The following is a 56,062-nucleotide window of genomic DNA, read 5'->3' on the forward strand; positions in this document are numbered from 1 at the left end:
TGTGAGACTCGATTACTTTTGCCTTCGGCAATTCCGGAAAATCGCCGCGCGCCGTCATCGAGCACCCACATCTGTCGGCTGTTAGTTTTTAAAGAACATTCGCTAAAAGCTGCTGCTTTTTCGCGTCCCCGTCGTTTGGAGAGGCCGAATTATGCGGGGGGCCATAGGGCCTGTCAAGAGCTTATTTTGTGTCACCTTAAAAAAGTTTCGGCACCACTTTCTTAGGCACACCGCACTCTCCTCGCATTCGCAAAGTACAGACGAAAAAACGCGCGGGACAACCGCGCGTTTTTCATATGTACTGCCGATAGCGCAAGCAAGCCGAAGCAAGCCGTCCGCATACACGACACAAATCAGGAGCCGAGGTAACCCGGCGGCGGATTCACGTTGCTCTTAGCGACACTCGCATTGTTCGACACAACATAGACAGGTGCTTCCGTGAGATTCAGCTTCAACGTGCCGTCCGTGTAGTTCATGGTCATCGGGTTGCCCATCATGTCGATCACCTTGACCGTACCGCTCGTACCCGGTGCATCCACGACGAGGTTATACGCAACGCTATACGTCGAACTGAAGCCCGCACTCGCATTCCACACGTTATTGCTGTGCGTCCACAAAGCTGTGATTACCGAACCATTGTTGACCTGTTGGAACGAGTACGCATAGACACCCGACGGCGTGTTCTTCACAGGACCGAGCGTGTCGGTGCCGTCGAGCATGCGCGTCATCGCGCTCATCACCATGGCAGCCGGCTTCGGACTGATGTTGGTCGCACCAAACGAGCCTTGAGCATTCGACAGATCGAAGAACGTGCCGTATCCCACTTCATCTGGATAGTCCGCGCCGTAAAACACGTACGAGACATCAGCGCCTTCGCCGAGGAGGATGATGTGCGTGCGCGCCACCACCGCGCCCTGCGCAAACAGAACGTTACCCGTCGGGTAGTTCGGGCCGTACGACGAGCCGAGGTCGTAGCTAATGCCGACTTCCGTCTGATACAGTTTCATGCCCGAGCGGTACTGGTTCAACATCGTCGTGCGCAGCGTGCGTATCGAGTTGTTGAGTGCGTTCGCAGCCGTCGCCGGATCGGGATCGGTCGCGAGACGCTCAGGCGGATGTGAAGGAGAAGTGCCCGCATCGTAGTAGCCGTGCGTCGCGACACCGTCGATGTATTTGCCAAATCCAAGCGATGCAATACGTTGCAGCCGCCCGTTCGTGAGACTCGGGAACGCATCCGTCGGCCCCATTACGATCGCGTTCGGGTCGGTCGAGTGAATGCCCTGATAGACCGACTGGTACAGCGACACGAAATTGGCATCCGTGTCAGTCCAGAACTGATTTGGCTCCCACGTTACCTGATAGAAGTTCGCAGACTGCTTCGGGAAATACTTCTGCCGGATCATGTTCGATTCGGTGCCGACACGGCTCATGTAGTTCTGCAAGTACGACATGTCCTTCGGCAGCGTCATGAAGTCCTGGAACGCACCCGTCGTAGATGCCCAGCCCGGCAGGCCATCGAGACGGATGAGGCGCATCACGTTACCCGTCGTATAGAACGAATCGAGGTTGCTGGCCGACGGATTGAAGGTATTCGGACCGTTCGGCTCCATCGTCGACATCTGGCGATCGTCGATTGTCTGCGTGATGCCGAGGCCTGCAAGCACCGCTGCGCGGTCGTTCGCACCCTGCATGCCGAAGCGGTGCTGCTCCTGCTTCGTATAAGTGACGGCGGGCACGACGCTCGACAGGTCGGGAATCACCCCAAACGTTGCAATGCCCGTGGGACGCGTACCCGCTTGCGGCAGAGCACCACCCGCCGCCTTCAGGCTCGCGGACACTGCGAAATAACCCGCGAGCGTCGACTTGCATGTGAGTGTCGTTTGCGACGCGCCGCCCGGCACATCAAAGCTTCCGCTTGCCGCGACCCGGCCCGCCGTATCGGCAATCGACCAGTTGAGGGTATCCGCATTGCCCGCGTTCGTCGTGAATGCGAGCGGAAAGCTCGCTCCCGACGCGAACATGCGCGTGCCGTCGCTGCTGGGCGTGTCCGCGGAAATCTGCGTGCCGCCCGCTGCTGCGCCCGCCTTTACGGGCGAGGCGCAACTGATGCCGCCCACCGTATTTCCGTTGGCCGTCGCATTGGCGGCGGACGCTCCCGGCTGCTGGGAAACGCTGTTCGTCGATGCACTCGTGGAGCCCGTGCTTGTGGATGCCGCGTCGCTGCCGCCGCCACCGCCGCCGCAGCCCGCGAGAAGAATTGCTATTGAAGAGGAAACAAGAAGGGAATTGACTTTCATGAAGTGCGAATGGGCGATCGAAATCCGTCCGAAAACACCTGGCAAAAATGCCCGAATGCGGACGCTGGATTTCAGGGTTGGCTTTCTTGCACGCCGAGTCGTTCTTACTTCGCCGACTACAGGTGCGATGCGGTGCCGGTAATTTTCGAGCGACGCATTTCCTGCATGCCCGCCGCTTCTTCCCGCGCGAGTGAGGCCGTGCTCAACCGGTTGCAACCAGATGTAACTGCAAGCTGGAATATGGCCATTGCGGGCCATCAGGCGTATGAACGCGGATACGGCGTAGCATTTAAGCCAGATATCCGTCCGCCGTGCCATTCAGGCGTCACACAAAATCATCGTGACGCTGACTCCGTTTTGCCAGGCCGAATGCTACCGAATGGGAGCGCTTACGTCTGCCGAAAGGGGGTAACACTTTGTAACGTATGAGGATTTATGAGGCCAACTTGCAGGCATGCACCGATGCAGTGATAAGGGACATATTAACGCGTGCTTTCGTTACGCCGCGATGCGGTTGAATTTACCCAACGCTTTCAGGCATCTATGAACGAGAGTCGCTATTGGCGCAAAAGCACTAGCGGATTTATCATCATTTATTTTTTATTTTTTAAAGATCGAACATTACCTCGGCACTTCATTTCGATGTGATTTTCCATTCGTCGACTTAGCCGTTTCAATCTTCATATCTATTCCGCAGCAGAAAGCCGCGTAATTCATCACGACCACTGCATGAATTCATTCCTTCACGCACAAACAACTTTTTTTGAAACCAATTGCGGACTTTCATTGACCTATTGATCAAGCTGACACATATTGCACACAGACCATTGCGATCACGCGAGAAGTATCGCGCCGTGACCTGGCCACGTCCTGCACACAATGGTTGCCAACGAGAAGAATGTGCGATGCCGTCTGCAATGCCGGCATGGGAGTCCACCATGGACACGATACGCAAGCGTCCAGCGATGCCGCACGAGCAATGCGACAAGACGCCGGAGACGAACCTTGTGGTGCAGCGCGACCTTCCTGCGCGCCCACTCGACCTGCTGTTTCCCCTCGACGCTTCAGCGCCTGACACTCCCACACCTCCGTCAACGGACGGGGCGCGCGCCCTACAGTCCACGCCTTCGCCACTCTTCCGGCGTGTTGCGCCGAGACCACGCCGCCTTGCTGCCCCTGCGTCAGTGGGAACACCGGACTGGAGTCTGAGCGCTGGCGCAGCCGTTGTGCTGCTCGGCTTCGCGATTGCGTTCGGGACATACGTTACGTTGACGCAACGCGACGCCATGCAAAGCCGTTTGCGACGCATCGTGAGCCAGAATGAACTGCGGGCGGCTTCACATCACGATCGCCCGACGATCGGAGAACGCACCCAGGAACTCGCGCGCACCTTGCGCGAGCAGATCGAGGCGCTGCGCAGTCTCGATGTCGCGGACGCTGCCGCGATTGCAGGCACTGCAGCCATCCCGCCTGCTGACGCGCGCAGCAGCACGCTCGCAAGCAGCGCGCCGAGCCTGCCATCCCGATCGGCGCCGCCCGCCTCCAACAAGACATCCCCGACCCAGCTCGCCGCGAAACCGCTTGCACCTCCGTTGCCTCAACCTGCGCCGCGCGCGCATCAGGCCGCAAGCACCGAGCCAACGCGCGCGCGCGTTGTGACAACGGCACCACACGATCACAAGCTGAGTGCGAAGCCCGCCAATCCCGAGTGCGGGGCACGCTCGCCGTGTGCCCCGTCGACGGCAGAAAGCTCGCGCAAGCCCGTCAAGACGACAACGGCCGTAGCGCCGCAGCAGGACGTCAAGGCACATACTGCCCCCGTGCGAAACGTCGCGGCAAAAGCGCCCGCGGCACCTGCGCCGCACGTCGCGCCTCCCACCGTGCAAGCCTATGTGCAGCCCGATAGTGGCCCCGCAGCGCCTCCCGCCAGCGACAACGGACAGCTCTATCGCCAGCACTAGATGTTGTCGGGCGCGGCCACTCATCGGCGCGGTCGACGAACAATTGCACTCATCTGGCGGAAATAGACGAAGCAATGTCGTCCCATCCCGCGCCGACGTCCTTACGACGGAAGGATTGGGCGCGTAGTGAAGAAGAAGCGCGCGCCTCTCGCGCGCACTGGGCAAATGCTCGCCGAAACGACGCTCACGCTCGATCTATGTGGTCGACGGCAACGGCACATTCGGCTCGACGCTCGACGCTCGACGCGAACGGATTCCCCGTCGACAGCAACTTCGGCGACTCGTTCATGAAGCTCTCGTCGAGCCCGCTCAAAATCACCGACTACTTAGCGCCGATCGACGTCATGCAGCACGCGAACAACGATAACGACTTCGGCTCCCGTGGTGCGATGCGGTTGCCAGACCCGACGACAGGGAACGGCATCGTCAGGCATCTCGCCGTCGCGGCAGGCAGGGTCAACAGGATCTATGTCGTCGATCGCGACTCGATGGACAAGTTCAGTCGGGTGCTCACGGGCACGCTGGCGGGCGGCATATGGGGCTCGCCCGTCTATTTCAACGGCGCCGTGCACTACGGCGGACTGAACGACAACATCAAGGCGCAGCTCGTCACGATCGCGATGCTCGCGGCGGCGGCCTCGTCGAAGAGCCCGACGACATTCGCCTATCCGGGCACCGTCCCGGCGATCTCGGCGAACGGAACGTCTAGCGCCATCCTGTGGGCCGCCGAAAACGGCACCACGGGCGCGCTGCATGCATGCGACCAACCAATCTCGCCCGCGAGTTCTATAACAGTAATCAGGCCGGCACGCGCGACCAGTAGGGGAGCCAACAAGTTCACCACACCGATGATCTCGCGCGGCAAGGCCGATGTCGGCGCGACGAACGGCGTCGCCATGTTCGGGCTGCGGGAATGATCACACTGTGACGTATAACGCGCTGCAGCACGGAAATTGGCGACGAATGGCGTGCTTCTGGCGTGCCTCGCCGCTGCAACGCGATATGCTGGAATAGCAACCTTTCGGCTTGCGATGGCCTGACGGCCGCACTTGCCATGGCTCACAACGTGGCTTCACGCGCGTTTCGCGCCGCGAATCCGCGCCGACAAGATCAATACTTCGCCAGGGAGTCCGCTCGCCCATGAGACGCTTCACCCATGCAGCAATCGCGCTGCTCTTCATCAGTGGCGCATCAGTCGCGCAGCAGCCGATGACCGTTCCCGGACGCAGTCAGAGCCCGGGACAGCAGACCATCGATTCGGCTCTGTGCTACGCAGACGCAAACAAGACGACGCACGTGAACATGGCGCGCGAGTCGCAACGTCCGCCGCCGCCCGATAAGGCCGCGCAGACACCGCCGCGTCCCATCGTTGCGCCTGTGCCCGTCAACCCGCCTCTGCCTGGCGCCATGGGGGCATCGGGCGCATCCGCTGCGGTGGCCGCTTCGGCCGCGTCCGCACCCGTCGTTGCGAGCGGCGCGACGGCCGCGAGCGGCGCCCATGTCGCGAGCGCGGCGAGCGGCGCGCCTCCCACGACGGTCGCGGCAGCGTCGGGCGCATCGGGCGCCGCGGCGGCATCCGGCGCAGCAGCACCCGGCGCCGAAGCCGCATCGGGCGCCAGCACGCCGACGCCGGCATCGCCGTCGCTGGCCGAGATGCCACCACCGCCGCCGCCCGAACCGCCGATGGTCCGCTATTGGGCCGCTTACGCGAAGTGCATGCAGCAGCGCGGCTACTACACGCGCTAGCGTGCTGACACAGACGGCGCGGCCACATCGATTCGACGAAACGCAGACGGCACGCATGCGCGCAGAACGCACGCGTGCCGTTCGCATTTCATCGCTATGCGGCGTTAGTTATCCGCATCGTTGAACGATGCGATGCGCACGCAGTATCGGGGAGTGCGGTCAAAAAACGGGCATTGGCCTAGACTTATACGCACCCGATAACACGCGAACCCAACGGACGAAATCATGAAAGGGATATTGATCGAGAAGCAGGACAGCGGCAGCCGCGCGTCCGTCACGACAATCGACGAAGCGAATCTGCCTTCCGGCGATGTGACCGTGCGAGTCGAATGGTCAACGCTCAACTACAAGGATGCGCTTGCGATCACGGGACGCTCGCCCGTCGTGCGCAGCTTTCCGATGGTACCAGGCATCGACTTCGCGGGTGTCGTCGAATCGAGCGGGCATGCGTACTGGAAAGCCGGCGACCAGGTGATCCTGAACGGCTACGGTGTCGGCGAAAAGCATTGGGGCGGTCTCGCGCAACGCGCGCGCGTCAACGGCGACTGGCTCGTGCGCACGCCCACTGCGCTGACCTTGCGCGATGCGATGGCCGTCGGCACGGCAGGCTACACCGCGATGCTGTGCGTACTCGCGCTCGAACGTCACGGCGTGACGGCCGATCAGGGCAAGGTGCTCGTCACGGGTGCGGCGGGTGGCGTCGGCAGCGTCGCGATCATGCTGCTCGCCAAGCGTGGCTATCAGGTGATCGCGTCGACGGGCCGGCCGAACGAAGCGGCCTATCTGCATGAACTGGGCGCGCGGGAGATCATCGATCGCGCGGAACTGTCCTCGCCAGGCAAACCGCTCGCGAAGGAACGCTGGGTCGCCGCGATCGATGCAGTCGGCAGTCACACGCTCGCGAATGCCTGCGCCGGCACCGCGTACGGCGGCATCGTCGCGGCGTGCGGGCTCGCGCAAGGCATGGACTTGCCCGCGTCCGTCGCGCCCTTCATTCTGCGCGGCGTGACACTCGCGGGCATCGACAGCGTGATGGCGTCACGCGCGCGCCGCGTCGACGCATGGCAACGCATCGCACAGGACCTGAACACCGAACGCCTTGCATCGATGGTCAAGGAGATCGGGCTCGACGAAGCGCTTGCGGCTGCGCCCCATGTGCTCGACGGCAAGGTGCGCGGGCGACTCGTAGTCGACGTCAACCGATAATGTGCGAATCACGCGCGCATGCGTGCTGTAATCCGGCGTTACCTTTCTCGCAGCGCTGTAGCACCTGTGTCGCTTCTGCGCCCCTAGACTGAAGCCGTACTCAGTCACGCGCAACGATGCGCAGGGAGCAAACAATGAAGAAAGTGATGCTTGGTGCAGCTATCAGTCTGACTATGCTGGCGGCTTCGGCGGCCGCTTCCGCGCATGTCGACGTGGCCGTAGGTCTGGGCGTTCCGGGCGTGGTCGTGCCGGCTCAACCCGTGTACGCCGCGCCCGCCCCCGTCGCAGTCGGCTATGTCGATGACGACTGGCGCGCGCGTCGTGCATGGCGCGAGCATGAGTGGCGCGAACATGAATGGCGTCGCCATCAGGCGTGGCGCGAGCACGAATGGCGCGAGCATCAACGCGAGCGCTGGGGCTACTGATCGCGCACGCTGAACACGTAATACGCTGCCGCCTCGCTCGCAGTCGACACACGATCGGCTGCAGCGAGGCGGTGTCTTTTGAAGCGTCTAGTGTTCTTTCCGATGCAAAAGCGTGTGCATGGCCGCGTCACACGCCAGGCTTCCACGGCCACGACGGATACAAACGCCCGTTGCTCTCGACGCTCTCGCGCTGCGGATCGCCTGGCTCTTCTGCGCGCTCGACATCTGCTGCATCGGCCGAGCGCACGTCCGAGTCTGCAGACTCGAATGTCTGCGCGGCCGGCTGCGATTGTGCAGGCAACGCATCGCCGAACCATTCGACTTCGCGCTTCATCGCGTCGACGTAAGCACGCCAGCCTGCTGCATTGTCCGCAAACAGATTGTCGCGGACGGCGAGCGCGAGTTGCGCGTAGTCGACCTGCTCTTCGAGCAATTGGGCAGGCCACGCGGCAAACGATGCACTTGCTTGCTTCGCGAAGTCCGCGGCCTTCGTCGCGGGCGATACGGCCGCGAGCCATGCATGTGCCGCAAGGTCCGCGTGAGCGTTCAACAGATCTCCCACCGTGTGGCGCGTCGCATCGGCGGCCAGCGCCGCATCGATTGCATGCAGCGCGTCGCCGAGATGCAGGAGCAGCGCGCGTCGTTCAAAAGCGTCTTTCATCGAAACATGTCCGTGCGTAATTCCATCGCACCATTCTAAAGGGCGCGGGACACAAAACCTGTATGGCGCGCGAGCGGCGCGTCATGAGCGAATGCCGAAAAAGCCGTGCCACAGCGAATCGAAAAGACTCGCCGCGCGCGCTTCGTGCGAAGGCTTGTCGTGCTTCGCCGCAGCCGCTTGAGCTTGAGATGGCGAGCGCGCTGCGCGTTCGGCAGGCTCGGGCGAAATGTCGGAGGCATCGGACGAGTTCGACGTGTGGTCCGCATCGGCGGTCGGGTCCGAATTCGCGCTTTGATCGCCATGCTCTGCGCGCCGCGACTCCTGCAGCGCCCACACGCTGTCGGCGATACGCTGCGCTACGTCGGCATTGCAATTGCGGCCGAGCAGCACGCCGAACAGCACGTCGCGGTTGTGGCCTTCGTCGGCAAAGCGCATCGCGACGCCAACCATCTGCGCATACTCCGCCTGCGCGGCGGCCTGCGCCTTGCGCGCCCGCTCCGCCTCCTTCTCCTGTTGACGCTTGTGCAGCGCCTCCCAGCGCCGCATTTCCTGCTCATAGACCGAGTCGTAGACCTTGCGCTGGTTTTCGTCGGAGAGAAGCGCGTACGCGTCCTTGATCTCCTGGAACGCCGCGCGCGCGACGTCTTCGTGGCCGACGTTGCGGTCGGGATGCCACTTCATCGCGGCCTTCCGGTACGCCCGTTTGATCTCTTCCAAGGTGGCGTCTTGAGACACGCCAAGCTTCGCGTAAAGGGTTGCCATATCGCGTTGGATTCACGGTTTGCAGTGGACGGTCGCGTTCATCGTAGCACGCGCCCGGTCAAGCCCGAGATCGGCGAGCGGCATCGGGTGCGTCGCGATTTCATGCACCGGCATACCGATTGCGCGCGCATCGATGATGGATGCTCGTGCGAATGTGCGCCAACGCACATTGTGCGCGGTGGGTGAGCACGCGCCGTCATATGTTCGACACACGCGTCACGCACCATCGGCCCTCGGTAATGAACCAGTAACAAACCTTGCGTCCGGGTTGCATCCCTCGCTTTCACCGTTCGCACGCCCGGCGCTGCCTTCGTCACGTTGCTCCTTTCAAGGAACATTTCCGTGCTGCGCTCACGATTCTTCGCCCGCACCATGCTCGGTGCCATCGCATCGCTCGCGGCGCTTGCCGCTGCCCCTGCCGCTCATGCCACCGTTGATCTGATCGCGATCGGCAAGCTGGACGGCAATCTGCTCGACAAGTCGAACGACACGGCAGGCAAGCTCGAAAACGGCGCGCCCGGCAATCTGCTCGGCGGCATGGGCTCGGGCATTGGCTATGCAGGCTGTCACACGTTCCTCGCCGTGCCGGATCGCGGGCCGAACGCGATTTCGTATAACGCGGCCATCGACGACACCGCGTCGTACATCAATCGCTTCCAGACGCTGCGCCTGCATCTGAAGGAAGCGCCGAAGGGTTCGTCGCTGCCGTTCACGCTGACGCCGAGGCTCCTCGACACGACGCTGCTGCACACGTCCGATCGTCTCGTCTATGGCACGGGCGCCGAGTACGGCGTGCCGAACGGCGCACCGAAACTCAACAGCCAGAACCATACGAACTACTTCACGGGACGCTCAGACAACTTCGATCCCGCGCACCTGTCGACGTATCCGCTCGACGCCCGCTTCGATCCCGAAAGCATCCGCGTCGCGAACGATGGCGACAGCGTGTTCATCTCCGACGAGTACGGCCCCTACGTGTACCGCTTCGACCGCAAGAGCGGCCGCCGCATCGCGACGTACAAATTGCCCGACACCTTCGCCGTATCGACGCTCTCGCCTGTCGGCAACGACGAGATCAGCATGAACACGTCGGGCCGCGTGGCGAACAAGGGCATGGAAGGCCTCGCGATTTCTCCGGACGGCACTACGCTCTTCGGCGCGATGCAAAGCCCGCTGATCCAGGACGGCGGCACGAGCGGCGCGTACACGCGCATCGTGAAGATCGATATCCGCACGGGCCGCACGACGCAGTACGCGTACCCGCTCACGAACATCGGCACGACGGCCAAGCCGAAGTATCCGACGATCAGCGACGTGCTCGCCATCAACGATCATGAGTTGCTGATGGACGAGCGCGACGGCAAGGGTCTCGGCGACGATTCGACGGCCGCGTTCAAGCAGGTCTTCCGCATCGACCTGACGGGCGCGCAAGACGTGAGCCAGGCGAGCAGCCAGAGCGGCCTCGCACCCTATGCGCTGAAGAAGACGCTGTTCCTCGATGTCGTCGCAGCGATGACTTCGCATGGCTACAAGGCGACCGACATTCCGGCGAAGCTCGAAGGCCTCGCGTTCGGCCCGGACGTGACGGTGGGCGGCGTGAAGAGGCACACGCTCTTTATCGCGAACGACAACGACTTCCTCGCGACCGTCACCGACACGAACCATCCGTCGGGCATCGCGAATCCGAACCAGTTCTTCGTGTTCGCCATCGATCGCGCTGATCTGCCTGACTATGTCGCGCAGCGTCTGCCGGGCGTGTCGAACGACGATCATGGCCGCGGTGACGTGTGCGGCCGCGACGACGATGACGACCAGGGCCACGATCAACGACCATGACGGCCAGGTCACTAACCACAGCTGATCACAGTCACTAATCACTGACATTCACGATCCGGGTTCCTGCGTCCCCTGACGGACGTTGAGATGGGCCGGCAGCGGCGATCCGCGTGCCGGCTCTCTTTTTGCCCTCGACACATCGAGTCTCAGCACGCGCCGCTTCACGCGTATAGAATCGACGCATGAAGAAGCCCGCGTCCACAGGCTCGCCGTCCGCCATTGTTGCAGCGGCCGAGCCCGAACTGCCGCTCTCTGCGCCGAGTGTTGCCTCGGTTGCGCTGGCCGCGTCGATCGCGTTGATCGCATGGTGCGCGTTCGCAGCGCAAACGGACATCACCGTGCACCGGATGCTCACGCGCGGCTTCGGCGTGATCGGCGGCATCGAGCGGCTCACCAGCTATCTCACCAATCTGACGATCTTCGCGTGCGCGCTCTGCTTCACGTGCGTCGGATCGTTCAACCAGCGCATCCGCGCGCCCTTTATGCCCTTGGTCCGCTTCTTCCGCAAGCCGACTGTCGTGACGGCAGTGACCGTGTATATCGTGTTCGTCGGCATCGCGTACAACCTGTTGCTGCGCCATCACTGGACGCCGTCGGGCTGGCGCGTCCTCCTCAACGAAAGCCTGCATACGATCGTGCCCTTGCTCGCCGCGCTGTACTGGATGCTGTTCGTGCCGCGCTTTCATCTGACGCTGCGCCATCTGCTGTGGTGGCTCGTGTATCCGCTCGGCTATCTCGCGCTGACGATGTTGCGCGGCGCGTTCTCCGACTTCTACCCGTATCCGTTCATCGACGTCGGCGAACTCGGCTACGAACGCGTGATCATCAACGCGTGCCTGCTCGTGCTCGCATTCCTGATGCTGATGGCCGTGTTCGTCGCCATCAATCATCGGCGGCCGATGCCGTCGATTTCGCCTGCCCCCGTTCCTCACCCAGCGGAGAACCATCATGACAACGACCCGGCGTGAGTTCATCGTAGCGGCCAGCGGCGTCGCGGCCAGCCTGTGCGCGGCGCTCGCCTCAAGCCGCGACGCCCGCGCGGACGACAAGCTGAGCGAATCCGATCCGGCTGCGAAGGCGGTCGGCTACGTCACCGTCGCAGCGAAAGTCGACAAGGCGCGCTTCCCTAACTACAAGGCAGGACAGACGTGCAGCAACTGCTCGCTCTTTCAAGGCAACCCGACGGATGATTGGGGCGGCTGCACTATCTTTGGCATGAAACAGGTGGCAAGCGGCGGCTGGTGCGGTTCGTACACGAACATGTAGCGACGGTACGTCGCGTGAGGCTGCGCGCGTCGCATTCGGTTAGTATTCGCCCGTACCTGCTGTTGTACGCGTAAGCGGCCCGTTCGCAGACGGCGCGCCGCCCGATATCGGCGGCACGATAGCGTTGCAACCTCATAACAAGACCTGCCGATGCCTACGTCTGTCACGTCATGTCGTCCGTCGCGCCGTTTTAGGACTCGCGTATCGCATGGGCTGTTCTCGTTCGGGTCGAGCGTGCTCCGCCTTGCGCTCTTCGTTGCACCCGCTCTCGCGACATCTGCCCACGCACAAGGCTCGGTCACGCTGTACGGCCTGATCGACACCAGCATCGAAGTGACGAATCCCGGCAGCGGCTACGTTGCGCGCATGGACTCCGGCGCCTGGCGCGGCACGCGTGTCGGGCTGCGCGGCAGCGAGCCGCTCGGCGACGGCAACAGCCTGATTTTCACGCTCGAAAACGGCTTCGATTCATCGAGCGGCGAGTTCTCCGTGCCGGGCAGCATCTTCAACCGGCAGGCATGGGTCGGCGCGCACGGTGCGTGGGGCGAGTTGCGCCTCGGGCGCCAGTACTCGCCGATCTATATCCCGTTCAAAGGACAGCTTGATGCGTTCGGCGCGGGCACGATCGCGTCGGGGTTAAACAACCTGTCGAAGATCACGCCGTACACCGACAACGCGCTCGCCTACCTGTCGCCGACCATCTGGGGACTCAGCGCGACGGGCATGTATGCGCTGCGCGATCCCGGCGACGGCAATGGGATCGGCGGGTATTACGTGACGGCCGACTGGGCGCTCGGCCCCATGAAACTCCTTTACGCGCATCAGCAGACGCATGGCAGCGGCGCGCTGCGCGCGAACTTCGCGGGCGCTTCTTACCGGTGGGGCACGTTGACAGGCTATGTCGCGTACTTCAACGGCGATGGCGGCACGCCTCGCTATCACGACGATGGCCTGTCGCTGTCCGCGTCGTGGCAGATCACGCCGCAGGCCAGCGCGTCGCTCGGCTATGCGCATGCGCGCGACCGCAGCGGCGGCAACAACGATGCCGACCAGTTCAGCTTCATGTTCGACTATCAGCTGTCGAAGGCACTGTCGCTGTATCTGAGCGCCGCCGACCTGGAGAATCGCGGCGAAGCCACATTCACGCTGCGCGGCGTCAATGTGGTGGGCCTGCCCGTCGCCTATCCGGGCGCGCCTGTGCGCGGGGTGCAGGTCGGGATGATCGAGCGGTTCTAGCGCGGAGCAGTATTTTGCATTGAACTATCGTGCCTCCTGCCGATGCTCGCGGTAGATGGCACATGCATTGCGGATTTAGACGGTGTATCGAACCGCACTCACGAGAACCGCACGATGAACCTGCACCAGACTGCTTTTCCCTTTTTCGTCTATCCGGTCAGCCAGCGGCTGCACACGCCGACGCCGCCCGACGTCGATCCCGATCCGGCGCCGGACGACGACCCCGATCCGGGCCCTGACTCGCCGCCCATTCCCGAGCGCGAGCCCGACCGCGTGCCGCCTGCCGAAGAGCCGCCCGCGGGAGATCCGCCCAAGCGCAACCCACCGATGCACACCGGCTGGGCAACGCCTCACCGAGCTTCCCGAACGACACGCGCCGCCGCGCGTCAAAGCTGCGGATCGAGCAGCGACACGACGCGGACGCGGTCGACGACTATCTCCATCCATGGCCGCCGCTTCCAGTCGTCGAGCGTTACGCGCTTCGACTTCGCGAGATCGTCGGCGAAGATCTGCGTCTGACGACGCGCGAATGCTTCATCGTAGAGATAGAGATTGAGGTTCGCCTCGAGTGCATCTCGTCCCGTCCATTCCTGCGCAATGCCGGCACCACCTGTAAAGCGGATGCGTCCGTCGATGACGAGCAGTTTGCGGTGCGTGGGGTCGTTCATGCGACCAAGTCCGGTCCAGTGCGGCTTGTGGAACTGAATCAGTTCTGCGCCTGCCTCCTCGAGCATGCGCGGATAGCGCTTGTCCATCTTCTGCGAGCCGACCCAGTCGAGCAACACATGCACTGAAATGCCTCCACGCGCCTTCTCCGAAAGCACGACCGTGATCCGCTCGCCGATCGCGCCGGACAGTAGATGAAAATTTCGAACGTGATGGTCTTCCGAGCGCTCGCGATGCCTTCGAGCATCGACGGAAAGATCTCGTCGCCTTTGAGGAGCGCCTCGAAGCGGTTGCCGGATACGACGGGCGGCCCGAGCAGCAGGCCTATCGAGCGGATGAACTGGGGACCGTGGCTACCGTACGGACGCTCGATCTTCTGCTCGATCTCTTCTTTTCGCCTGTCGCGACAGATTGGCGATCACGAGCACGACGACGAGCGTGACGACGGCCGTGAGCGGTATCGTCAGCATACGCCGCGTTCAGCGGTGTTCAGCTTGGGAAACGCGCGCCGCAGAGCAAAGCTGCAACGGCGCGCAAGAGAGGATGCACTGGACCTGCACTACCAGTCCGGGTTGTTTACTTCCTGGCGATAGCCATAGAGGTTGTTCAGCAGGCGATAAGGGCGTCCGCCTTCCTGCATCGCTTCGCGCCAGCCGCATAGCGTCGCGAGCGAATCGGTATGCAGCACCGCGTAGGGCTTGCCGACCGTGCCGCCACCCGTCGTCGCACCGGGAAAAAGCTCGATGGCGTCGTCGTCGACCGTGAGCAGCATGCGTATGTCTGCTTGCAGAATCTGCATTTCATACTGGGAAGCAGGTGTCATGGCGCGTCTCCTTGGTGCATCGGAATCGTTCTGGACCGTGGATGCCGACCTGCGGATCGACGGGCTGGCGAAGACGGTTTTCGAAGAATCGGGCTTCGCGTCGCTTACGACGCACGAAGCCCAGCCGCTATTTGCAAGCAAATGACATTCCCGATGCAGATTCGAGGCGGCGCGCGGGTGAAGCGTGATGGCCGCTCGGCGATTTGAAAAAAGCGCCAACGGTGGGAGTGAAAATTACGCGCCGCTGCTCGCTGGCCTCGGCCGAGAGGCGCGCCAGCGCATAGCGGGAATCAGCGTCAAGGAGTCAGTCTAGGGGAAGCTGATCACAGGAGTTGGTCGTCGTCGATGCACAGATGAACGAGTAGTCGCCGCTCCAGCGCACGGCAGTGGCGCTGGCGTGCACGGCGTCCTGGAAGTCCGGCGACGTTTCCCATGCGATATAGCCGGAACACAGCACGGCGGACATCACGACCAGCGAGAAGGCGATTTTTTCGAAGATCTGAAAACGGGGCGGCATGGCATCTTTTCCTTTGACGCCACATTTTACCTCAATACTAGGGGTTTCTACCTAGATCAATTACGGCTTTGCAACATGCCCCATGTTCGTCCGCGCGCGGACGCCTCCCGCTGTCGCCCGACATGGGGCGACAGCGGTACCGCAGTCCGCATGATTCTCACACTAGATGCCTCGATCCACTCCGGCTAACCGGCTGTCGGCGAAGCAGCGCGTAACGGCGAGCACATGCGCCAGCAAGCGATGCAATTTTCTTCGACTGGAACGAATGGATCGGCCGGAATTTTTATTCGGTGTGTGCGGACGAATGCCGCTCCCGACGGACGGTCACAATGAAGCCGCCTGCATGCGCATCGCAAGGCAGCATGTCACGACGGTCACGACAGCGTCGTGGCGCGAAATGCAGTAAAGGTCATGCCCGCGCGGCGGCGTGCATCATGCGTAACGCGTTGCCGGTTCATGCATGCGCCCATGCTTGCCCGCTCCTCGTGGCTGCCTGCCGCGCGACCTTGAAGCCCGCTTCTTCAAGCACGGTTCGCGAGCGCTCGCGGAAATCGTCTGCAGCCAGTTGCGCATCGGCTCCGCTCACCCACACGGCAATGCGCAGTGCCGCGCCGTCACCCTGCGTATAGTCCGACGCCGTGACCATCGGCGCGAGCGTCGTGCCGCCCAGCACACGGGGGTCGTCCGCGATCAACTTCTTCAGTGCGTCTATTGCGCCCGCCACGTCCTGGCGCTGCGCAATCCCGACTTCCACCTCGATGCGCTGCGTCCCGCCGCTGGAGTAATTGATGACGGGATTGCTCCAGATCTGGCTGTTCGGCACGAAGACGGCATTGCCGTCGCTGCGTTCGATACGCGTCGTGAATAGACCCACTTCGCGCACGATGCCCGCTGTCGCGCCCGTGCCTTCGATCACATCGCCGGCACGAAACGGTCGCAGCAAAAGCAACATAATGCCGGCTGCAATATTTTGCAGCGTGCCCTGCAGCGCGAGACCGATGGCGAGGCCGGCAGCGCCGAGCACGGCCAGCACGCTCGCTGTCGCGACACCGACTTCGCTCAGCGCCGCGAACAGCACCAGCACGCGCACGGACCAGGTGCCGATTGCATTGATCATCGGCGCGAGCGTCGGGTCCGCACGCGTGCGGGACAGTCCCTTTGACAGCAGCGTGCCAATCCGATTGGACACCCACCAGCCGACGATCAGGATCAGGATCGCCACAGCCGCATGCATCAGATCGTGCGTGAGCGTGACGACCAGCGAGGGTTGCAGGTGAAATACGCGAGTGAGCAAATCATCCATGGTTGTATTGCAGTTCGATGGGGATTGGACGTGACGCCGACGCGGCGCAAGAAGGCAATGTCGACACGATGTCGGAGTAAGGCCGAAGCTCACGCCATCCGGCGCGAAACGGCAAGCGCGAGCGACTTGCTCTACACTGGCGGCCCGACGATGCCTTGGCTCGACACATCGTTGCGTCGAGCTTCTTTCAACTGCGTGTGCAATTGCGGTGCCTGACGGGCGACGCACACGCGACGGCCCGTTATATGGGACGCCAATTGATTCAGCGATGAAAACACCGCTCGCCGGCAACAACGGCCAGGAGACCTTCGACACACTCGTCGGCGAAACCAGTCGCGAACCCGAAATCAGCCTGCCGCGTCAGACGCCATTCCAGCGTTTCTGGTGCACGCGCGTGCTGTCGTCGCTGTCGTTTCAGATGCTGGCCGTCGCGATGGGCTGGCATATCTATGCACTCACGCATAGCGCGTTCGCGCTCGGCCTCGTCGGCCGATGTTCGTGCTGACGCTCGTCGTCGGCCAGGTAGCGGATCGCTACGACCGGCGGCGCATCGCGTCCATCTGCCAGGGGCTCGAATGCGCAGCCGCCGCGCTGTTCGCGTGGAGCACGTTCGGCGGCTGGATGAGCGCGCCCGTGATTTATGTGCTCGCCGCATGCGTCGGCGCGGCGCGCGCCCATTCGAATCCCCTGCCGTCGCGTCGCTGTTGCCGGGCGTCGTGCCGCGCACGCAGCTGTCGCAGGCGACGGCCTGGGCCACGTCCGCGAACCAGGCCGCACAGATCGGCGGCCCGGCGCTTGGCGGTCTGCTCTACGGCATCGGTCCGGGCGCCGCGTATCTCGCGTGCACGTTGTCGTTCGCGCTCGCGTCCGCCGCCGTCGGCACGATCCCGCTGCGCACGAAGCCGATGCCGCGCGCGCCCGTCACGCTCGAATCCGTGTTCTCCGGCGTGCGCTTCATCCGCAGCCAGCCTGTGATATTCGGTGCGCTGTCGCTCGATCTGTTCGCCGTGCTGTTCGGCGGCGCAACCGCGCTGCTGCCTATCTTCGCGCGCGACGTGCTGCATGCCGGGCCGCTCGGGCTCGGCCTGCTGCGTTCCGCGTCGGCCGTCGGCGCGCTCGGCGGCACGATCTGGCTCGCGCATTTTCCACTGCGCGAGCGGCCGGGCGCGGCCATGTTCGGCGGCGTAATCGCGTTCGGCATCGCGACGCTCGTGTTCGGGCTGTCGCATTCGTTCATCGTGTCGATGCTGGCGTTGATGGCGCTCGGCGCGTCGGATGTGATCAGCGTGGTCGTGCGCCTGTCGCTCGTGCAACTTCGCACGCCCGACGACATGCTCGGCCGCGTGAGCGCGGTCAACTCGCTGTTCATCGGCACGTCGAATCAGCTCGGCGAATTCGAGTCCGGCGTGACCGCGGGCTGGTGGGGCGCGCAAACGGCCGTGCTCGTCGGCGGTTGCGCGACCATCGCGATCGCGCTGCTGTGGATGCGGCTCTTCCCCGAATTGCGCCGCACGCGCACGCTTGAACGCGAAGAACATGGCGGTGCTGCCGGCGCATGAGGCGGATGCGTACCGATCGGAGCACATAATGCGCAGCCAGGCGCGTCGATTGCATGTTCGCTGGACAGATCGGCTGCGAAAGAAAGGTACGGTACGGCCATCCATCCCGACGTCAAGGAGACGCAGATGCGCCACACACAACGCTATCATCGAATGCCCGCGCTTCGTCGAATCAGTGCGATCGCAGTCGTTGCGATAGCCGCGCTGGGTCCGCTAACCGTTCGCGCCGACGATGCGCCTAACCCTTGCGCCGCGCTCAAACGCATCGTCGCAGCCGCGCCGACGGGATTTTCGCAACTGACGCCCGACGACGGCAAAGGTGTCGCGCAGCCGTACGGCAACGACGCGCAATGCGGCGCGACAAATGGCAGCTACGAATGCATGTGGACGCCGAACGAAGGCGCGGGATCGAGCACGACGGCATTGCAGGCGGTCGCCGCGGACATCGCGTCATGCTTGCCCGACGCGACGCACGACGTGAACTCGCCGGCACGCCAGCACTTCTACATCGGACCACGCGATGCGCGCACGCAGATCACCGCGATGCCCGCCGGCGCGAGCAAGCTGAAACTGGTCGTGTCGGGCAAGTAGCGCGGCATCCGCGCGGCGCGATTACGCGCCGCGCGATCGCGCACTATTGCGTTCGATACCAGACGCGAATCCCCGAATACCAGTGGCTCACGCTCGTATCGTCGCCGGAGCCGAAAGTCGACAGGCTCTCGACGTTGATCACGTCGATGTTGTGCTCCGCAATCCACGCATTCGCGCGATCGACGAGCGCGGCTGCGTTTTCGTACACGTGCCCTCGAATCACGTGGCGTTGCATGACTTGCCGTTCGAAATCCTGGAACGCGATCTTGCTCATGTGTCGTCTCCGCTGGTCAGGCTGTTCTTGATATGGGCGCCCTCGCGAAAGAGTCTAGCAATGGCGGGACGGGAGCGGCAATTGCTCGCTTAAAGGCGGCTATTGAAAGGGAGCGTCTCATGAGCAGCGAAAAGCAACGCACGGGAACCACGAGTCCGGGCAGCGACGTCCAACATCCGAAGCACCCCGTCCACAGCGATAACGAAAAGAGCAAGATGCCCGAGCGCGACGACGCCGGCCGCAAGCAGTCGCCAGCCGATCATCCGGGCAAAAAGCCGGGCGAAGGCGAGCCCTCCGTCGGCTGAAGCAGGAGTAAGCGCGCGGCGAGAATCATTCGCCGCAAAAAGTACGACGGCCGTCTGGGTACGTTCGCGATGCGCGGCTCTACTACCACCTGTCGCTAATCGCGCGCGCGTTCATCACGATGAGGCGGCGCGGTGTGCCGCCTTCCGCGCCGAAGTACCCGTAAAGCACAGTCGCGAAGTACCGGCGCGACCATAAGAAAACGGCTCTGTTAATCGAACAGAGCCGCTTGTTGCGTCACATCGGGTCAAGCCGGGCGCATCACGGCTCGTTGCGCAGGTACCCTACCTTCGACGGATCGCGCATGCGGAACGACACGAGACCCGCAATCGCGCACATCGCCGTGACGTACCAGTAGAACGACGATTCGCTGCCCGCCTGCTTGAGCCACAGCGCGACGTATTCCGCCGAGCCGCCGAAGATCGCATTCGCCACGGCATACGACAGGCCGACGCCGAGCGCGCGCACTTCCGGCGGGAACATCTCGGCCTTGATCAGGCCGCTGATCGACGTATAGAAGCTGACGATGGCAAGCGCGGTCACGACGAGCGCGAATGCCGCGACGGGACTCGTCACATCCTTCAGCGCATGCAGCAGCGGCACGGTGCCGATCGTCGCGAAGAAGCCAAACAGCAGCATCGAGTTGCGGCGGCCGATGCGATCCGACAACGCGCCGAACAGCGGCTGCATCACCATGTACACGAACAGAGCGGCCGTCATCACGTTGCTCGCCGTCTTCGCATGCATGCCCGCCGTGTTGACCAGGTACTTCTGCATGTACGTCGTGAACGTGTAGAAAATCAGCGAGCCGCCTGCCGTGAAGCCGAGCACGGTGAAGAACGCGCCCTTATGCTGCCACATCCCGCGCAGCGTGCCTGCTTCCTTGCGCTGACGCATTTCGGCCGTCGTCGTTTCGTCGAGCGAGCGGCGCAGATACAGCGCGACCAGCGCCGACAATGCGCCGACCACGAACGGAATCCGCCAGCCCCATGCCTTCAGTTCTTCCGTCGTCAGCACTTGTTGCAGGATCACGAGCACGAGCAGCGCGAACAACTGGCCGCCGATCAGCGTGACGTACTGGAACGACGCGAAGAAGCCGCGGCGTCCCTGGAGCGCAACTTCACTCATATACGTTGCGCTCGTGCCGTACTCGCCGCCCACGGACAAGCCCTGGAACAGGCGCGCAACCAGCAGCAGCAAGGGCGCGAGCGCGCCGATCTGCGCATAGGTGGGCACGACGGCGATCACGAGCGAGCCGCCGCACATCATGAACACCGACACCATCATTGCGAAGCGCCGGCCACGCTTGTCGGCGAGACGCCCGAAGAACCAGCCGCCGATCGGGCGCATCAGGAAGCCCGCCGCGAACACGCCCGCCGTGTTCAGCAGTTGCGCCGTCGTGTCGCCCTTCGGAAAGAACGCGGGCGCGAAGTACAGCGCACAAAACGAGTAGACGTAGAAATCGAACCACTCGACGAGGTTGCCCGATGAGGCGCCGACGATCGCGAAGATGCGTCGCCGGGTGTCGCTGGGGGTGAATACGGTCGTGGTGTCGGTCATGCTGGTGTCGGTCCCTTCTGATAGGTTTTAGCGGTCGTAACGCCGCCTTGTCTTGCGCTGAAGCCGATTTGCAGCGGGGCTTCCGTCCCGTTGCAATCGGGTTTCCGCACGCGTGCGAGATTGTAGAAAAACGTAAGCTTTGACGCGGTCGGTATCTTAACGGATATCCATGGATAACGGCGCATGGACGCGCATCTGAAGCGTCGAGCCATGCGTGGCCTCGCGGCCCGCGAGCGCAAGCGCCCTGCGTGTGTCGCGCGCACAAAAAAGCCAGCCCGAAAGCTGGCTTTCATCACGATCGTTGCGCGGGCAGTCAAACGCGCGTCAAAAGCTCGTCAAACGCCCATCAAACTCGAATGGCGGGCGCCGTATAGCGGCACTCGTAGCGCTTTCTGACCGTCCCGTTTTCGTCGACGCTTTCCAGGTACACGTCGAACTGCCACAAGCGCGCCATGTGCTTGAGCACTTCGTCGCTGTCGCTCGACAGATGCCGGTTGTCGCTCATGAAGTGGCGCAGCGTGAGACTGCGGTCGCCGCGCGTATTCACGGAATACACCTGGATGTTCGGCTCGCGATGATGCATGTCGTACTGCCGCGACAACGCCTGGCGCACATATTGATAGCCGCTGTCGTCGTGAATCGCGGAGACTTCGAGCGCATCGCGCATGTCGTCGTCGAGCACCGAGAAGAGCCGCATTTCGCGGATCAGATGCGGCGACAGGTACTGCGCGACAAAACTCTCGTCCTTGAAATTGCGCATCGCGTAGTGCATCGCCTGCAGCCACGGACTGCCCGCGAGTTCGGGGAACCACTTGCGGTCCTCTTCCGTCGGGTTTTCGCAGACGCGCCGAATGTCGCTCATCATCGAAAAGCCGAGCGCGTACGGATTGATGCCGCTGTAGTACGGCTTCGTGACGGGCGGCTGATAGACGACGTTGCTGTGCGAATGGAGGAACTCCATCATGAAGCCGTCTTCGAGCTTGCCTTCGTTGTACAGCGTATTGAGCAGCGTGTAATGCCAGAACGTGGCCCAGCCTTCGTTCATCACCTGCGTCTGACGCTGCGGATAGAAGTACTGCCCGATCTTGCGCACGATGCGAATGACTTCGCGCTCCCACGGCTCCAGCAGCGGCGCGTTCTTTTCCGCGAAGTACAGCAGGTTTTCCTGCGGCTCCGGCGGATAGCGCTCTTCCACTTCTTCGGGCAACGGCGTGTGGCGCGTCGGCAGCGTGCGCCACAGTTCGTTGACCTGCGACTGAAGATACGCTTCGCGTTCGCGGCGCGCTGCGAGTTCCTTCTGCAGCGACAGCTTCTGCGGACGCTTGTAGCGGTCCACACCGTAGTTCATCAGCGCATGGCACGAGTCGAGCAGTTCCTCGACGCGGTCGAGCCCATAACGCTCCTCGCATTCCGCGATGTAGTTCTTCGCGTAGACGAGGTAGTCGATGATCGCATGCGCATCCGTCCACAAGCGGAACAGATAGTTGCCCTTGAAGAAAGAGTTGTGGCCATAGGCCGCGTGCGCGATGACGAGCGCCTGCATCGTCATCGTGTTCTCTTCCATCAGATACGCGATGCACGGATTCGAGTTGATGACGATCTCGTACGCGAGGCCCATTTGCCCGCGTCGATAGCTCTTTTCGGTAGCGAGAAAATGCTTGCCGAACGACCAGTGCCGGTAGTTGACGGGCATGCCGACGGACGCGTACGCGTCCATCATCTGTTCGGCGCTGATCAGTTCGAGCTGGATCGGATAGACATCGAGTTCATATTGCTCCGCAACATGTGCGATATGAGTGTCGTACTCCTCGATCAGTTCGAAGGTCCAGTCGGACGGACACGGCAACGGCCTTCTGTCGGCAACGTTCATACGGACTTCCCTTTGTCCTTCGGTGGGCGCCCCGGTGGGTCCTCGTGCTGCAGCTGCGTCAGGCGCTACGCCTGCCCCGGCATCGGGCGCACGCGTATCCTTCACGTGCGCCGTGTTCGCCTCGGCATGCCCGGCCTCGCTTCGCTTCGGCACGCCTTTACGACGCTCGGGCTGATACCCGCGCGCCTCGTTGTGCAAGTGGCGAGTCGTCATGCCGCTTCCACCTGCTTCTCGAACAGCTCACGGAACACTGGATAGATATCCGCAGCCGTCTCGACTTTCTTCATGGCCAGATGCGGCACCATTTGCGCAAGCTGTGCATATTCGAGCCACAGGTTCTGCTCTTCAGGCGTCACCTGAATGTACGCAAAATACCGCACCTTATCGAGAATGTCATCCGAGAGGATCTTGCGGCATTTCGGCGAGTCGTCGGTCCAGTTGTCGCCATCCGAAGCCTGTGCGCCATAAATGTTCCATTCAGTCGGCGAGTAGCGTTCGTCGAGAATCTTCTGCATCAGTTCGAGCGCGCTCGATACGACCGTGCCGCCGCTTTCCGTCGAATGGAAGAACGTGTCTTCGTCGACTTCTTCGGCCCGCGTGTGGTGCCGGATGAACACCACTTCGATCTTCTCGTAGTTCCGCTTGAGGAACAGATACAGCAGGATGAAGAAGCGCTTCGCGAGATCCTTGCGCTGCTCGTCCATCGAACCCGACACATCCATCAGACAAAACATCACGGCCTGACTCGACGGTTGCGGCTGCTTCACGCGGTTCACGTAACGCAGATCGAACGGGTCGATAAACGGAATGCGCCAGATGCGGCCGCGCAAATGGTGGATGTCCTCTTCGAGCAGCTTGATCTCTTCGCGACGGTCGGCGGGGTCCGCCTTCATCTCTTCGAGTTGCTTTTCGAGCTCGTGCAATTCGTTGACGAGCGGCGCTCCGAGCGCGATGCGCCGGCCCAGTGCGCTGCGCAACGAACGCACGACGTCGATGTTGTTCGGCGTGCCCTCCGCCGCCCAGCCCGCGCGGATGCTCTTCCACGTCGGCACGGCGAGCAGATGCGTTTTGACGAGACGCGGCAATTCGAGGTCGTCGAAGAAGTACTGCATGAATTCTTCGCGGCTCAGTTCGAAAACGAAATCGTCCTGCCCTTCGCCTTCGTTGCTCGCGCTGCCGCCTCCGCCACTGCCGCCGCCCCCTTGCGGGCGGGGTATCTTGTCGCCGCGTATGTAGTCGGCGTTACCCGGGTGCACCATTTCGCGCCTGCCGCCCGGACCGTGCCGGAACGACGGCTCGGCGATGTCCTTGCGCGGAATCGTGATGCTCTGGGTGTTTTGAATGTCCTTGATACTCCGGTCGCGCACCGCTTCGGACACTGCGCGACGAATATATCCCTTCACGCGACGCAGAAAGCGTTCGCGGTTTGCAATGCTCTTGTTCTTGCCTGCCAGCCTGCGGTCGATGATTTGATGAAGCACATCCGGTCTCCCGCTCCGATTTGGAATACGCGGGGCGCAAGTTGCGCATGCAATGTTATGTCCATGCGGCTTGCGCCTCGCAGGAGGCCCGCGCCAACCGGGTGAAGCGAACCCGTTCGCGCGGGCTTTGCGCTACGCGTTTCATGACGACTTGCGCACACGCAGATACCAGTCGCACAAGAGCCGCACCTGTTTCGGCGTGTAGCCCTTGGTGACCATCCGGTTGACGAAGTCCTCGTGCTTGCGCTGTTCCTCCGCCGACCCTTTCGCATTGAACGAGATGACGGGGAGAAGTTCTTCCGTATTCGAGAACATTTTCTTTTCGATCACGACGCGCAGCTTTTCATAGCTGATCCACGCGGGGTTCTTGCCCCCGTTCGCGGCACGCGCGCGCAACACGAAATTCACGATCTCGTTGCGGAAGTCCTTCGGGTTGCTGATGCCGGCAGGCTTCTCGATCTTCTCCAGTTCGGCATTCAGCGCCGCGCGGTCGAAGCTCTCGCCCGTGTCGTGGTCGCGGAACTCCTGGTCCTGAATCCAGAAGTCGGCGTACGTCACATAGCGATCGAAAATGTTCTGCCCGTACTCGGAATACGACTCCAGATACGCGGTCTGAATCTCCTTGCCAATGAATTCCGCATAACGCGACGCGAGCACGTCCTTGATGAACGACAGGAATTTCTGCTCGGTTTCCGGCGGGAACTGCTCGCGCTCGATCTGCTGTTCGAGCACGTACATCAGGTGCACCGGGTTCGCCGCAACTTCCGTCGTATCGAAGTTGAACACGCGCGACATGATCTTGAACGCGAAGCGCGTGGACACACCCGTCATCCCTTCGTCGACGCCGGCAAAGTCGCGATACTCCTGATACGACTTGGCCTTCGGATCGGTGTCTTTCAGGTTCTCGCCGTCATACACCTGCATCTTCGAAAAGAGGCTCGAATTCTCCGGCTCCTGCAAGCGCGTGAGCACCGAGAACTGCGCCATCATCTTCAGCGTGCCGGGCGCGCACACGGCATTGGCCAGCGACGAATTGCGCAGCAGCTTTTCGTAGATCTTCATCTCTTCCGAGTAGCGCAGGCAATATGGCACCTTCACGACGAAGATACGGTCGAGCAGTGCTTCGTTGTTGCGGTTGTTGCGGAACGCCTTCCACTCCGACTCGTTCGAGTGCGCGAGGATGATGCCGTCGAACGGAATCGCGCCGAAGCCTTCCGTGCCCTTGAAATTGCCTTCCTGCGTCGCGGTGAGCAACGGGTGCAGCACCTTGATCGGCGCCTTGAACATTTCGACGAACTCGAGCAAGCCCTGGTTCGCGAGACACAGGCCGCCGGAATAGCTATAGGCGTCCGCATCGTCTTGCGCATATTGCTCGAGCTTGCGGATATCGACCTTGCCGACGAGGGACGAAATATCCTGATTGTTTTCGTCGCCCGGCTCGGTCTTCGCGATCGCGATCTGCCGCAGCACCGACGGATAGCGCCGCACCACGCGGAACTTGCGGATGTCGCCGTTGTATTCGTGCAGGCGCTTGACCGCCCACGGACTCAGAATGCTCTTCAGGTAGCGGCGCGGTATGCCGTATTGCTCTTCGAGGATGGGACCGTCCTCGTCATAATCGAACAGGCCCAAAGGCGATTCGTTGACGGGCGAGCCCTTGATCGCATAGAACGGCACGCGTTCCATCAGCTGCTTGAGCCGCTCGGCAATCGACGACTTGCCGCCGCCGACCGGGCCCAGCAGATAGAGAATCTGCTTCTTTTCTTCGAGCCCCTGGGCAGCATGCCTGAAGTAGGCGACCACCTGCTCGATCACGTCTTCCATTCCGTAGAACTCACGGAATGCGGGGTATACCTTGATGACCTTGTTCGCGAAGATACGCGAAAGACGCGGATCGTTGCGTGTGTCGATCTGCTCGGGTTCTCCTATTGCCGACAGCATGCGTTCGCCAGCGGTGGCGTACGCGGCGGGATTGTCTTTGCAGAGCGCGAGATACTCCTCGAGCGAGAATTCCTCCTCCCGTGTTTTCTCGAAGCGGGTCGCGAAACTGCTGTAGATATCCATGCTACCTCCTCGCCGAAGTCTGGGACGATGTCGTGCGCGGCGCGCTATCAGGAAACGACATCGCTCGAATTCATCCTAAACCCTTTTAAATTTTTTTTCACGAACTACGTTGTGAAAATCGCGCCATAGCTGGCGCTCAGCCCGACTTGCTTGATGACGCAAATTCGCTCACCTACAATCATTGACCACACCTCGCGAGAATCTTTGCCAGCGCTGCTGCATCGCATCTTGCGTTCCTTCCCCACACTGTCTTCCACATGTATCTTTCACACGCGGCATCGCGTGGCGTCCTGCACTTTTCCGCACCTTTGCAAACACTCGTGTAGCACGCTGTCTGCCTGACCACGCTACTGCGACACATTACTTCGTCCTGCGCGTGCCTGCAGTGCATGTGACCCAGTGAATGTGTCCTGCGGCATCGACTTCAACAACCGCTGCGCAGCGCGCACGTTACCGCCCTTTCTGCCCTTTCTGCCATAACGCACACATGGATGCTCGCGACGACAGTTCAGCCGCTGTGTTACATGTTTTGCATGTGCGCAAGCGCGCACTCCTGCCGTTCGTCAGCGCGTGCGCCAATTCGTTCAATGCAAGCTGGCCTCTGTACAAGCGCGCATGAATCGGCGTGACACGCGTCATCCGTCCTTTGACGCCATGTCCACAGGACGGCGCGCGAGATGCGCATCTGAACAGGTAGATGTAGCCAGGTGTTAGCTCTTTCGCTCTTGAGCGACGCGTTTGGAGGGTGCGCTGTCGCAAATCGCAGAGAGACAGGCGGCGGGGATGAATGAATGCGTGCGGACGCGACGGCAGCGCAGGCCGCCGCATCCGCGCGAAGTGTGACGGCGCCGAAGCGCGATGCCTGACGGAACGCTTGGTGGGCTTTATCGGGCTTAGTGGTTTACGTCAGTTCGACTTCGACTTCGCCGAGCCCGTCGATATGACCATACACGCGCCCCGGCCCGTCAACGCGATGCGCGCCGATATACGAGCCTGTGGTGATGGTCCATTCGGGCTCGATCGTGATACCCATGGCCGCGCAGTGGTTGACGAACCACACGAGCAGTTCGCGCGGGTCGCCGGCCGGATTGCCCGTCGATTCCGGCACGAGCGACTGGCCGTCGAACGTCAGTTCGAGTTCAGGCGACACGAAGTCGAACGAGCGCGCGAGCGACGCGTACGGCTGCGCATGGCCCGTCACCAGCGCGCCATTGTTCTGCGCATCGGCGAGCTGCGCGAGGACCGCGACGTTCGGCCATTCGGCGAAGCGGCTGTCGACGATTTCGATCGCGGGCAGCACCGAGCCGACGCGCGCCAGCACTTCATCGCGCGCATAGGTCTCGCCGTGCGGCTCGATGGGGTCGGCAAAGCGGAACGCAATTTCCAGTTCAAGCAGCACGCGGAAAAACGAACCATGTTCGAGCCGCGCGGGCGAGACCACCGTCAGCGCAGCCGGAATCGGCGCGCCCGAGGCCGGGCCGCCCGGAGCTTTGGCACCGATTTTCCAGGCGCCCGTCGAGCCGCCCAGGCCCGCGATGACCGCTTGCTGGATCGCATAGGCTGTCGCGGCGTCGGGCGGGAGGGTGTCGAGCGGGAGCGTGTCGATTGCGCGGTGCTGGCGGCGCGCATCGACCAGGCGTTGCGCGAGGTCTTGATCCGTCATGTTGTTTCCCTTTGGCTTCCTGGACTGTCCTGGTCTGACGTGGGCTGATGCAAACGCCAACGAGATTGCAGCAAGCGATGGCGTCGCGGGGCGAACATGCGCGTGAAGCCGCCCCTTCATACGGCTTGCGCGTGCTGTGATGCGGCATGCGTACAACGGCACATTCGCCGCTGCGTTCGTCAATGTACCGGAACATTGGCGCGCTGAGTCGGCTCAGGCGGTCAGAAAGGAGAGCACGGCGACTGCGCGCGATTTGGGCTGATCGATTTGGGCCGACACTACGGCCATGCGCGCGTGCGGTTCTGCGCGAACACGCGGCGGACTTTGTTCAGGCTTTCGTAACTGTCGCTCGCGCAACACAGTAGACGCTGTGCTTCAAAGCGGCATCTTCGAGCCCGCTTTTGGTGCGTCGGCACGTGTTTGGAGCAGGCTGCATTGCGTGGTCTTGCCAATGTTCTTTTTCATGCGAGGAAGCACTGAAGCCCCCGTCGTCCGACGAACCCTGCGGCCGCCGTCCAGCTGTAATTGTTACAAGCGCGGGGGAGAACATCAGTGGCGCCAGGCCCTCGCCACGTGTCCGGCACAAAGCAAAGGGGCGCTCAGGAAGGAAAGGAAACGCTTCACGCCCCGCCGATTTCCGCGCGGGTCGGAATCGACGGCTGCGCGCCGGCGCGCGTGACGGAAATCGACGCGGCGCGCTGCGCGAAGCGGATCGCGTCCGCCACGCTCGCCCCTTGCGCCAGTTGCGCGGCAAAGCCACCGATGAAGGTATCGCCTGCCGCGGTGGTATCGACGGCACGCACGCGCGGCGCGTCGAAATGCCGGGGCGGCTCGCCGCCCATCGCGGCCACCACGCCCTGTGCGCCGATCGTCACGATCACGTTGCGCGCGCCTGCGTTGCGCAACGCATCGGCGGCCAGCATCGCCTCTTCCGGCGACGAAACGGACAGCCCCGTCAGCGTCGCGGCTTCGAGCTCGTTCGGAATCAGGTAGTCGACGAGCGGCAGCCAGTCGGCGGGCAACGGCCCCACGGCGGGCGCCGGATTCAGGATGACGGTCTTGGCGAGCCGGCGCGCCGCCGTGAGCGCGGCGTGGACGGTCGCGGGCGGCGTCTCCAGCTGGCAGATCACGACCTGTGCGCGCGCCAGCGCCGCTTCGTGGCGCGCGACGGTATCGGGTGTCACTTCGCCGTTGCTGCCCGCAATGATGACGATCGCATTCTGGCTGCCATCGTCGACGATGATGAGCGCGACGCCCGTCGGCGCCGTCGCGCTGGTTTCGAGCGCCGCACAGTCGATGCCTTCCGCTTCGAGCCCCGCGCGCAGCTGCGCGCCGTTCGCGTCCGCTCCGACGCAGCCGAGCATCGCGACCTGCGCGCCAAGACGCGCGGCGGCCACCGCCTGGTTGCCGCCCTTGCCGCCCGGCACCTGCGCGAACGCGTGGCCGGCGAGCGTCTCGCCCGGCTGCGGCATGCGCGGCGCGCGCGCGACGAGATCCATGTTCAGACTGCCGACCACGGTCACGTGCCCGCGCGCGTCATTCGTTGCCACGACTGCCTCCATCGTCTTGCCTGCCGGTGCGCATCGCCCGCGCCGTTCTTTCGTCCAGCAACCTCACGCCGCCTTGATATTGCGCCGCGCCCCCGCAAACGCAGCCGTCGACTCGCGCAGGATCAGGCGCGGCGCGATCACGCGGCGGCGGAAGGTCATATCCGCCGCCGTGCCGTTGATCCGCTCGATCAGCGTCTGTGCCGCCATTTCGCCGAGCGCGCGCACCGACTGGCCGACCGTCGACAGCGCTGGATAGGTGAAGCGCCCCAGCTCGATGTCGTCGAAACCGATGATCGAGCAATCCTGCGGCACGCGCAGGCCGCGTTCGGCCGCCGCGCGCAGCGCGCCGATGCCCATCATGTCGTTGCACGCGAAGATCGCCGTCGGCTGCACGGTGTCGAACAGCTGGCCCGCCGCGCGGTATCCGCCGCTGCCCGAGAAATCGCTTTCGACGATGCCGTTCGGCGCGATCTCGATGCCGCGCTCGGCCATCGCGCGAATGAAGCCGTGCACGCGCATCGCGCTGACGGCCGTTTCGATCGGGCCCGTGATGCAGCCGATCTTCGAATGCCCCAGTTGCAGCAGATGCCGCGTCGCCAGATAGGCGCCCTTCTCGTGGTCGATCTGCACGAGATCGGCGGACACCCCTTCGATGTTCCGGTCGACGATCACGAGCGGCTCGCGCGAATCGGCGAGCGTCGTCGCAAGCGTCGCATCGTCGCCCGCCGACGCGACGATCAGCCCGTCGATGCGCTTTTCCTGCAACACGCGCAGATAGCTGCGCTGCTTCGCGGGATCGTCGTCCGAGTTGCAGAAGAACACACAGTAGCCATTGCGCGCGCAACCGTCCTCGATGCCGCGCGCCAGCTCCGCGAAGTACGGATTCGTGCTGTTGGGCACCACGAGCCCGATCGTCGCCGTCGAGCGCGCCTTCAGCGACCGCGCGACCGCCGACGGCACGTAGTTGAGCTGGCGGATAGCCAGTTCGACCTTCGAGCGCACGTCCGCGGACACCGGCCGCGTATTGTTCACGACATGCGACACCGTAGTGAATGACACGCCGGCGATGGCCGCCACGTCCTTGATCGTCGCCATAAGCTAAAACCCCCTGCCTGTTCTTACTGCTGGCCAATGCAGCTCATGCTGCATCCGCGGTGCTCTCGTTAGGTTATTCCAGGAGGCCGCCGTCCCGCGCCACGGTGGCCGCCCCGCTTTCAATTGCGCTTGCGCCGGCTTCGGTACGTATCCAGCACGACCGCGATCACGATCACAGCCCCCGTAATGATGCGCTTGGTCGGTTCGTTCGCGCCGATCTGCGCGAGGCCCGCCGCGAGCACCGATATGATCAACACGCCAAAGAACGTGCTGATGACGGAGCCGCGCCCGCCCATCAGACTCGTTCCGCCGATCACGACAGCCGCGATCACCTGCAGCTCCAGCCCCGCGCCCGCATTCGGGTCGGCCGCTTCCAGACGCGAGATCTGGAACAGCGCCGCCAGCCCCGACAGCGCGCCCATCAGCGCGAACACGATCACCTTGTACGGCTTCGGGTTCACGCCCGCAAGCCGCACGGCTTCCTCGTTCGTGCCGATGCCGACCAGATAGCGGCCGAACACCGTGCGCGTCAGCACCAGCTGCGCGACGATCATCACGGCCACCGCGATCAGGAACGCCGGCGAGATGCCGACGGCGATCGGGTTCGACAGGAAATCGAACGCGTCGCCGATATACGCGGTGCGCGAGTTCGTCATCTGATACGCAAGGCCGCGCGCCGCTTCGAGCACGCCCAGCGACACGATGAACGACGGTATCCGCCAGCCCACCGTCACGGCGCCCGTGATCGTGCCCGTCAGCGCCGCCGCGGCGAGGCCGAGCGCGGCCGCCACGATCGGCCCGAGCTGCCACTTCAGCGACGCGACGCTCACGATCGACGCACCGAGCGCCAGCACCGAGCCGACGGACAGATCGATGCCCGCGATGATCAGCACGAACGTCATCCCGACCGACATCACGACGAGATCCGGGATCTGGTTCGCGATCGTGACGAACGTCTCGAACGTCAAAAAGTGCGAGCTGAGCACCGAGAACAGCGCGATCATCGCGACCAGCGCGCCAACGAGCCCGAGATAGTTGGAAAAGCCCAGACGCGTGCCCGCCGGCTTGCCGCTCGCGAGCGGCGCCGATGGATCGGCTGCCTGAGCGGCTGTCTGAGCGGCTGCCTGACCGGTTGCCTGAGCGGCCGTCGCCGTCACGCCGGTGGGCGCGGCCGCTGGCTCCTTGCCCGCGCCTCCCGTGACCCGTTGATCCGTCATGACTGAGTCTCTCCTTCGTGCATCTCATGCGGGTGCAGCAGGGCTTCGCGATTGCGATAGCCGGCGAATGCCGCGGCGAGCAGCGCATCCTGCGTCCACTCGTCCCGCCTGAACACACCCGTCATGCGTCCCGCCGACATCACCCCGATTCGGTCGCAGATCAGCATCAGCTCGCGCAGGTCGCTCGACACGACCACGAGCGCGCGGCCTTCGCGGGCCAGCGCGCCCATCAATCCATAAATATCGAACTTCGCGCCGACATCGATGCCTCGCGTCGGTTCGTCGAACAGCAGCACCTTGCAATCGCGCGCGAGCCAACGGCCGATCACGACCTTCTGCTGATTGCCGCCCGACAGCTCGCCGACCGGCTGCGCCGGCCCCGATGTGCGGATGCGCATCGCGTCGATCTGCCGCTTCGCGAGCGCGTTCTCGCGCTTCGCGTCGACGATGCCATGCCGCGCGACGCCGCGCAGATTGCCGAGCGACACGTTCGCCGCAATCGGCTGCGGCAGCAGCAGGCCTTCGCCCTTGCGGTCTTCCGTGATCAGCGCGATGCCGTGCTTCACGGCGTCCGACGGCGTGCCGACCTGCACGGGCGTGGGCGCGGCGCCCGGCGTCGCGGCCAGCGACACCGTGCCGGCATCCTTCTGGTCCGCGCCGTAGATGAGCCGCATCAGCTCCGTGCGGCCCGCGCCGATCAGGCCGCTCACGCCGAAAATCTCGCCTGCCTTCACCTCGAACGACACGTCGCGCACGACGGGCGCGCGGGTCATCCCGTCGATCTTCAACAGCGTCGCGCCGATGTTGCGCGCGCCCAGATCGATGCGCTCGCCAAGCTCGCGGCCGACCATCAGCGTGACGATCTGGTCGCTCGTCAGGTTCGTCATCGCGTCGACGCGCACCAGCCTGCCGTCGCGCAGCACGGCCACGCGCTCGGCGACACGCGCCAGCTCTTCGAGCCGGTGCGAGATGTAGACGAGCGCGACGCCGCGCGCCTTCAGCCGGTCGATCTGCTCGAACAGCAGGTCGACTTCGCGCGCGGTCAGCATCGCCGTCGGCTCATCGAGAATCAGCACGCGGCAATCGCCGATCAGATTGCGCGCGATCTCGACCATCTGCTGATGACCGATGCCCAGTTCGCCGACGAGCGTATCGGGGTCGATCGCCTCGAGGCCGACCTGGGCCATCGCCTCGCGCGCATCCTCGCGCAGCTTGCGGCGGTCGATCCAGCCGAAGCCCAGCTTGCCCGCGCGCGGCAGCCGGTTCAGGAACAGGTTCTCGGCGACCGACAGCGTCGGCAGCAGATTCAGCTCCTGCATCACCATGCGGATGCCGAGCGCTTCCGCTTCCGTCCGGCTCGCGGGGGCATACGGCTCGCCCGCGAGCTGCATCGAGCCCGTCGTCGGATCGGCGAGCCCGCCGATGATCTTCGACAGCGTGCTCTTGCCCGCGCCGTTCTCGCCCGTCAGCGCGAGCGCCTCCCCGGCGTGCAACGCCAGCGAGACGTCCGCCAGCACGGGCTCGGCATAGGTCTTCCCTATCCCCGTGACGGACAGTACGGCAGGCAATGCGTCTTGGTCGGTTGATGCCATCGTGATCCAGATCTCGTAGCCGCTGCGCAGCGCCGCAGCGGACTGCGCCTCGTGCGCCCGTCCGTCGTGCAGCGCCGCCGCACGGCCGCGCCCGTCATGCGGACAGCGGGCCCGAAGCCGTGCGCATCCCGAAGAAACGGCTTTTCGGGCTGCGCCCATCCGTCTGCTCGCGCGGCTGGCCCGCCGTCTTTACGCTTACCTCTGGCATAACGGCGGCGCGGCGGATTTCTTGAGCACTCGTTTACCTCGACGCGCGGACCGTGGGCGCCGTGCACGCTGCATGTTTCCGCACGGCCCGCGCGGGCTCCTTACTTCGTGACCAGATCGACAGGCGTTTCGACGACGCCCGACAGGTCCGCCTGCTTCTTGTGCCCGGCGATCGCCTTCAACGCCACGTCGATGCCGAACACGGCCTGCTTCGCCGCGTATTGGTCGGCCGTGGCGAGCACGCGGCCGTCCTTCAGCATCGGCTTGATCGCGTTGATGTTGTCGTAGCCGACCACGTAGACCTTGCCCTGCTTGCCCGCCGCGCGCACGGCCGACACCGCGCCGATCGCCATGTTGTCGTTGCCGCACAGCAGCGCCATGATGTTCGGATAGGCGTTGAGCATCGACGACGCGATTGCGTTGCCCTTGTCGATTTCCCATTCGCCCGACTGCACGGTGTCGATCTTCGCGCCGACCTTCTGCATCGCCTCCTTGAAGCCGGCCGTGCGCTGCTGCGCGTTGGTCGTCGTCGATACGCCTTCGACGATGCCCACCTCGTCGCCCGACTTCAGCTTCTTCGCCAGATAGTCGCCGACCTTCTCGGCGCCCTTCGCGTTGTCCGGACCGACGAACGGAATATTCAGGTCCTTCGACTTGAGCACGTCGGTGTCGAGCCGGTTGTCGATGTTCACGACGATGATGCCGGCGTCCACCGCCTTCTTGACCACGGGCACGAGCGCCTTCGAATCCGCCGGCGCGAGCACGATCGCATCGACCTTCGAGACGATCATCTGCTCGACGATGCGGATCTGGTTCGCCGTATCCGTCTCGTCCTTGATGCCGTTCGTGATCAGGTCGAAGGTGCTGGCATTGTGCTTCTGATAGTCCTTCGCGCCCGTTTCCATCGTGAGGAAGAACTCGTTGGCGAGCGACTTCATCACGAGCGCGACTTTCGGTTTTTTGGCGGCCTGCGCCCAGGCCGACGAGAACGGCACGGCAGCGGCCGTGAATGCGACAGCGGCCATCAGGACGCGGCGACGAATGCGGTGGTTCATGTGGTATCTCCAGTTGTTGAACTCGGGGCGAGTCCGTTTTTGTTTGTGCGCAAACGTTTGCGAGCGATATTCTCGACGGTGCCTGTTCGCGATGTCAACGATGAGCGGTGCTGCGCTGCACATCGCGCCCGCGACGCATGGCGTGCGCAAGGCCCGGCGCCTTTGGACGCACGTATTGCCGCGAAGCTTCGGCGGTGCTTCGAATGACATCGTGGCACGGATCGCTCGCTTGGTTCTGCCCGTTGATCGGCCTGTGCGATGGGAGCCGCCCTGTTGCCAGAACGCGTCCCACGCGCAGCGGCGCTCATGATGCCCGGCGCTGCAACGCGCCGGTACTGCCTTGCTGTTTTCCATCCCCCGCAAGCCGCAAGTTCCGCGACAGGCAGGACGCCTATGCTGGCCTGTTCTCTCGCGCGCGGCAAGGGGAAAGAGGGGAAAAGGCCTGGCCGTCGTGATCGGCGCAACAGGTGCGATATGCGTATCATGGCCCGATGATTCGAATAGGCCCGTCTTTGGCTCGCGCGTTGCGATCGTCACGACAGTCATGCTGGCGCGCCAGCCATTCAATATGGAGTCGTCATGCTCGGTATCAGCCAGTTCCCGCTCTTTCTCGCCGCCGTCACGGTGCTCAATCTGACGCCTGGACCGGACATCGCGTATGTCGCCGGTCAAAGCATCGCGCAGGGACGGCGAGCGGGGCTGCTGTCGGCCGTCGGCGTTGCGTTCGGCGGCTGCATGCATACAGTCGCGTGCGCGCTCGGCATCACGGCGCTGCTGGCGGCGTCGCCGGGCGCGTTCAACGCGATCAAATGGATCGGCGCCGCGTACCTGATGTATCTCGGCTTGAGAATGCTGCGGCCGACGGCTACGGCCGTAGCGAAGGGCGAAGCGCCGCCCGACGCGCCGCGGCTCTCGCGCGGCACGCTGCTCTTTCGCGGCTTCGTGACGAACGCGTCGAACCCGAAAGTGCTGCTCTTCTACATAGCTTTCTTCCCGCAGTTCGTCAGCGCCGACAGCCCGCACAAGACGTTGGCCTTTCTCGTGCTGGGCGCGGTGTTCGTGACGCTCGGGCTCATCAACGATTGCGTAGTCGCATGGCTCGCCGCGACGGCCGCGCGCGCCGTGCGCTCGCAACCGGCCGTGCGGCGCTGGATCGACCGCGTGGTGGGCGCGGGATTCATCGGCCTGGGCGTGCGTCTCGCGCTGACGAAGCGCTGAGGTATCCGACGACGTAGCCCACGCGCGCTACAGCCAGTTCGCCTTCTTGAAGCCCCGGTATAGCGCGAGGTCGATCAGCAGCATCACCAGCAGGCAGATGGGATAGCCGTACTTGAAGTGCAGCTCGGGAATCTCCTGGAAGTTCATCCCATAGATGCCCGCGATCATGGTCGGCACGGCGAACAACGCGGCGAACGAGCCGAGGCGCTTGGTCACTTCGTTCTCGGCGAGCGAGATCATGCCGAGATTGACCTGAATGGCCGTGACGATCATCTCGCGGCGCCCCTCGATGGTCCGCACGATTCGGTCGAGGTGATCGTAGACATCGCGGAAGTACGCCTGCATGCCGACGCAGATCGACGGGATGCGTCCTCCCGTGAGCTTGCTGATGCCTTCGAGCAGCGGCGCGATGTGATGCTGGAGCATGACGAGGCGGCGCTTCAACGAGTACAGATCTTCGATGATCGCGCGCGACGCGGCGAGGTCGTGCTTGTCGAAGATGCGGTCTTCGATTTCCTCGATCTCGGTACCGATCGCTTCGAGAATCGGGAAGTAGCGGTCGACGACGTTGTCGGCGAGCGCGTACAGCACGAACGCCGCGCCCTCCTTCAGCAACTGCGGCTCGCGCTCGCAGCGCGCGCGGACTTCCTGAAAGCCGTGGCGCGTGCCGCGCCGCACCGACAGCACGTAGTTTGCGCCTACGAACACGTCGACCTCGCCGATCACGAACTCGCCGTCGTCGTCGGTCTCGATGGTGTGCATCACGGCGAACAGCGAATTGCCGTACTCCTCCATCTTCGGACGCTGATGACCGTGACGCACGTCCTCGACGGCCAGTTCGTGCAGCCCGAATTCGTGCTTCATCACTTCCAGCTCGCCTGGGCTCGGGTCTTTCAACGCGACCCAGACGAAGCACTCGGATTTGGCGACATAAACGCTGATGTCGTCGATCTCGATGTCGGCCAGTTTGCGGCCATCCTGATACGCGGCGCAGTTGATCAGCATGATTGAATACCTTGAAAACGATTCGGCTTCGCGGATTGAAAGCGGTTTGTCGCGGTGAGCGGTTGTTTTGTTCGTGTGCTGCCCGATCGCGACGCAAAGCCGGCATGAGCGCGGCGTGCGATACGAGTCCACGATGTTACGTCGGCTCGAATCGGCGCGGTGTGTCGAATTGTGAATGATGCGCCGAGCCCGCGTGTCAATTGGCGACGCGCCGCAGCATGATGCGATGATCGTCGTTGAACGAAACGCTGGCGCGATTCGAATAGCGCGTGTCCGGCGTCACGAAGAAGCCGATCTCCACGACAGGGTCGAACTGCGTCGACACCGCGATGCGATGCGTGCCGGGCGTGAGCCAGAAAACGATGTGCTCGCCGTTCATGATGTCCGCGACGCGCTCGCCGTCGACATACACAAGGGCATCGCGAAAGCGGACGATGACGTTGTCGGTCCGCTCGCGCCGCAGGTCGACGGCCATCTTGCCGGTGTCTGGCTGCGTGACCTCCGGCTTGACGATGCGTTCGGCGGGCACTGCCTTGAACGGCACCTTGTCGGCGGGCGTGGACGCGCAACCGGCTGCGAGCGCCACGGCCACCATCGCAGCCACTAAAAGCGTGACCGACAGCGCCGCGCGTGCCGCTGCGGCGGCGCGCGTCGCCAGGCTTTGCTTGCGTCTCATCGTTGGTCTCCCTGTCGACCGGAGTTGGCGCTTTAGCTGTCGGCTGGAGTTGGTGCTTCAGCACTTACTCCAGCCCCATGCAGAGCACTTACTCTGCCCCCATCCTTCCCGGTTTCACACAGCGCGCTTGCTCTTGTTCGCTTCGTTGTACAGACACTGTGCCCCATCTGCCCCGGCCGCACTACCGCCCCCGCTACTCTTGCGCTGGCTGGAACGGGTTCAGCACCCGCGCGCCCGTTCCGTCGAAGTCTGCCACGTTGCGCGTCACGACGGTCAGGTTGTAGATCAGTGCCGTCGCCGCGATCATCTTGTCGAGCGAGTGCTCGGGATGAGGCACGCGCAGATGGCCCCATGTTTGCGCAACGTCGGTGCCGACATTCAGGATGTGGCTGCTGAACGAATCGATGATCGTATCGAGCCATCCTTCCAGCCGCAGCGCCTGAAACTTGTCGCCGCGATGCCGGATCAGATCGACGCCGCGCCGCAACTCGCCGACGGTCACGACCGACAGGTACAGGCGATGCCCCTCATCTCTCGCTGCTTCGAAAAATGCCTGAACGCCAGGATTGGCGCGGCTGCTCTTGCGCATTTCGCTGATTACATTGGTATCAATCAAATACACCCGGTCCCTCGCTTTCGTCAGTTGCGTCATGCAGGCGCTCGAAGTCGGCGTCTTCGCCGACGTCCGGCATGCTCATCAGCAACTCGGCAAAGCTGAGCTTCCTTGGCTGAAAGAGCGCCTGCGCCAGGATTTCCCGATGTTCTGCTTCCACGCTGCGCCCGTGAGCCGCGGCCTGCTCACGCAGGCTCTGCACCAACGCATCGTCCAGACCTCGGACCAACAAATTTGCCATTTCGATTCCCCGGTACACGTATGATAGCAATGATATCATCAGCAATCACGGAGTCAACCTGGCCGGACGGCATAGGAGTTGCTGCGTGTCGTCTTCGCGTTCAAGATCGATTCAGGGGCGCCGCATCGACCGCGGCGTCCACACGCGGGCAAGCGGCGCGGCGCGCTTCAGGGAGGCTTCGATGTGGTACTCCAGCTGGATTCTGGGCATTGGCGTGGCGCTGGGCTTTGGGATCATCAACGCGATGTGGCTCGAGGCGAACGGCACGTTCTCCCGCGACGACGCGCCCGCTTCCACACCTTCCAGTACCGAGGACTCATCCACGTGACGCAACTGGTTTTTATCTGTGGCCACGCGGGCACCGGCAAGACGACGCTCGCCAAACGGCTGATCGGCCCGTTGATGAAAGCGACGGGCCATGCCTTCTGTCTGCTGGACAAGGACACGCTCTACGGCGGCTATAGCGCGGCCGCGATCGGCGCGCTGACGGGCGATCCGAACGATCGCGACAGCCCGCTTTTTCTCCAGCATTTTCGTGATCCCGAATATCGCGGCCTGTTCGATACGGCCGCCGAGAATCTGCGGCTCGGCATCGGTGTGATTGCCGTCGGGCCGCTGTCGCACGAAGTGCGCGAGCGCAAGCTCTTCGATCACGCATGGCTCGGCGTGCCGAACGACGTGAAGATCAGCGTCGTGTGGGTCGCGACGTCGGAAGAGACGGCGCGCGAGCGCATTCTCGCGCGTGGCAATCCGAACGACGCATACAAGCTCGCGCATTGGGACGAGTACCGGCAACGCCGCTTCATGCCCTCAGGCGACCAGTGCGAAGGCCTGCTGATGTTCGACAACACCGCGCCCGTACCCGCCGATTACGACGCGCTGCTCGCGCAGATCGTGCAGGCGCCGCAACATGCCGGCGCGATGCTGCCGCCGATGCCCGTCTGACGCACGCTCCGTCGCGCGGCTTCGGCACCTACCTTCGGCACATACCTTCGGCACCTACCTTCGGCACCTACCTTCGGCACCTACCTTCGGCACATACCTTCAGCACGCGCCAGACAACAAAAACGGGCGTTCGACCTCTTTGGTCGAACGCCCGCTTCGCTATTGCCTCTCAGGCGACCCTCTGCGGAGCCTCATCCGTTCGCGCTGCCGCTCGGTCCCGCTTCCTCCTTTTGCGCGCCGCCCAGATGATCAGACGGTCGCCACCGCGTCCAGCGCGCGGCCTTCGTACAGTTGCCCGAAACGGTTCGCGAGGAACTCGCGCAGCGACACCTGCTCCTGACGCACGAACCCGCTTTGCGGCAGCTTCTTTTCGCGGAACAGGTCGAGCACCGCGCACATCGCGCCCGCCGTGGTGATCTGGATCGCGCTCATCGGCACGCCGCAGACGGTCTTCGCGAAGATCTTGCGCGTGAACACTTCCTGCACCAGCTGGCCGTCGCGCACGCCCGTCACCGTGATGAAGACGAGCACGACATCCTGGGCCGTCGACGGCACCGAGCGGCGCATGATCGTCTTCAGCGTATCGCGGTCGGTCGCAAGACGCAGGTCTTCGAGCAGGAACTGCATCAGGTCGCGATGGCCCGGATAGCGCACCGACTTGTAGTCGAGAGTTTCGACGCGGCCCGCCAGCGTCTCGCACAGCGTCCCCAGACCGCCCGACGTGTTGAACGCCTCGTACTCGATGCCGTCGAGCGAAAAATGCTCGAGCCCTTCGAGCGGCTGCACCCACTGTTGGCGGCTGTCGCGGATCGCCTCACACGGCTGGCAGTATTCGTTGATGAGGCCGTCGACGCTCCACGTCAGGTTGTACTTCAGCGCATTCGTCGGAAACTCAGGCAGCGCGCCGACACGCATCTTCACGTCGCGGATTTCGCTGAAGCGATTCGCCAGTTCGTGCGCGGCGATGCCGATGAAGCCCGGCGCAAGGCCGCACTGCGGCATGAACGCATGCTCGGCGCTGTCGGCGATCGCGCGGATCGCATGCGTCGCGCGCACGTCTTCCGTCAGGTCGAAATAGTGCACGCCCGCGCCCTTCGCCGCCGTCGCCACGCTCACCGCGAGGTAGTACGGCAGCGCGTTGATGAGCGCGTCGAAGCCCTGAATCGCGGCGCGCAACGCAGCGGCATCGGCGGAATCGACGCGGCGGGTCGGGATGCCTTGCGCGGCCAGCTTGTCGAGCGCGTGCTGATCGCGGTCCATCGCGACCACTTCGTAGTCGCCTGTCTCACGCAACATGTGCGCGATGGTGTGACCGATCAGACCTGCGCCAACGATGGCAACTTTCATGCGCTTCTCCTTTGTTCTCTGTTCGATGGATGCTGTCTCCAGCGTGAACGGCGCGCCGCGGCGAACCTCCATAAAGAAGTTTAGGGAGAACGCCAGTCGGTTTATAGGCGCAAGGTGCTGCGCAATGACCATGAACTTCGACGATTCGACGAACCATTCCGACGATTCGTCGAAAACATATCAAAACCGCGTAAACGTGCGGCGTATGCGGCGCTCAAGAAGCGCATCGAGCGAGCCTGCGTGCATTCATCCCCTGATCATTCCGCGATCGATCTTGCGCGCCAGGATGATCGACGTCGTCGTGCGCTCGACGCCCGCGAGTCCGCCGATCTGGTCGAGCAGATCGTTCAGGCGCTCGGGCGAATCGGCGCGTAGCCACGCGACGTAATCGAACTCGCCGCTCACCGCGCACAGCAATTGCACTTCGGGCATCCGGTTCAGCTTCTTCTGCACGTCGGGCCCGTACTTCGGCGCGATGATGATGCCGACGTACGCATAGATGCTTGCGTCGAGCACGTCCTGGCCGAGCCGCACGCTATAGCCGGCGATAACGTTGGTCTTTTCCAGCCGCGCGATGCGCGCGATCACGGTCGTGCGCGCGACGCCCAGTTGTCGCGCGAGATTCGCGACGCTTTCGCGCGCGTTGGCTTGCAGCAGCGCAACGAGGTTGCGGTCGAGTTCGTCGAGTTGATCGAGGCGCGGTGGTCTCATCGATTCAAGGTTAGCGTTGAAGTGGAAGCTCGCCGCACGGCGAGCCGCAGACGCGGATTACGGGATACGCGGATTATGCACCCCGCGCCCCGCAGCGCGAATACATGCGGACTGCACATATCGCGCTTGCACACGGGGCGACGCGTCACGCGCCGAAGCGCTCAATCACGAAGTCGATGAACGTGGTCAGCTTCGGCGTCGGGCGGCCGTCACGCGGATAGATCAGATGCACGGGCGCGCCTTCGGGCAACCAGTCTTCGAGCACGCAGACGAGCTCGCCGCGTTCGATCTCGCGCGCGAGCAGCGCTTCCGGCTGAAGCACCAGACCGAAGCCGCGCAGCGCCGCCACTTTGAGCGCCTGGCCGTTGTTCGCGCGAAAACGCCCCGGACGCAACTGGCAGTCGGCTGCGGCATCGCCGTCGAGACGCCACAGACCTTCGCGGCCCCAATGCAGAAAGCCGAGACACTCGTGATTCACGAGATCGGCGGGCGTCTTCGGCGTGCCCATGCGCGCGAGATATTCGGGCGATGCGCAAGCGCGCATCCGGTACGGCTTCAACTGCCTGGCGACAAGGCTCGAATCCGGCAGGCGGCCGATGCGCACGGCGGCGTCGAAGCCCTCTTCGACGAGATCGACGATACGGTTCGACAGATCGAGTTCGAGGCTGACGTCGGGCCATGCGCTCAGATAGTCGGTCATCGCGGGCGAGAACACTTCGACGCCATACGTGAGCGGCACTGTCACTTTCAACGTGCCGCGCGGCGCGGACGTCATCGATTCGGCGAGCGACTCCGCAGCCTTCACGTCGGCGAGAATGCGCCGGCATTGCTCGTAATACTGGCGGCCGATCTCGGTGAGGCTTTGACGGCGCGTCGTGCGCGTCAGAAGCCGTGCGGAGAGCTGTGTTTCGAGCGAGCGGATGTGCTTGCCGACCATCGCCGACGACAGCTGGAAGCGCTCGGCGGCCGCCGTCAGGCTGCCTGCTTCGACCACGGCAACGAATATTTCCATACTGACGAATTTGTCCACCGTCTATTTTTTCCCGATCGTTTCGGTTGTAAGCAGTTGTCGCAATGCAGTCGCAATGGGGCGATAACGTGATACTAATATCAGCCTGATATGCGCCGCGCGCATATGCATAAACGCTTCGTCAAGCTTCACTCATACGAACCGACAACAGGAGTCTCAATGAAAAAAACGCTCGCCATTCTCGCTTCCGCATTGTCGATGAGCACCGCATTCGCACAGACCGCAGCGCCCGCAGGCGCATCGGCGCCGGTCATGTCGGCTGCTGCCGCGCAGACGCAGGGCAAGGCACGCCACGAGCAGCGCGTCGAAGATCGGATCAACTATCTGCATTCGCAACTGAAGATCACGTCGGCGCAGGAGTCGCCATGGAACAACTTCGCCGACGTCATGCGCAGCAACAGTGAAACGATGGGCAATCTGTTCGAGCAGCGCAGGGCGAATCCGAACGTGTCCGCACTCGACGACATGAAGGGCTACGCCGAGATCACACAGGCTCATGCCGACGGCTCGAAAAAACTCGTCGACGCGTTCGAGCCGCTCTACACCAGCTTCTCGCCGGAGCAGAAGAAGCTCGCCGACGAAACTTTCCGCCGACAGCCGGCTGAAGGCGGCGCACACCACCGCCGCTCGGGCAAGTCAGCCGCGCCCGCAACGGACGCGACCGTCAAGCCGTAATTGCAGCGCAAGTTCCGCTCGTGTTTCGTAAAACGCCTGCCTTCACGGGCAGGCGTTTTTCACTGCATCCGCGCGAATCTGGCATCATGCGCGCCTGCACCGCGTTTGCCCTTCGTCGCCCTTCGTTGCCCTTCGTTGTGTTCCGTTGCGCTGACGTTCGCTTACGCGGCCCTGTCATCTGATCAGAATAGCTTCAAAGCCCATGCTCGAACTGAAGAACATCGACCTGCTCGCCGATCCCGCCGCGCAACGCGTCGTCAAGGACGAAACCGTCACCGTGCAATTCGCCCAGGCCGAAGGCGAACTGATGAGCCTCGAAGGACCGAATCGCTACACGCACGGCGACGCGCTGATCACGGGCTCGACGGGCGACCGCTGGGTCGTGTCGCGCGAACGCTTCGACGCGAAGTACCTGCCCGCCGACGCCCGGCTCGCGCACGGCGATGCCGGTTCGTATCGCAATCGCCCGGCCGTCGTGCTCGCAAAGCAGATGAGCGAACCGTTCTCGCTCGCACGCTCGGCCCAAGGCGGCGACGTGCTCAAGGGCACGGCAGGCGACTGGATCATGCAATACGCGCCCGGCGACTATGGCGTCGTGCAGGCCGCGCGCTTCGCGAAGGTCTATCGGCTCGCGAATTGAGCGACGCTTCGCGCGACGCGCCTCGGCCCTTCATTCGCCGGGCTCGCCGCGTTCAGGCAAACTCGTCGCCGAGCTCGACGGTCACTTCACGCGGCACGCTCTTGCCCGCCGCGTATTCCTCTTCCAACGATCCCAGCGTCGCCTCGACATACGCGCGAAGCACCGCGAAGCTGCGGCCTCGCAGACGCGGCGGCAGCGCGCGATAACGCGCGAGCGCGGCCGGCGCGATCGCGACGATCAACACCATGCGGCGCGCCGTCGAGCCGAAGCGCATCGCGATCCAATGCACGACGATCTGCGGCACGCCGTTGTCATCGGGGCGTTCGATGAACTGTGTCTGCTCGGGAAAGAGATCGCTGATCACGCGCGCCAGTTCTTCGATGTCGGCGTTCGCGCACTCGTACTGATAGGCTTCCATGTCAATGGCCTCGGGCCTGTGGGTCTGGATGGACGATAGATTGTGTTGAAGCTCAAGCCGCGCGCGCGTGCATCCTGAGCAGCACCACGGCAACGGCAAGCGCCGCGACGGCATAGATGGCGTCGACGGTCACGAGCGGCAGCATCCGCGCCTGCGACATCGCGGCGGGCACGTCGATCAGCGCGTGCGCGGCGATCGCGACGGGCAGGATGGCGCGCCAGCCCGCGCGCACGCCGTGCCACATCAGCACGGAGAGTCCGATCTGGAACACCAGCGCGGCCACGCGTTCGAGTACGAAAAGACCTGCCATCGCTGGCGACAGGCTCGCGAGTATCAGATGAAGCCGCATCAGCGATGCAGCTGGGATGTGGCCGAGATACGCATCGAGCTGGCCGCGATTTTCCAGCACGCCGAACGCGATCCACTGCGCCTGCACGATCACGCCGACGAGCCACGCTTCGGCGCCGCCGTGTCCGAGACCGTACGCAAGCGCCGTACCGTCAGCCTCAGCAGGGTTCGATGTGCGCCGCGCCAGCCAGCGCATCGCGACGAAACGGCCGACTTCCTCGCAGACGCCCGCCGCCAGCGCGCCGTAGACGACGAACGCGAGCGGGTTCGACAGCCATTCGCTGGTCGCCGCGTTCTGACGCAGCAGATAGTCGTTGAGCGCGCGTTCGATCAACATCGCCGACAACGCAAACACCGCGACGCCCGCAATCGCGTCGCGCCGGTTCAGCGCGAACGGCGCTCGCCAGCGGCGGTACAGGCCGATCGGAAGCCATGCAATGAAGAGAGTCGCGACAGCGAGAATCGCAAGCGTAATGGGCGAAACGGGCAAAGCTGGCATCGAGCAGCGCGGATCAGGTGGCGAAAGAGAGACTCCGCCGCGCATTGTAAGCGCGTCGCCGTCTGAATGCCGAACGCCCGAGAAATCAGCGCGCCGTCGATGCGCGTTCGATCAGCTCGCCGGGCAGCAGACAGTCTCGCGCGCTCGCCTGCGCACCGTCGATGCGCTCGTGCAGAAATTCGACGGCCCGATAGCCGATGTCGTAGGTCGGCTGGCGAATCGTCGTGATGCCGGCGAGTTCGGCCCATTCGGGATCGTCGATCGACAGCAGCGCAACGCGCTTTTGCCAGTCCGCGCCATGCCGCTGGTTCAGATGCCGCGCAAGCGACAGCGCAACGGGGCCGTTCGCGGCAAAGAGCGCGACGCGCGGCATGGAGGTCTCACCTTTGCTTCTCTCGCCGCTTGTGTCCCGTTCTGCGATCGCGGCGTCGATTTCGGCGTCGAGCGCGGCAAGCGTCTGCGCGAGCTCATCGGCATCGCCGAGCTCGACCACGACCGTGCGGCCGCTCACCTGTGGATACTGTGTCAGCGCCCGATGAAACGCCGCTTCGCGCAGACGCCGCGAACTGACACGCTCGAACGGCTGCACGACGAACCACACGCGATCGAAGCCGCGTTCGACGAGATGCCGCGTCGCGACCGTCACGGCCGCCTCGTTGTCGAGCCCCACCATATCGGCGTCGAGCCCTTCCACCGACCGGTCTACCAGCACGGCGGGAATCCCGCCGCCGCCCACGGGCCGAAGCGTCTCCTCGCTCACGCCGAGCGCGTTGACGATCACGCCTTCCACGCGGTATGTCGTCAGCAGTTGCAGAAAGCGCCGCTCCATGTCGACTTCGTTCGCCGCGTGGCAGATGAGCGGCATGTAGCCGAGCGCGTGGCAAGCCGCCTCGACGCCTTGCAGCACCTCGACGGAATACGGGTTCGTCAGATCGGCGACCAGCATGCCGATCAGGCGATTGCGTCCACGCTTCAAGCCGCGCGCCATCTGGTTCGGCTGATAGTCGAGCCGCTCGATCGCGGCTTCGATGCGCGCGCGCAGTTGCGGCGACAGCACGCTCAGCTCGCCGTTCAGATAGCGCGAGATGCTCGTCTTGCCCGTGCCGGCCTCGCGGGCGACGTCGCTGATGGTGGCGCGGCGCGGTGCGCCTGACGGCGGCGTGTTCATCGCGAGAGAACGTCGCGGTTGACGATGTTGGTCCTCAGCGTGCCGTCGAGCGCGCCGACCAGGTTTTCCGCCGCGCAGCGCGCCATCGCGTGACGCGTCTCGTGCGTCGCCGAGCCGATGTGCGGCAGCGCGACCACGTTGTTCATCTTCAGTAGCGGCGAGTTCGCGTCGAGCGGCTCCTTGTCGAACACGTCGAGCCCTGCGCCGTGGATCGCGCCCGTCCGCAGCGCTTCGATCAGCGCGTTTTCATCGACAATCTGTCCACGCGACGCGTTGATCAGGATCGCGCTCTTCTTCATCTTGCGCAGCTCGTTCACGCCGATCAGGTGACGCGTTTGCGGCGTCAGCGGCACCTGCAGGCAAACGAAGTCGGATGCGGCGAGCAGCTCGTCGAGCTCGACGCGGCGCGCGCCGTAACGCTGTTCCGCCTCGGCGTTCGCACTGCGGTTCGTGTACAGCACCTTCATGTTGAAGCCGAGCGCCGCGCGCCGCGCAACGGCTCCACCGATGCGCCCCAGCCCGACGATGCCGAGCGTCTTGCCCTGCACGTCGACGCCGTACAGCGCGGGCCCGATGCTCGCCTTCCACTCGCCCGCCTTCACCCAGCCGGCCAGCTCGACGACGCGCCGCGCGCTCGCCAGAATCAGCGAGAACACGGTATCCGCCGTCGACTCCGTCAGCACATCGGGCGTATGCGCGAGCACGATGCCGCGCTTCGTCAGATCGTCGACGTCGAAGTTGTCGTAGCCGACCGAAATCGTCGAGAGCGCCTTGAGCTTCGTCGCGCCTTCGAGCATCGCGGACGTGATCTTCACGCTCGCGCCGATCGCGCCGTCGGCATCCTTGAGCGCGGCGACGAACGCATCGTGCCGCGAAGCGTCCACCTGCACCACTTCAGCGTGCTGCTGCAGATACGACAGCACATCGTCCGGCAGCGGCTTGTATGCGACGATCTTTCGCTTCATCGAATCACTTTCCTTGCAACGGAGTGGCGAGCGCCGCGCTCTGCATGCGCGGCGGCTTGACGGCAAGCGTCAGCACGACGGCGCCGACGAGCGCGACGCTCATGAACACATACGACGCAGCGGGCGAGCCCGTCGCGCCGTTCAGATAGCCAACCACATACGAGCCCACGAACGAGCCGAGCGCGCCCATGCTGTTGATCAGCGCCATCGCGCCGCCCGCGACGTTCTTCGGCAACAGCTCCGGCACGATCGCGAAGAACGGGCCGTACGGCGCATACATCGCGGCACCCGCGATGACGAGCAGCGCATACGACATCCAGAAGTGCGTCGAGCCGAGCGCATACGAACCCGCGAACGCCGCCGCGCCGATCAGCAGGAACGGCCACACGAACGCGCGCCGGTTATTGAGTTTATCCGACGCCCATGACGCCGCGAGCATAGCGATCGTCGCGGCCAGATACGGCAGCGCCGACAGCCAGCCCGTTTCGACCATGCCGAGCGTCGAGCCGTTCTTCAAAATGGACGGCAGCCACAGCACGAAACCGTACACGCCGATGCTCCAGCAGAAGTACTGCGCGCACAGCTTGATGACAGCGGGCGTGCGGAACGCTTCGCCGTAGTTGCGCACGGGCTTGATCGCGGCCTGCTCGGCACGCAGCGTATCGGCGAGCTGCTTCTTGTCCGCTTCCGACAGCCACTTCACCTGCTCGGGCTTGTCCTTCACGATGAACCACCAGCAGACGGCCCACGCGATGGCGGGCACGCCTTCCGCGATGAACATCTGGCGCCAGCCGAACGAATGCACGAGGTAGCCGGACACGACGGACATCCACAGCACCGTCACGGGGTTGCCGAGAATCAGGAACGTGTTGGCGCGCGAGCGCTCGCGCTTCGTGAACCAGTTGCTGATGAAGATCAGCATCGCGGGCATCACGGCCGCCTCGACGACGCCGAGCGCGAAGCGGATCGCCATCAGCGACGGAATATCGCTGACGATGCCCGTCAGCGCCGCGCAGCCGCCCCACAGCACGAGGCTCCAGAACACGAGCTTCTTGACGCTGCGGCGCTCCGCGTAGATCGCGCCCGGAATCTGAAAGAAGAAGTAGCCGAGAAAGAACAGCGCGCCGATCAGCGACGACAGCCCTTTGCTGATGCCGAGATCCTGGTTGATGCCGGCGGCGGCCGCGAAGCCGTAGTTCGCGCGGTCGAGATAGGCGAGGCTGTACGTGATGAACACGATCGGCATGATCGTCCACCAGCGGCGGATCGCGAGTGATGAGGGCATCGATGTCTCCTTTGTCGAACAGAGTTGGGCCTTTAGCCCCTTGCTCTGGTCCCACGCGAACTATTTGCTGGCGTGAGCCCGGTTTCCTGAGTCGGTCTGTCGGTGTGCTGCCGTGTGCCCCTGTCGTGCGCCCCTGCGGTGCGCCCATATCGGATCGGCCGCGCGGCTGGCACCTTCTGGTTGTTGTCGTGCTGATTTGCCGAACGCCGAAGCGTCACGCGGCCAGCGCGGGCTGCGCCGGAGCGCTGTGTTCCAGCGCATCGAGTTCGCCGCGTGTCGGCAGGCCTTCCGAATCGCCGATCGCCTGGATCGCCAGCGCGCCGATGCGGTTGCCGCGCGCCACCGCCTCCGGCAGCGTGCGTCCTTCGAGCAGCGCGCTCACCACGCCGACCGCGAAGCCATCGCCCGCGCCGACGGTATCGACGACGTGCTCGACGCGCTGCGCCGCGACGATGCCCGCACCGGCCGCCGTGCGGTAATACGCGCCTTGCGCGCCAAGCTTGACGATCACGCCTTTTGCGCCGCAGTCCAGGTAAAACTGCGCGATGTCCTCGGCTTTCGTGTAGCCCGTCAGAATCTCGCCTTCGCCGATGCCGGGCAGCACCCAGTCGGCAAACGTCGCCAGTTCGTTCAGCGCGGCCGCCATCGCTTCGCGCGACGGCCACAGCGTCGGGCGCAGGTTCGGGTCGAACGAAATCGTCTTGCCTGCGTTGCGCATCTCGCGCGCCAGATGGAAAGCCAGTTCGCGCGATGTCGCCGAAATCGCGGGCGCGACGCCCGTCAGATGCAGATGACGCGCGCCCAGCACGTAGTCCGCCACATAGTCGTCGAGCGACAGATGGCTCGCCGCCGAGCCCTTGCGGAAATACTCGACGGCCGGGTCGCTGCCGTCGTCATTCTTCGACTTGAGCTGAAAGCCCGTCGGATAGCGTTCGTCCGTCGTCACGCAGCCCTGATCGATGCCTTCCTTCGCCAGCGTGTCGCGCACGTACTGGCCGAACGAATCGCTACCGACGCGGCTCATCCAGCCCACCTTGAAGCCAAGGCGCGACAGGCCGATCGCGACGTTCAGATCGGCGCCCGCGATGCGTTTCGTGAACTGGCCGACGCCCGCGAGCGGCCCCGTTTCGGCCGCGACGAACATCGCCATCGCTTCGCCGTAGGTGATGACATCGAGTGTCGGTTGCATGGCTTCTCCTGTTGATGCCGTCCGCTCGCCGCTTTCAGGCGGACGCGAGCCGCGCGACGTGATGCGACGCGTCCTGCGCAATCCGGGCCGCGTCGAACGGGAATTCGATGCCACGCGGCACGTTACGCGGCAAAAGCGCCAGCACGGCTGCAAAGACGGGATCGCCGGCGGCGGGCGCGACCGGGAAACGGCGCGCACCTTCGCCCGCGACAGCCTTGCAGTGGATGTATTCGACGTGATCCGCGAGCTTGCGGGCCGCTTCGACGGGATCGACGCCGGGCCACTGCCAGTTGCCGATGTCGAACGTCATGCCGAGCACCGGCTCGCGGCCTTCAATGCGCCCGTCTTCGGCGAGCGCATTGAAAAGCGCTTCGAACTGCGCGAGCGAGCCGCCTCGCTCCATCTGCCCGTTCTCGACGACGAGCCGCGCGGCGACGTCCTTCGTGCACTTCGCGATCGCCTCGCCGTACGCACGCCCCGCAAAGCCGCCCAGTTGAAGCTTGACGAAGCGCGCGCCGAGCGCCGTCGCTTCGACCAGCGCCAGGCGCAGCGCGGCTTCGTCGAGCGCGCCGTCCGGCGCGTACAACCCGGCGGGCGTCGAGTACACGGACCACAGGTTTTGCGCGGCGATCGTCTTGCCGAGCGCGGAAAGCGCCTCGGGCGACGCTTGCGCTTCGAGCGCGAACAGCTCGCGACGCACCTCGAAACCGGCCGCGCCCGCTTTCGCAGCCGGATTCAGCCACACGTGATGACCGTCCTTGCGGATCGCGTCCACCCCAAATGCACTCGCGACGATGACGACTTCCGGCATGTGAAACACCCTGCTGTATCGCTCAAAATGGTCTTTGGAATCGGTTCCAAAGACAAGAATTAAAAAAGCGCGGTAGCGCTCGGTGCGAATACTGCGCTGCCCGTCACGCGTGCGCCATAGTGGTAATCCCTAAACGGGAGAATCGGCCGCCGACGGGCGGGCGTCGCCATTCAGGCACAGTTCTAGAAAGCGGCCGACGATGCGCGACGGCGCGCTCGCGTGCGGCACGAGGATCGAGAAACGGCGCGTGAGCGCCTCGGGGCCGAGCGGCAGGCGGAACAGCACCTCGTCCTCGTGGCGCATCGACATCGCCGACACGAAGCCGACGCCCATTCCCGCGCGCACGGCCTCTTTCACGCCCTCGACGCCTGCGATCGCCAGCGCGACGCGCATCGGCACGCCGGCCCGCGCGAACGCGCGCTCGATCAGTTGTCGCACGCCGGAGCCTTCTTCGCGCAGCACGACGGCATGCGGGCTCAGATCAGCGAGCGTGACGGCCTGCAAGTTGGCAGTAGCGAGCGGATGCGAGCGCGGCATGATCGCGACGATCTCGTCCTCGTGCCACGGATGCACGGCCGTATCGGGAGGCAACTCGGCGCCGACATGCCCTTCGACCAGCGCGATATCGAACGAGCCGAGCGCGCCGACGATATCGGCCGTATTGCCGTCGTCCGTGTGCACCGTGACATCGGGGTGGCGGCGCTGAAAGGCGGCGATCAGATACGGCAGCAGATAGCTCGCGGGCGTCGTGCTCGCGCCGATGCGCAGCGTGCCCTGCTCCATTCCGCGCAACGCGTCGCGATACGCGTAGGCCTGGCGGTACGTGTCGCGCAGGCGCGCCGCGTAGCTCGCCAGTTGCTCGCCGGCGGGCGTCAGCCGCACGCCGCGGCCGTCGCGCAGGTACAGCGGCTCGCCGAATTCATCCTGCAACTGGCGCAACTGGCCCGATACGGCGGGTTGCGACAGATGCAGCGCGAGTGCGGCGCGGCTGATGTTGCGATGTTCGGCGACGGCGGCGAATGTTATAAGCTGATCAGGGGTCATGGCAAAAAAATATCAGGCTGGCCGATATTAGCCATTCTAAATCACGATTTCTCATATCGATATATGTATTTTAGGATTAGGCCATCGAGTCAAGCAGCCTCAGAAAAAGGTCGTAGCCCATGTCCACCGTATCCACCCGTGCCGTTCCCGCGTCATCGTCGACGCGCGGTCAGATCAACGGCATCCTGTTCGTCGCTTTGTTCGCCGCGGCCGTCACCCGCATCGCCTCGATTCCGTCGATCGCCGAACTGGGCATCAGCCCGCTGATCGTCGGCATCGTCGGCGGGATGCTGTATGGCAACGCACTGAAAGACGGCATGCCCGAGAGCTGGGCCGCCGGTGTCAACTTTTCGGCGCGCAAGCTGTTGCGCATCGCGGTCGCGTTCTTCGGGCTGCGCGTGAGCATTCAGGAGATCGCGCAGGTCGGCCTGCCGGGCCTCGCCGAGTCTTTGCTGATCGTCGTCAGCACGCTCGCGATCGGTACGTGGGCGGGCATGAAGCTGATGAAGCTCGACCGCGACAGCGCGCTGCTGACGGCAGCGGGCAGCGCAATCTGCGGCGCGGCCGCCGTGCTCGCCTTCGAGTCGACGCTGCAATCGAAGCCGCACAAGAGCGCGATGGCCGTCGGCAGCGTCGTGCTGTTCGGCACGCTGTCGATGTTCCTCTATCCCGCTCTGCTGCGCGCCGGCATCCTGCATCTGGATACGACGGGCGTCGGCCTCTTCTTCGGCGGCACGATCCATGAAGTCGCGCAAGTGGTAGGCGCAGCCAGTAACGTGAGCCCCGAAGCCACGCATATCGCGACCATCGTCAAGATGACCCGCGTGATGCTGCTCGTGCCCGTGCTGCTCGTCGTCGGCATGTGGGTGAGCCGCTCGGCGCGTAGTGCAAGCGATGTGCAAGGTGAAGCCGGTCATGCGCCGCGCAAGCTCGCCGTGCCCTGGTTCGCGCTCGGCTTTCTCGGCTGCGTCGCGGTGAACTCGCTGCACATGCTGCCTGAGGCCGCGACCAGCACGCTCAACATGCTCGACACCTTCGCGCTCACGATGGCCATGACCGCGCTCGGCATCGAAACGCGCCTCTCGCAGATCCGCCAAGCCGGTCCCCGCGCGCTGACGACGGGCCTGATCCTGTACGTGTGGCTGTTCGCAGGCGGCCTGGGCATCACATGGCTCGTCCAGCATCTGCTCGGCTAAGCCGGCAATCCGATCACATCAGCCTCGCCGCGTGCGGGGCTTTTGTGCTTTCGGCGCGGCGTACAGGCGGACGCCGCGCGTCTCTCACATACGCCACGGTTGGTTCCCACACTGCACCCGACACGCAAACTGCAAGCATCGCGCGGCATACTTCTAGCTCCCGACCGTGTGCATGGATGGCGTTCAACGACGCCACCGACAACCGAGTGAGGACCGATCGATGACTTATCAACTCTATTACTGGGACGGACTGCAGGGCCGCGGCGAATTCGTGCGGCTCGCACTGGAAGAAGCGCGCGCGGACTACGTCGAAGTGGCGCGCGGCGACGAACAGGACGGGCTCGGCACGGGCACGATGATCGACGCGATGAACAGCCGGACGGAGCCCTACCCGCCATTCGCGCCGCCGTTTCTGCGAGACGGCGACCTGATCGTTTCGCAGACCGCGAACATCCTGTTCTATCTCGGGCCCAAGCTGAATCTCGCGCCGCAGGTCGAGAGCCTTCGCTATGTCGCGAACGGCCTGCAACTGACGATTGCCGACGTGGTCACGGAAGCCCACGACACCCATCACCCGATCGCGTCGGGCATGTACTACGAGGAGCAGAAAGAGGCCGCGAAAATCCGCGCGACGGATTTCATCGACCATCGCATCCCGAAGTTCATGCGCTATTTCGAGCGCGTGCTGAAGCAGAACCCCGCCGGCGACAGGCACATGGTCGGCGACACGCTCACGTATGTCGATCTGTCGATGTTCCAGTTGATCGACGCTTTGCACTACGCCTTTCCGCGCGCGATGAAGCATTTCGGCGAGCACTACCCGCGCCTCGCCGCGCTGCACGACGCGGTGCTCAAGCGCCCGAACGTCGCGGCGTATCTCGCGTCGGAACGACGTCTGCCGTACAACGAATCGTGCGTGTTCCGGCACTACCCCGAACTCGACAAGGACGTCCGCTGATGAGCTGACACCCCCTTTCACGGCGCAGCGGCGCGCATGCGAGCAAGACGCGCCGCTCTTAAAGCTTTCGCCGCGCGCTGTCGGTATCATTCAGCGCGCCAAACCAACCTTCAGACGCCCGTTTCCTCCGTGCTTTCATTTCTGCTGAGACTGCGCACCCGCGCGGCCAATCTGTTCCGTCTGTCCGATGCGCATACGATGCTGGTGTGGTCGGTGATCGTCGGCATCGCGGGCGCTTTCGCAACGATCGCGTTTCGCGAAGGCATCGCGCTGTTGCAGCGCGTGTTCACCGGACAGGATGGCAGTCTCGTCGAAATGGCACGGCGTCTGCCCATTGCGATGCGAATTGCGCTGCCCGCGTTCGGCGGCCTCATCGCGGGCGGGCTGCTGTTGCTCGCGCAACGCGGCGTCGACAAGAAGCAGCATACCGACTACATGGAAGCCGTCGTGATCGGCGATGGCGTCGTGCCAGTGCGCGTGAGCCTGTGGCGCAGCGTGTCGTCGCTGTTCACGATTTCGACGGGCGGATCGATCGGCCGCGAAGGCCCGATGGTGCAGCTCGCGGCGCTCGGCGCGTCGCTGATCGGCCGCCTCGTGCATTTCGATCCGCCGCGCCTGCGCCTGCTCGTCGCGTGCGGCGCGGCGGCGGGTATCACGTCGGCCTACAGCGCGCCCATCGCGGGCGCGTTCTTCGTCACCGAGATCGTGCTCGGCTCGATCGCGATGGAAAGCTTCGGGCCCGTCGTCGTGTCGTCGGTGGTCGCGAACATCATGATGCGCGAGTTCGCCGGCTACAAGCCGCCTTACGAGATGCCCGTGTTTCCGCCCGTCGCGGGCCTCGAAGTGCTGCTCTTCGTCGCGCTCGGCCTGCTGTGCGGCGCAGCCGCGCCGCAGTTTCTGCGGCTCATCGACACCAGCAAGTCCGCCTTCCGCCGCCTGTCCGTGCCATTGCCCGTCCGGCTCGCGCTCGGCGGCCTGATCGTCGGCATTCTGTCGACGTGGACGCCCGAAGTGTGGGGCAACGGCTATAGCGTCGTGAACTCGATCCTGCATTCGCAGTGGACGTGGACGGCGCTCGTCGTCGTGCTCGCGTTCAAGCTGATCGCGACGGCGGCGACCGTCGGCTCGGGCGCCGTCGGCGGCGTGTTCACGCCGACGCTCTTCGTCGGCGCGGCGCTCGGCTCGCTGTTCGGGCTCGGCATGAACGCGCTCTGGCCGCACGCGACGTCCGCGCCGTTCGCGTACGCGATGGTCGGCATGGGCGCATTCCTCGCGGGCGCGACGCAAGCGCCGCTGATGGCGATCCTCATGATCTTCGAAATGACGTTGAGCTATCAGGTCGTGCTGCCGCTGATGCTGTCGTGCGTGGTCGCCTACTTCGCGGCGCGCGCGATCGGCAAGACGTCGATGTACGAGATCACGCTGCACCGGAACCGCGAGGAAAAGGAACGCATGCGTCTGCGCGCGACGCAGATGCGCGAGCTGATCCGTCCGCCGCAAACCGTCGTGCAGCCCAACGCGACGGTGCACGACATGACGCGCGTGTTCCTCGAGTACCCCGTCAAGTATCTGTACGTGACGGACGAAAGTGGCTGCTTTCTGGGCGTGGTCGCGCTGAAGGACATCACCTCCGATCTGCTCGACAGGACCGACACGTCCGCCAAGACGGCCGCCGACTATCTGCAGCCGCACTTCGACGTGCTCACGCCCGACATGCCGCTCGGCGTCGCGCTTCAGCACTTCATGGCGTTCCAGGGCGAACGGCTCCCCGTCGTCGAAAGCGCCGTGCGGCCGACGCTCGCGGGCGTCGTCTACAAGACGTCGCTGCTCGATGCGTACTTCCGCATGAATCCCGCGCGATAGGCCTCTGTCCGCCTGCGCTCGCCTGTGTCTGCCTGCGTTGGCCCGCCTGCGCTCGCCCGTTCGGCGCATGGCAAAGCCCGGCAATTTCTCTACAATGAATTGACCATAGACGAGCCGCAGGCCGCATCCCGCGATACACGGCGCTGAGCAACGCCCGCGGCGATCCCGCGCTCTACGAACGGGAGCGAAGATGAGCGAACCGTCCATCGATGCCGTGCGCCGCGATCATGCGGGCTGGATCTTCGTGCACATAGAAGGCGAGCCGTACGACCGCGGCGAGCAGCACGGCCAGTTGCTCGCCGCCGAAATCCAGAATGCGATCCGCACTGCGCGCTATCTCGCGAAATGGGACACGGGCGAAGATTTCGACACGTTCGTCAACGCCGCCGTCGAGCAGTTCTCGCCGCACATCGATCATGAATTCGCCGACG

At 63.8% G+C, this 56,062-nt stretch carries 54 protein-coding genes and 2 pseudogenes (1 of these 56 cut by a window edge); 23 read left to right on the top strand and 33 right to left on the bottom strand.

Annotated elements, in window-relative coordinates:
- Positions 1 to 353: 353 nt before the first annotated feature.
- A complete protein-coding gene (locus tag AB4Y32_RS32680; RefSeq protein ID WP_368725333.1) occupies positions 354 to 2,021 on the bottom strand; it encodes a hypothetical protein in 1,668 nt (555 codons plus the stop codon).
- An 85-nt stretch (positions 2,022 to 2,106) separates the two neighbouring features.
- On the opposite strand from AB4Y32_RS32680, the gene AB4Y32_RS32685 reads away from it, so the two are divergent.
- The 6 genes from AB4Y32_RS32685 (at position 2,107) to AB4Y32_RS32710 (ending at position 7,635) form a co-directional block, all read left to right on the top strand.
- A complete protein-coding gene (locus AB4Y32_RS32685) occupies positions 2,107 to 2,439 on the top strand; it encodes a hypothetical protein (RefSeq protein WP_368725273.1) in 333 nt (110 codons plus the stop codon).
- 1,144 nt (positions 2,440 to 3,583) lie between these two features.
- The gene (locus AB4Y32_RS32690) at positions 3,584 to 4,258 is read left to right on the top strand and encodes a hypothetical protein (RefSeq protein ID WP_368725274.1); all 675 of its coding nucleotides are present in this window, start codon (positions 3,584 to 3,586) and stop codon (positions 4,256 to 4,258) included.
- Positions 4,259 to 4,455: 197 nt separating this feature from the next.
- Entirely contained in the window at positions 4,456 to 5,175 is a 720-nt protein-coding gene (locus AB4Y32_RS32695) for a hypothetical protein (RefSeq protein ID WP_368725275.1), read from the top strand.
- Positions 5,176 to 5,398: 223 nt separating this feature from the next.
- Positions 5,399 to 6,004: a hypothetical protein gene (locus tag AB4Y32_RS32700; RefSeq protein ID WP_368725276.1), complete on the top strand. Its 606-nt coding sequence runs from the start codon at positions 5,399 to 5,401 to the stop codon at positions 6,002 to 6,004.
- A gap of 222 nt (positions 6,005 to 6,226) precedes the next feature.
- Positions 6,227 to 7,210: an acrylyl-CoA reductase (NADPH) gene (gene acuI, locus AB4Y32_RS32705; RefSeq protein WP_368725334.1), complete on the top strand. Its 984-nt coding sequence runs from the start codon at positions 6,227 to 6,229 to the stop codon at positions 7,208 to 7,210.
- 134 nt (positions 7,211 to 7,344) lie between these two features.
- The gene (locus AB4Y32_RS32710) at positions 7,345 to 7,635 is read left to right on the top strand and encodes a hypothetical protein (protein WP_368725277.1); all 291 of its coding nucleotides are present in this window, start codon (positions 7,345 to 7,347) and stop codon (positions 7,633 to 7,635) included.
- Positions 7,636 to 7,762: 127 nt separating this feature from the next.
- Here the strand turns inward: AB4Y32_RS32710 and AB4Y32_RS32715 are convergent, their stop codons facing one another.
- Both AB4Y32_RS32715 and AB4Y32_RS32720 read right to left on the bottom strand, forming a co-directional pair.
- Entirely contained in the window at positions 7,763 to 8,296 is a 534-nt protein-coding gene (locus tag AB4Y32_RS32715; protein WP_368725278.1) for a hypothetical protein, read from the bottom strand.
- A gap of 81 nt (positions 8,297 to 8,377) precedes the next feature.
- Positions 8,378 to 9,058, bottom strand: a complete 681-nt coding sequence (locus tag AB4Y32_RS32720; protein ID WP_368725279.1) for a J domain-containing protein — start codon at positions 9,056 to 9,058, stop codon at positions 8,378 to 8,380.
- A 342-nt stretch (positions 9,059 to 9,400) separates the two neighbouring features.
- Between AB4Y32_RS32720 and AB4Y32_RS32725 the strand changes: the two genes are divergently transcribed.
- The 4 genes from AB4Y32_RS32725 to AB4Y32_RS32740 all read left to right on the top strand — a co-directional run bounded on the left by AB4Y32_RS32725 (position 9,401) and on the right by AB4Y32_RS32740 (position 13,396).
- On the top strand, positions 9,401 to 10,894 hold the full coding sequence (locus AB4Y32_RS32725) for an esterase-like activity of phytase family protein (RefSeq protein ID WP_368725280.1): 1,494 nt from the start codon (positions 9,401 to 9,403) through the stop codon (positions 10,892 to 10,894).
- Between the two features lie 182 nt (positions 10,895 to 11,076).
- Entirely contained in the window at positions 11,077 to 11,862 is a 786-nt protein-coding gene (locus AB4Y32_RS32730; protein WP_368725281.1) for a Pr6Pr family membrane protein, read from the top strand.
- The gene (locus AB4Y32_RS32735) at positions 11,843 to 12,160 is read left to right on the top strand and encodes a high-potential iron-sulfur protein (protein WP_368725282.1); all 318 of its coding nucleotides are present in this window, start codon (positions 11,843 to 11,845) and stop codon (positions 12,158 to 12,160) included. Before AB4Y32_RS32730 ends, AB4Y32_RS32735 begins: the two co-directional genes overlap by 20 nt.
- A 150-nt stretch (positions 12,161 to 12,310) precedes the next feature.
- Positions 12,311 to 13,396: a porin gene (locus AB4Y32_RS32740; protein WP_368725283.1), complete on the top strand. Its 1,086-nt coding sequence runs from the start codon at positions 12,311 to 12,313 to the stop codon at positions 13,394 to 13,396.
- Between the two features lie 578 nt (positions 13,397 to 13,974).
- On the opposite strand, the pseudogene AB4Y32_RS40755 reads toward AB4Y32_RS32740, so the two are convergent.
- A pseudogene (locus AB4Y32_RS40755) lies at positions 13,975 to 14,532 on the bottom strand (cardiolipin synthase B); the annotation flags it as partial.
- A gap of 89 nt (positions 14,533 to 14,621) precedes the next feature.
- Positions 14,622 to 14,885: a hypothetical protein gene (locus tag AB4Y32_RS32750; RefSeq protein WP_368725285.1), complete on the bottom strand. Its 264-nt coding sequence runs from the start codon at positions 14,883 to 14,885 to the stop codon at positions 14,622 to 14,624.
- Between AB4Y32_RS32750 and AB4Y32_RS32755 the strand changes: the two genes are divergently transcribed.
- Complete coding sequence (locus tag AB4Y32_RS32755) at positions 14,884 to 15,030, top strand: hypothetical protein (protein ID WP_368725286.1); 147 nt, start codon at positions 14,884 to 14,886, stop codon at positions 15,028 to 15,030. The two genes, AB4Y32_RS32750 and AB4Y32_RS32755, sit on opposite strands and share 2 nt — an antisense overlap.
- Positions 15,031 to 15,189: 159 nt before the next feature.
- Here the strand turns inward: AB4Y32_RS32755 and AB4Y32_RS32760 are convergent, their stop codons facing one another.
- Positions 15,190 to 15,402: a hypothetical protein gene (locus tag AB4Y32_RS32760; protein ID WP_368725287.1), complete on the bottom strand. Its 213-nt coding sequence runs from the start codon at positions 15,400 to 15,402 to the stop codon at positions 15,190 to 15,192.
- Positions 15,403 to 15,856: 454 nt separating this feature from the next.
- Positions 15,857 to 16,705, bottom strand: a complete 849-nt coding sequence (locus tag AB4Y32_RS32765; RefSeq protein ID WP_368725288.1) for a mechanosensitive ion channel family protein — start codon at positions 16,703 to 16,705, stop codon at positions 15,857 to 15,859.
- A 268-nt stretch (positions 16,706 to 16,973) separates the two neighbouring features.
- On the opposite strand from AB4Y32_RS32765, the pseudogene AB4Y32_RS32770 reads away from it, so the two are divergent.
- Both AB4Y32_RS32770 and AB4Y32_RS32775 read left to right on the top strand, forming a co-directional pair.
- Positions 16,974 to 18,264: pseudogene (locus AB4Y32_RS32770) on the top strand (MFS transporter).
- A 153-nt stretch (positions 18,265 to 18,417) separates the two neighbouring features.
- A complete protein-coding gene (locus tag AB4Y32_RS32775) occupies positions 18,418 to 18,855 on the top strand; it encodes a hypothetical protein (RefSeq protein ID WP_439899873.1) in 438 nt (145 codons plus the stop codon).
- A 43-nt stretch (positions 18,856 to 18,898) separates the two neighbouring features.
- On the opposite strand, the gene AB4Y32_RS32780 is transcribed toward AB4Y32_RS32775, so the two are convergent.
- Positions 18,899 to 19,129, bottom strand: coding sequence for a hypothetical protein (locus AB4Y32_RS32780; protein WP_087735271.1), 231 nt, complete (start codon positions 19,127 to 19,129; stop codon positions 18,899 to 18,901).
- 119 nt (positions 19,130 to 19,248) lie between these two features.
- Between AB4Y32_RS32780 and AB4Y32_RS32785 the strand changes: the two genes are divergently transcribed.
- Positions 19,249 to 19,434 (top strand): hypothetical protein, encoded by a 186-nt coding sequence (locus AB4Y32_RS32785; protein ID WP_368725290.1) that lies wholly within the window; start codon positions 19,249 to 19,251, stop codon positions 19,432 to 19,434.
- Between the two features lie 259 nt (positions 19,435 to 19,693).
- Here the strand turns inward: AB4Y32_RS32785 and AB4Y32_RS32790 are convergent, their stop codons facing one another.
- The 10 genes from AB4Y32_RS32790 to AB4Y32_RS32835 form a co-directional block, all read right to left on the bottom strand.
- Positions 19,694 to 20,992: an MFS family transporter gene (locus AB4Y32_RS32790; protein ID WP_087735273.1), complete on the bottom strand. Its 1,299-nt coding sequence runs from the start codon at positions 20,990 to 20,992 to the stop codon at positions 19,694 to 19,696.
- 346 nt (positions 20,993 to 21,338) lie between these two features.
- Positions 21,339 to 23,075, bottom strand: coding sequence for a SpoVR family protein (locus AB4Y32_RS32795; RefSeq protein WP_368725291.1), 1,737 nt, complete (start codon positions 23,073 to 23,075; stop codon positions 21,339 to 21,341).
- The gene (locus tag AB4Y32_RS32800) at positions 23,072 to 24,343 is read right to left on the bottom strand and encodes a YeaH/YhbH family protein (RefSeq protein WP_342937100.1); all 1,272 of its coding nucleotides are present in this window, start codon (positions 24,341 to 24,343) and stop codon (positions 23,072 to 23,074) included. Before AB4Y32_RS32800 ends, AB4Y32_RS32795 begins: the two co-directional genes overlap by 4 nt.
- 141 nt (positions 24,344 to 24,484) lie before the next feature.
- Positions 24,485 to 26,407 (bottom strand): PrkA family serine protein kinase, encoded by a 1,923-nt coding sequence (locus tag AB4Y32_RS32805; protein WP_087735276.1) that lies wholly within the window; start codon positions 26,405 to 26,407, stop codon positions 24,485 to 24,487.
- Between the two features lie 901 nt (positions 26,408 to 27,308).
- Positions 27,309 to 28,070, bottom strand: a complete 762-nt coding sequence (locus tag AB4Y32_RS32810) for a 2-keto-4-pentenoate hydratase (protein WP_368725292.1) — start codon at positions 28,068 to 28,070, stop codon at positions 27,309 to 27,311.
- A gap of 620 nt (positions 28,071 to 28,690) precedes the next feature.
- Positions 28,691 to 29,620: a ribokinase gene (rbsK, locus tag AB4Y32_RS32815; protein WP_368725293.1), complete on the bottom strand. Its 930-nt coding sequence runs from the start codon at positions 29,618 to 29,620 to the stop codon at positions 28,691 to 28,693.
- 63 nt (positions 29,621 to 29,683) lie between these two features.
- Complete coding sequence (locus AB4Y32_RS32820; protein WP_368725294.1) at positions 29,684 to 30,715, bottom strand: LacI family DNA-binding transcriptional regulator; 1,032 nt, start codon at positions 30,713 to 30,715, stop codon at positions 29,684 to 29,686.
- A 119-nt stretch (positions 30,716 to 30,834) separates the two neighbouring features.
- Entirely contained in the window at positions 30,835 to 31,932 is a 1,098-nt protein-coding gene (locus tag AB4Y32_RS32825) for an ABC transporter permease (RefSeq protein ID WP_368725295.1), read from the bottom strand.
- Positions 31,929 to 33,524 carry a sugar ABC transporter ATP-binding protein gene (locus AB4Y32_RS32830; RefSeq protein ID WP_368725335.1) on the bottom strand — a complete coding sequence of 532 codons (1,596 nt, stop codon included), beginning with the start codon at positions 33,522 to 33,524 and terminating at the stop codon, positions 31,929 to 31,931. The genes AB4Y32_RS32825 and AB4Y32_RS32830 overlap by 4 nt, the downstream gene beginning before the upstream one ends.
- 308 nt (positions 33,525 to 33,832) lie before the next feature.
- The gene (locus AB4Y32_RS32835; protein ID WP_368725296.1) at positions 33,833 to 34,786 is read right to left on the bottom strand and encodes a sugar ABC transporter substrate-binding protein; all 954 of its coding nucleotides are present in this window, start codon (positions 34,784 to 34,786) and stop codon (positions 33,833 to 33,835) included.
- Between the two features lie 579 nt (positions 34,787 to 35,365).
- Here AB4Y32_RS32835 and AB4Y32_RS32840 point away from each other — a divergent pair.
- Complete coding sequence (locus AB4Y32_RS32840; RefSeq protein ID WP_368725297.1) at positions 35,366 to 36,004, top strand: LysE family translocator; 639 nt, start codon at positions 35,366 to 35,368, stop codon at positions 36,002 to 36,004.
- Between the two features lie 27 nt (positions 36,005 to 36,031).
- Here AB4Y32_RS32840 and corA read toward each other — a convergent pair whose 3' ends face one another.
- The 4 genes from corA to AB4Y32_RS32860 all read right to left on the bottom strand — a co-directional run bounded on the left by corA (position 36,032) and on the right by AB4Y32_RS32860 (position 38,539).
- A complete protein-coding gene (gene corA / locus AB4Y32_RS32845; RefSeq protein WP_368725298.1) occupies positions 36,032 to 37,009 on the bottom strand; it encodes a magnesium/cobalt transporter CorA in 978 nt (325 codons plus the stop codon).
- 196 nt (positions 37,010 to 37,205) lie between these two features.
- Positions 37,206 to 37,685, bottom strand: a complete 480-nt coding sequence (locus tag AB4Y32_RS32850) for a hypothetical protein (RefSeq protein ID WP_368725299.1) — start codon at positions 37,683 to 37,685, stop codon at positions 37,206 to 37,208.
- Positions 37,686 to 37,878: 193 nt separating this feature from the next.
- Positions 37,879 to 38,307, bottom strand: coding sequence for a type II toxin-antitoxin system VapC family toxin (locus AB4Y32_RS32855; RefSeq protein WP_368725300.1), 429 nt, complete (start codon positions 38,305 to 38,307; stop codon positions 37,879 to 37,881).
- The gene (locus AB4Y32_RS32860) at positions 38,294 to 38,539 is read right to left on the bottom strand and encodes a FitA-like ribbon-helix-helix domain-containing protein (RefSeq protein ID WP_368725301.1); all 246 of its coding nucleotides are present in this window, start codon (positions 38,537 to 38,539) and stop codon (positions 38,294 to 38,296) included. The genes AB4Y32_RS32855 and AB4Y32_RS32860 overlap by 14 nt, the downstream gene beginning before the upstream one ends.
- Before the next feature lie 181 nt (positions 38,540 to 38,720).
- Here AB4Y32_RS32860 and cydX point away from each other — a divergent pair, with 181 nt between their 5' ends.
- Entirely contained in the window at positions 38,721 to 38,867 is a 147-nt protein-coding gene (cydX, locus tag AB4Y32_RS32865; protein ID WP_368725302.1) for a cytochrome bd-I oxidase subunit CydX, read from the top strand.
- Entirely contained in the window at positions 38,864 to 39,484 is a 621-nt protein-coding gene (locus tag AB4Y32_RS32870) for an AAA family ATPase (protein ID WP_368725303.1), read from the top strand. Before cydX ends, AB4Y32_RS32870 begins: the two co-directional genes overlap by 4 nt.
- Positions 39,485 to 39,733: 249 nt before the next feature.
- Here AB4Y32_RS32870 and AB4Y32_RS32875 read toward each other — a convergent pair whose 3' ends face one another.
- From AB4Y32_RS32875 to AB4Y32_RS32885, 3 genes are all read right to left on the bottom strand, one after another.
- A complete protein-coding gene (locus AB4Y32_RS32875; RefSeq protein ID WP_368725304.1) occupies positions 39,734 to 40,831 on the bottom strand; it encodes a saccharopine dehydrogenase family protein in 1,098 nt (365 codons plus the stop codon).
- Between the two features lie 246 nt (positions 40,832 to 41,077).
- A complete protein-coding gene (locus AB4Y32_RS32880) occupies positions 41,078 to 41,542 on the bottom strand; it encodes an Lrp/AsnC family transcriptional regulator (RefSeq protein WP_368725305.1) in 465 nt (154 codons plus the stop codon).
- A 145-nt stretch (positions 41,543 to 41,687) separates the two neighbouring features.
- On the bottom strand, positions 41,688 to 42,572 hold the full coding sequence (locus tag AB4Y32_RS32885; RefSeq protein WP_368725306.1) for a LysR family transcriptional regulator: 885 nt from the start codon (positions 42,570 to 42,572) through the stop codon (positions 41,688 to 41,690).
- 159 nt (positions 42,573 to 42,731) lie between these two features.
- Here AB4Y32_RS32885 and AB4Y32_RS32890 point away from each other — a divergent pair, with 159 nt between their 5' ends.
- Positions 42,732 to 43,247 (top strand): Spy/CpxP family protein refolding chaperone, encoded by a 516-nt coding sequence (locus tag AB4Y32_RS32890; protein WP_368725307.1) that lies wholly within the window; start codon positions 42,732 to 42,734, stop codon positions 43,245 to 43,247.
- 202 nt (positions 43,248 to 43,449) lie between these two features.
- The gene (locus tag AB4Y32_RS32895) at positions 43,450 to 43,887 is read left to right on the top strand and encodes a PGDYG domain-containing protein (protein WP_368725308.1); all 438 of its coding nucleotides are present in this window, start codon (positions 43,450 to 43,452) and stop codon (positions 43,885 to 43,887) included.
- Between the two features lie 52 nt (positions 43,888 to 43,939).
- On the opposite strand, the gene AB4Y32_RS32900 is transcribed toward AB4Y32_RS32895, so the two are convergent.
- The 8 genes from AB4Y32_RS32900 to AB4Y32_RS32935 all read right to left on the bottom strand — a co-directional run bounded on the left by AB4Y32_RS32900 (position 43,940) and on the right by AB4Y32_RS32935 (position 51,614).
- Positions 43,940 to 44,305, bottom strand: coding sequence for a DUF3022 domain-containing protein (locus tag AB4Y32_RS32900; RefSeq protein WP_368725309.1), 366 nt, complete (start codon positions 44,303 to 44,305; stop codon positions 43,940 to 43,942).
- 52 nt (positions 44,306 to 44,357) lie between these two features.
- Positions 44,358 to 45,152, bottom strand: a complete 795-nt coding sequence (locus AB4Y32_RS32905) for a YhfC family intramembrane metalloprotease (protein WP_368725310.1) — start codon at positions 45,150 to 45,152, stop codon at positions 44,358 to 44,360.
- A gap of 85 nt (positions 45,153 to 45,237) precedes the next feature.
- The gene (locus AB4Y32_RS32910; RefSeq protein WP_368725311.1) at positions 45,238 to 46,320 is read right to left on the bottom strand and encodes a LacI family DNA-binding transcriptional regulator; all 1,083 of its coding nucleotides are present in this window, start codon (positions 46,318 to 46,320) and stop codon (positions 45,238 to 45,240) included.
- Complete coding sequence (locus AB4Y32_RS32915; RefSeq protein WP_368725312.1) at positions 46,317 to 47,285, bottom strand: NAD(P)-dependent oxidoreductase; 969 nt, start codon at positions 47,283 to 47,285, stop codon at positions 46,317 to 46,319. The genes AB4Y32_RS32910 and AB4Y32_RS32915 overlap by 4 nt, the downstream gene beginning before the upstream one ends.
- 4 nt (positions 47,286 to 47,289) lie before the next feature.
- Positions 47,290 to 48,570 (bottom strand): MFS transporter, encoded by a 1,281-nt coding sequence (locus AB4Y32_RS32920; RefSeq protein ID WP_368725313.1) that lies wholly within the window; start codon positions 48,568 to 48,570, stop codon positions 47,290 to 47,292.
- A 214-nt stretch (positions 48,571 to 48,784) separates the two neighbouring features.
- Entirely contained in the window at positions 48,785 to 49,759 is a 975-nt protein-coding gene (locus AB4Y32_RS32925) for a sugar kinase (RefSeq protein WP_368725314.1), read from the bottom strand.
- A gap of 34 nt (positions 49,760 to 49,793) precedes the next feature.
- Positions 49,794 to 50,570 (bottom strand): sugar phosphate isomerase/epimerase family protein, encoded by a 777-nt coding sequence (locus tag AB4Y32_RS32930; protein ID WP_368725315.1) that lies wholly within the window; start codon positions 50,568 to 50,570, stop codon positions 49,794 to 49,796.
- A gap of 129 nt (positions 50,571 to 50,699) precedes the next feature.
- A complete protein-coding gene (locus AB4Y32_RS32935) occupies positions 50,700 to 51,614 on the bottom strand; it encodes a LysR family transcriptional regulator (RefSeq protein WP_368725316.1) in 915 nt (304 codons plus the stop codon).
- 119 nt (positions 51,615 to 51,733) lie between these two features.
- Between AB4Y32_RS32935 and AB4Y32_RS32940 the strand changes: the two genes are divergently transcribed.
- The 4 genes from AB4Y32_RS32940 to AB4Y32_RS32955 form a co-directional block, all read left to right on the top strand.
- Positions 51,734 to 52,810, top strand: a complete 1,077-nt coding sequence (locus AB4Y32_RS32940; RefSeq protein ID WP_368725317.1) for a YeiH family protein — start codon at positions 51,734 to 51,736, stop codon at positions 52,808 to 52,810.
- A gap of 220 nt (positions 52,811 to 53,030) precedes the next feature.
- Positions 53,031 to 53,768: a glutathione S-transferase gene (locus AB4Y32_RS32945; RefSeq protein WP_368725318.1), complete on the top strand. Its 738-nt coding sequence runs from the start codon at positions 53,031 to 53,033 to the stop codon at positions 53,766 to 53,768.
- A 129-nt stretch (positions 53,769 to 53,897) separates the two neighbouring features.
- On the top strand, positions 53,898 to 55,631 hold the full coding sequence (locus AB4Y32_RS32950; protein ID WP_368725319.1) for a ClcB-like voltage-gated chloride channel protein: 1,734 nt from the start codon (positions 53,898 to 53,900) through the stop codon (positions 55,629 to 55,631).
- A gap of 190 nt (positions 55,632 to 55,821) precedes the next feature.
- Positions 55,822 to 56,062, top strand: the start of a protein-coding gene (locus AB4Y32_RS32955; protein WP_368725320.1) for a C45 family autoproteolytic acyltransferase/hydolase. Its footprint extends 1,097 nt past the window's final position; the window shows 241 of its 1,338 coding nt (coding positions 1-241); it begins with the start codon at positions 55,822 to 55,824; the stop codon falls past the right edge of the window.

The sequence above is a fragment of the Paraburkholderia phymatum genome (assembly GCF_040965635.1).
Lineage (GTDB): Bacteria > Pseudomonadota > Gammaproteobacteria > Burkholderiales > Burkholderiaceae > Paraburkholderia > Paraburkholderia phymatum_B.

What these genes read in the sequence shown, in the direction of transcription:
- AB4Y32_RS32935 (WP_368725316.1), bottom strand. Translation starts at nt 51,614, where the DNA reads ATGACCCCTGATCAGCTTATAACATTCGCCGCCGTCGCCGAACATCGC.
- AB4Y32_RS32930 (WP_368725315.1), bottom strand. Translation starts at nt 50,570, where the DNA reads ATGCCGGAAGTCGTCATCGTCGCGAGTGCATTTGGGGTGGACGCGATC.
- AB4Y32_RS32835 (WP_368725296.1), bottom strand. Translation starts at nt 34,786, where the DNA reads ATGAACCACCGCATTCGTCGCCGCGTCCTGATGGCCGCTGTCGCATTC.
- AB4Y32_RS32765 (WP_368725288.1), bottom strand. Translation starts at nt 16,705, where the DNA reads ATGGATGATTTGCTCACTCGCGTATTTCACCTGCAACCCTCGCTGGTC.
- AB4Y32_RS32875 (WP_368725304.1), bottom strand. Translation starts at nt 40,831, where the DNA reads ATGAAAGTTGCCATCGTTGGCGCAGGTCTGATCGGTCACACCATCGCG.
- AB4Y32_RS32685 (WP_368725273.1), top strand. Translation starts at nt 2,107, where the DNA reads ATGCCGCCCACCGTATTTCCGTTGGCCGTCGCATTGGCGGCGGACGCT.
- AB4Y32_RS32715 (WP_368725278.1), bottom strand. Translation starts at nt 8,296, where the DNA reads ATGAAAGACGCTTTTGAACGACGCGCGCTGCTCCTGCATCTCGGCGAC.
- AB4Y32_RS32945 (WP_368725318.1), top strand. Translation starts at nt 53,031, where the DNA reads ATGACTTATCAACTCTATTACTGGGACGGACTGCAGGGCCGCGGCGAA.
- AB4Y32_RS32840 (WP_368725297.1), top strand. Translation starts at nt 35,366, where the DNA reads ATGCTCGGTATCAGCCAGTTCCCGCTCTTTCTCGCCGCCGTCACGGTG.
- AB4Y32_RS32740 (WP_368725283.1), top strand. Translation starts at nt 12,311, where the DNA reads ATGCCTACGTCTGTCACGTCATGTCGTCCGTCGCGCCGTTTTAGGACT.
- AB4Y32_RS32810 (WP_368725292.1), bottom strand. Translation starts at nt 28,070, where the DNA reads ATGACGGATCAAGACCTCGCGCAACGCCTGGTCGATGCGCGCCGCCAG.
- AB4Y32_RS32750 (WP_368725285.1), bottom strand. Translation starts at nt 14,885, where the DNA reads ATGACACCTGCTTCCCAGTATGAAATGCAGATTCTGCAAGCAGACATA.
- AB4Y32_RS32920 (WP_368725313.1), bottom strand. Translation starts at nt 48,570, where the DNA reads ATGCCCTCATCACTCGCGATCCGCCGCTGGTGGACGATCATGCCGATC.
- AB4Y32_RS32780 (WP_087735271.1), bottom strand. Translation starts at nt 19,129, where the DNA reads ATGAGCAAGATCGCGTTCCAGGATTTCGAACGGCAAGTCATGCAACGC.
- AB4Y32_RS32760 (WP_368725287.1), bottom strand. Translation starts at nt 15,402, where the DNA reads ATGCCGCCCCGTTTTCAGATCTTCGAAAAAATCGCCTTCTCGCTGGTC.
- AB4Y32_RS32730 (WP_368725281.1), top strand. Translation starts at nt 11,077, where the DNA reads ATGAAGAAGCCCGCGTCCACAGGCTCGCCGTCCGCCATTGTTGCAGCG.
- corA (WP_368725298.1), bottom strand. Translation starts at nt 37,009, where the DNA reads ATGCTGATCAACTGCGCCGCGTATCAGGATGGCCGCAAACTGGCCGAC.
- AB4Y32_RS32860 (WP_368725301.1), bottom strand. Translation starts at nt 38,539, where the DNA reads ATGGCAAATTTGTTGGTCCGAGGTCTGGACGATGCGTTGGTGCAGAGC.
- AB4Y32_RS32690 (WP_368725274.1), top strand. Translation starts at nt 3,584, where the DNA reads ATGCAAAGCCGTTTGCGACGCATCGTGAGCCAGAATGAACTGCGGGCG.
- AB4Y32_RS32890 (WP_368725307.1), top strand. Translation starts at nt 42,732, where the DNA reads ATGAAAAAAACGCTCGCCATTCTCGCTTCCGCATTGTCGATGAGCACC.
- AB4Y32_RS32910 (WP_368725311.1), bottom strand. Translation starts at nt 46,320, where the DNA reads ATGAACACGCCGCCGTCAGGCGCACCGCGCCGCGCCACCATCAGCGAC.
- AB4Y32_RS32785 (WP_368725290.1), top strand. Translation starts at nt 19,249, where the DNA reads ATGAGCAGCGAAAAGCAACGCACGGGAACCACGAGTCCGGGCAGCGAC.
- AB4Y32_RS32895 (WP_368725308.1), top strand. Translation starts at nt 43,450, where the DNA reads ATGCTCGAACTGAAGAACATCGACCTGCTCGCCGATCCCGCCGCGCAA.
- AB4Y32_RS32940 (WP_368725317.1), top strand. Translation starts at nt 51,734, where the DNA reads ATGTCCACCGTATCCACCCGTGCCGTTCCCGCGTCATCGTCGACGCGC.
- AB4Y32_RS32710 (WP_368725277.1), top strand. Translation starts at nt 7,345, where the DNA reads ATGAAGAAAGTGATGCTTGGTGCAGCTATCAGTCTGACTATGCTGGCG.
- AB4Y32_RS32915 (WP_368725312.1), bottom strand. Translation starts at nt 47,285, where the DNA reads ATGAAGCGAAAGATCGTCGCATACAAGCCGCTGCCGGACGATGTGCTG.
- AB4Y32_RS32755 (WP_368725286.1), top strand. Translation starts at nt 14,884, where the DNA reads ATGGCGCGTCTCCTTGGTGCATCGGAATCGTTCTGGACCGTGGATGCC.
- AB4Y32_RS32825 (WP_368725295.1), bottom strand. Translation starts at nt 31,932, where the DNA reads ATGACGGATCAACGGGTCACGGGAGGCGCGGGCAAGGAGCCAGCGGCC.
- AB4Y32_RS32775 (WP_439899873.1), top strand. Translation starts at nt 18,418, where the DNA reads ATGCCCGCGCTTCGTCGAATCAGTGCGATCGCAGTCGTTGCGATAGCC.
- AB4Y32_RS32820 (WP_368725294.1), bottom strand. Translation starts at nt 30,715, where the DNA reads ATGGCGACGATCAAGGACGTGGCGGCCATCGCCGGCGTGTCATTCACT.
- AB4Y32_RS32700 (WP_368725276.1), top strand. Translation starts at nt 5,399, where the DNA reads ATGAGACGCTTCACCCATGCAGCAATCGCGCTGCTCTTCATCAGTGGC.
- AB4Y32_RS32900 (WP_368725309.1), bottom strand. Translation starts at nt 44,305, where the DNA reads ATGGAAGCCTATCAGTACGAGTGCGCGAACGCCGACATCGAAGAACTG.
- AB4Y32_RS32735 (WP_368725282.1), top strand. Translation starts at nt 11,843, where the DNA reads ATGACAACGACCCGGCGTGAGTTCATCGTAGCGGCCAGCGGCGTCGCG.
- AB4Y32_RS32905 (WP_368725310.1), bottom strand. Translation starts at nt 45,152, where the DNA reads ATGCCAGCTTTGCCCGTTTCGCCCATTACGCTTGCGATTCTCGCTGTC.
- AB4Y32_RS32805 (WP_087735276.1), bottom strand. Translation starts at nt 26,407, where the DNA reads ATGGATATCTACAGCAGTTTCGCGACCCGCTTCGAGAAAACACGGGAG.
- AB4Y32_RS32830 (WP_368725335.1), bottom strand. Translation starts at nt 33,524, where the DNA reads ATGGCATCAACCGACCAAGACGCATTGCCTGCCGTACTGTCCGTCACG.
- AB4Y32_RS32795 (WP_368725291.1), bottom strand. Translation starts at nt 23,075, where the DNA reads ATGACGACTCGCCACTTGCACAACGAGGCGCGCGGGTATCAGCCCGAG.
- AB4Y32_RS32720 (WP_368725279.1), bottom strand. Translation starts at nt 9,058, where the DNA reads ATGGCAACCCTTTACGCGAAGCTTGGCGTGTCTCAAGACGCCACCTTG.
- AB4Y32_RS32790 (WP_087735273.1), bottom strand. Translation starts at nt 20,992, where the DNA reads ATGACCGACACCACGACCGTATTCACCCCCAGCGACACCCGGCGACGC.
- AB4Y32_RS32695 (WP_368725275.1), top strand. Translation starts at nt 4,456, where the DNA reads ATGTGGTCGACGGCAACGGCACATTCGGCTCGACGCTCGACGCTCGAC.
- AB4Y32_RS32680 (WP_368725333.1), bottom strand. Translation starts at nt 2,021, where the DNA reads ATGTTCGCGTCGGGAGCGAGCTTTCCGCTCGCATTCACGACGAACGCG.
- AB4Y32_RS32925 (WP_368725314.1), bottom strand. Translation starts at nt 49,759, where the DNA reads ATGCAACCGACACTCGATGTCATCACCTACGGCGAAGCGATGGCGATG.
- cydX (WP_368725302.1), top strand. Translation starts at nt 38,721, where the DNA reads ATGTGGTACTCCAGCTGGATTCTGGGCATTGGCGTGGCGCTGGGCTTT.
- AB4Y32_RS32880 (WP_368725305.1), bottom strand. Translation starts at nt 41,542, where the DNA reads ATGAGACCACCGCGCCTCGATCAACTCGACGAACTCGACCGCAACCTC.
- AB4Y32_RS32850 (WP_368725299.1), bottom strand. Translation starts at nt 37,685, where the DNA reads ATGAGACGCAAGCAAAGCCTGGCGACGCGCGCCGCCGCAGCGGCACGC.